Below are 56,043 nucleotides of genomic sequence, written 5' to 3' on the forward strand. Positions count from 1 at the left end.
AGATCGCCGCGCGTGGACAGCGCCTCGTTTGCCGCCAGGCTGCGGATCAGTGTGGGCGAGGCGCCGAAGTGCGTGACGCGGTAGCGCTCGATCATCGCGGCGAATCGCGACCAGTCCGGAAAATCGGGCGCGCCGTCGTAGCACAGCAGCGTGGCGCCGGCCGTGAGTGTGCCGACGGTGGTGATGGGGCCCACGATCCACCCCATGTCCGAGGGCCAGTACCAGACATCGCCCGGTCCGACCTCGAAATGGAAGGCCGTGTCGTGCGCGATCTTGAGCGCAAAGCCGCCGTGCACATGCACCGTGCCCTTGGGCGCGCCCGTGGTGCCGGAGGTGAACACGATCATGAACGGGTCGTTGGGATCCATCGCCTCGACGTCCGCAATCGGCGCGCCACCGGCCAGGTCGTCCCACGGCCGGGTCGCGAACGCGCCTTCGATCGCCAGCCCGCCGCCGGGCACCACGACGACATGCGCGAGCAGCGGCAGGCCGCGCGCGGCCTCGTTGATCGCCGAGGCGGCCTGAACGACGCGGCCGCGCCGGCCGAACGCGTCCGCCGCGATCAGCACGCTGGCACCCGCGAGCGCGAGCCGCGATGCGATGGCGTCGGCTCCGAAGCCGGTGAACAGTGGCACGCACACCGCCCCCAGCGCGCAGACGGCGAGGAACGCCGTGACCGCCTGCGCGCCCATGGGCAGCATCAGGCCCACGCGGTCGCCGCGCCCCACGCCCAACGCGCGCAGCCCGCCAGCCACACGGCGCACCTGCAGGTCGAGCGCCGCGTAGCTCAGCGTGTCGGTGCGTCCGTCCTCGCTCTCGCAGGCGAGGGCGAGGCGGTCGGCATGCAGCGGGTCCCGGGCCCAGCGCAGCGCGTTGTGCACCCAGTTGATGCGCCCGCCCACGAACCAGCGCGGATGCGCGGGGTCGGGCGCATGCACGCAAAAGGTGTCGTACGGCGCGAACCATTCGATGGCCAGATGGTCCAGCACATGGCGCCAGTAGTCGGCCGGACGTTCGATCGACAGGCGATGGAGCGCGTCGTAGCCCTGCACGCCCGCGCGGCGCGCCAGTGCGGTCAGCGCTGCGCCGGCGATGCGCCCTTCGTCGGGCCTCCAGAGGGTCAGGTCAGGAAACTGCATGGAATGCCTTCCTTTGCGGCTTCAACGCGTGCCCCGCCGCGCACCCCGGAAATCCGGCGCGCGTTTGGCGAGAAAGGCTTGCACGCCTTCGCGCGACTCGGCCGTGCCGTAGTAGAGCGCCAGCGCCTCGAAGCCCAGCGCGCCGATGGCCCGGATGCTCTCCGAATCGGCGTTGAAAGAGCGCTTGGCGATGGCCAGGGCGGTCGGACTCTTGGCAAGGATCTCGCGGCACCAGAGTTCGACCTCGGCGTCCAGCTGCGCCGGCGCGACTACGCGATTGACCAGCCCCATCGCGAGCGCTTCCTCTGCGCCGTAGCGGCGGCACAGGTACCACATCTCCCTGGCGCGCTTTTCGCCCGCCACACGCGCGAGCAGCGCGGTGCCGAAGCCCGGATCCACCGAGCCGACCTTCGGGCCGACCTGGCCGAACACCGCGTCGGTGCTCGCGATCGCAAGGTCGCAGACCGTGACGAGCACATTGCCGCCGCCGATGGCGAAGCCCTGCACGCGCGCGATCACGGGCTTGGGAATGTCGCGGATCAGGCTCTGCAGCTCCTCCATCGGCAAGCCGATGGTGCCGCGCGCGCCGTAGCCGCCCTGGCCGTGGCTGGACTGGTCACCGCCGGTGCAGAAGGCGCGCTCGCCGGCGCCGGCGAGCACGACCACGCCGATCTCGCGGTTCCAGCCGGCGCGGCCGATCGCATGAAGCAGCTCTTCCGCGGTGCGCCCGCGCACCGCGTTGTAGACCTGCGGCCGGTTGATGGTGATGCGCGCGACGCCTTCGCGCTCCTCGTAGAGGATGTCCTCGTACGGCATGTCGCTGGAGGCGTTTGATGCGGGCGTCACAGCGAAGCCTCCAGCACCGTCAGCGCGGCGTCGAACGCCTCCAGCCCTTGCGCGAGCTCAGCGCGCGTGATCACGAAGGGCGGCGAGACCATCACCACGTTGTAGCGGCCATAGGCATGGACGCCGCGGCGCATGAGCTCGCCGTAGAACGCCTTCATGGGCGCGGATCCGCCAGGGTGGTGCCATTGCACCAGCGGCTCGCGCGTGTGCCGGTCCCGCACCAGTTCGATGCCGAAGTGCGCGCCCATGCCGCGCACGTCGCCCACCACCGGATGGGCGCGCTGCAGCGCCTGCAGGCCCTCGCGCAGCCAGCTCTCGATCTCGAGCGTGCGCTCGAACAGGCCTTCCTCGAGGTAGACCTTCAGGGCCGCGACGCCGCCGGCCACGGCGAGCACATGGCCGGCGTGGGTGTGGCCCACGTCGAACAGTTCGGTGTCGAAGTGGCTGGCCACGCCTTCGCGCACAAGCACGCCGCCCAGCGGCGTGTACGACGAGCTCGCGCCCTTGGCGAACGACATCAGGTCCGGCAGCACGCCCAGCCGCGTCGCGGCGAACGCGGCGCCGGTGCGGCCGAACCCCGTCATGACCTCGTCGAAGACCAGCAGGATGCCGTGCCGGTCGCACAGCGCGCGCACGCCCTGCAGGTAGCCGTCGGGGTAGATCACCATGCCGCTGGAGCCGGTCATGGGCTCGAGCACGATCGCCGCGACGTTGTGGGCGCCTTCGTGCGACAGCACCTGCTCCAGGTGCTGCAGCGCGCGGCGCGTTTCCTCGGCGGCATCGGTGGTGAAGAACGGGCTGCGGTACGGGTAGGGCGTAAAGAACTTCACCATGCCCGGCAGGTTGGGCAGCGGGTCGCGCCAGCGGTCCACGCCGGTCATCGCACTGCCGCCGATGGTGCTGCCGTGGTACGAGCGGTAGGCGCTGAGCACCTTGGACCTGCGCGTGACGAGCCGCGCGATCTTCAGCGCATCATCGTTCGCCTCGCCGCCGCCGGACGCGAAATGCACGCGCAGCCCTTCGGGCCATGGCGAGATGCGGTTGAGCAGCTGCGCGTATTCGGCGCGCACATCGTTGAAGTAGCTGGAGGCGACCCAGCACAGCTTCTCGGCCTGCTGCTGGATCGCCTTCACGACCTTCGGATGGCCGTGGCCCAGCGGCACCGCGACATAGCCGCTGGTCATGTCCAGGTAGGCCTTGCCGTCCTGGTCGAAGAAGTGGCAACCCTCGGCGCGCGTGATGACCGGCGGGTTGAGTCCGCCTTGCACCGACCACGAGACGAGCACCTGCCGGTAGGCCGCGGGCAATCGGGCGTTGGCCTGCCCATGTATCTGAAGGTCCATCGAAATTCCTGTGGATGAAATAATCTGATTGCCCCAATGGGCCATCCGCCGGAAGCTTAGGAAGGTGCGCCCCAGCGGACAAACCAAACCTTTGACACCTGACCCTCCAAAATATTGGTCCTCATGGCACGCGAACTTCCTCCCATGCTCTCGGTGCGCGCCTTCGAAGCGGCGGCGCGCCACGGCGGCTTCGCCAAGGCCGCGGCGGAGCTTTTCGTGTCGCCAGGCGCGATTGCACATCAAGTGCGTCAGCTCGAGGAGTGGCTCGGCGTCGAACTCTTTGCGCGGCTGCCTCGCTCGGTGGAACTGACCGATGCCGGGCGCGTCTACCGCGCTAGCGTGGAGCAGGTGCTCGAGGATCTGGAACGCGCTTCGATCGAACTGCGCCGCCACGCCGACGACAACGAAGTCACCGTCACGGCCATGCCTTCGTTCGTCACGCGTTGGCTGATGCCGAGGCTGGGACAGTTCCGGGCGATCCACCCGCAAATCGAGGTTCGCGTGCTCGCGTCGGTGCCGCCGGTGGAGTTTGTGCGAGACCGGGTGGACGTGGCCATCCGGCTCGGCGCGGGACCGTACCCCGGACTGGCGTCCGAGCCGCTGCTGGACGAGCACTTCTTCCCCGTCGCGGCCCCTGCGCTGCTGGCCGAGCACGGCGCGTTGGCGTCACCTCGCGACCTCCTGGACATGGTTCTTCTTCACGACGAGTTCGAGCCGCGCATTCCGGAACAGGTCGACTGGGCACGATGGTTTAAGGTGCATGGCATCCTCGTGCCCAAGCGGCTGCAGGTTCCGAGGCTGCGCTTTTCGCACAGCTATCTCACCCTCGACGCAGCCACGTCGAAGCAGGGCGTGGCGATGGCTTCGGATGTGCTGGCCTCTGACGCTGTCGACCAAAGGGGGCTGGCGATGGCTTGGTGCGGTGCGGTCACTGGTCCGTACCGCTATCACCTCGTGCAGAACAAGCAGTCATCGGCGCCAAGGCGGCCGGTGCAGTGCTTCGTCGAGTGGGTGCGTGGCGCGGCACATGACTTCCGACCTGCGAGGTGAGGCGGATCGAATTGTCGGCGTGGGGCGTGGGGGCGTGGGGTGCAACGGTGCGCTGAGCCTTTGCTCAACCGCATCAACACTTCCTTTTGGCGCAAATTTGAACAAGGGCACTACGACGTTTGGTCTTGGCCTGAAAGCAGTCATCCGTGTGGGAACCGTTGAATGTCTGCAACCCTGCAAAGCGGACATCCGCAACAGCCTGCTGTATGACGGCACTGGGCCCTAACCGGCTGTTCGCCCTTGCTCCATTGCGGACCTACGGGTCGCGCACAAAATAAGCGATCCCCGGGCAGCAAGTGACTCGGAGATCGTTGGCGTTTAGGGCTTCAGCGTCAACACTTTAAGCCAACCCCTAGCCCACCGAGGCGGGTTTGTCATATCTGAGCTTGCTTGTGCAGCGGATCGTCAAATTTTCGGCCGAACTGCGCAGTAGTTCCGATCCGGAGGGCTGCCGCGTAGCTTCCAGTGCGCGGGGTCGTTGAACGGCGCCGCCAAAGCGCCCATGATGAAATCTCTCAGTGGGAACCCTTCTCCAAGGTCGACCAACGACCTCTTGCCCTGACCGGAAACGGCCGGGGCTTTTTCGTTGCCACCGTCAAAATCGAGGTCATGAGTGGATCGAGAGCGGACGAGGTGCGGACGTGCGATTGCAGTTGGAGCGAGACGACTCTATCTGCGCCAAGGAGACAGGACTCATCTCAATGAGGGGGAGCCTCTTCCTGTTCGACCGGGGGGGTTCGTTCCGCAGCTCCGCCATGTCGCAGCGTCGTTGCCGGCCGAGGAGTGAGGTCTGCGCTTCTTGCCGGAAGCGAGGCAGCGTTTGCTTGATTCATCCAGTGACGGGACGCGGCTGCGGATTCAACCGGTCGATGCAACACACTAAAAACTGCGTAGGCAGAAGGAGTGTTGCAGATGAAGCAAAGGCCTCGGATCTACTACACGGACAGCCAGAAGCAGCGTGGGCGCGTCCGGGCGACAAGCAGTCTCAAGCGTCGGTCTGCTCGGCCATTTCAACAGCCCAGCATTTCTGCCATGCGGCGTTGAAGGTCAGCAAAGTTCGCGCGCACTGCATCTGCCAACGTAGGCAACAGAGGATTCGGATCCGCCTTTCGCCTCAGCAAAACAAGCACCTCGCTGGCGGCCGGTCCCCGCAGGCTGCAAAACCTCGTGCCCGCCACTCCAAGCAACGCGCACGAAGACGGCACCAATGCCACGCCGAGCCCGGCACCGACCAGGTCGAGCACGCCGTGCACCGTGCTCGCTTCGTAGCGGATGCGCGGGCTGAAGCCGGCCTTTGCGCAGAGGTAGATCGACTGGTCGAAGTACGCTGGTCCTCGGTGCCGGGTGAAGGCGACGAAATCGTGGTCCGCGAAGCTGCGCAGTTCGACCGGGTTGCCGGCACGGCGTGCTTGCTGCGGCGTCAGCGCAAGGCAAAAGGGATCGGCCATCTGCGCCGCGACCGTCAGCCGCGGATGGTGCGGCTTGCTGCGTGCGATCCCGGCATCGAGATGACCCGCGGCCACCGCCTCCGCCTGCTCGCTGCTGATCATCTCGCGCAGTTCGATATGCAGCGCCGGATGCTCCTTCTTGAGATGCCGGACGAGCTTCGGCAGCACCGTGCTGCTGGCCGAGGGCACGAAGCCGAGAGCCAAGTGGCCGCTGCTGGCGCTTCCCGTCACAGACTCCTTCATGCGCGCCGCACGGTCGAGCAGATACCGCGCTTCCGGCAGCAAGGACTCGCCTGCTGTCGTCAGGCGTACGCCTTTGGGGTGGCGCACAAAGAGCGCAGTGCCCATTTCTTCTTCGAGCTGCCGGATCTGCACCGACAGCGGTGGCTGTGCGATGAACAACTTTTCCGCGGCCCGGCTCAGGTTGCCTGTTTCGGCCACGGCCACGAAGTAGCGCAGGTGCCTCAGTTCCATGGTCATGAAAACTCCATATCCAGGAGATATCAAATCCATAGCGTATCGGTGTTTGGCGTATCGAACGCCAGCGACCAGAATTCGTCCATTCCAGGCGCAAGAGCGCCGCCCACTGAACGGAGACACACATGAAGAAAGCTCTCGCCCTGCTGACGGGTTGCGCATTTGGCCTGGCCGCGTCGGCCCAGAGCTGGCCCACCAAGCCGGTCAAGCTGGTCGTGCCGGCGCCAGCCGGCAGCTCGCTCGACTTCATCGCCCGCACGCTGGGCGACAAGCTGCGCGAGCGCTGGAAGCAGCCGGTCGTGGTCGACAACAAGGCTGGTGCAGGCGGCATGCTGGGCATGACCGCCGTTGCCAAGGCTCCGGCCGACGGCTACATCCTGGGCGTTGGCTTCAACGGTCCGATCGCATTCGGGCCGCACATGTACAAGAAGATGGCTTACGACCCTGCCAAGGAGCTGCTGCCGATCGTGCTCACCTCGTCGCAACCCAACGTGCTGGCGGTTGCGGCCAGCAACCCCGCCAGGACCTTGCCCGAATTCGTCGCCTGGGCAAAGAAGCAGGGCGGGAAGATCAACTACGCCTCGGTCGGCGCCGGCAGTTCTTCGCACCTGACCATGGAGCTGTTCAAGAGTGCGGCTGGTTTCGAAGCCACGCATGTGCCGTTCGCCGGCTCGCCACCGGCCGGTATTTCGGTAGCGTCCGAAGAGACACAAGCTCTGTTCACCGTGGCTCCTGCGCTGCTGCCGCTGATCCAGGGCGGCCGCATTCGCCTGCTGGCAGGCACCAGCCTCCAGCGCACCGAGACCATGAAGGACCTGCCGACGGTCGCCGAGGCGGGCTATCCCGGCTTCGAAGCCTTGGCGTGGAACGGCCTGTTCAGCGCCGCTGGCACGCCGCCGGAACTGGTGCGCCGCATCAATGCCGACGTCAACGAGGTGATGAAGGACAAGGACGTGCGCGACGCCTTCGCAAAGCAGGGTTTGATCCTCGGCGGAGGCTCGCCCGACGAGTTCAAGACCTTCATCGCGGCCGAAAGCCTCAAATGGGGCGCCATCATCAAGAAGGTCGGCATCAGCATCGACTGACACCGGAATCAAGCACCATGCAAGCTTTGCGCAAGACACGCCCGGAAGCGGGCCTCGAACTGGTGGACATACCGGCTCCCGTGCTGGAAGCCGATTCCAGCGATGTGCTCGTGAAGGTCAGGGCCACCGGCATCTGCGGCAGCGACCTGCACGTAGACGACTGGACGCCCAGCTATGCCTTCATCACCCAGAGCATTCCTGTCACGATCGGGCACGAGTTCGTCGGGGTTGCGCAGACCGGCCCCTTGGCCGGCCAGCGCGTGGTCGTTCGTCCCTCCGTGACTTGTGGCGTCTGCACCGCTTGCGCCACGGGCGACCACGATGGCTGCGAGAAGCGCCGCGGCATCGGAATGACGCGCGATGGCGCCTTCGCGCCCCGGGTCCGGGTCCCGTTGCGCAACTGCGTGCCCGTGCCCGAGAGCCTCAGCGACGAGCTCGCAGCGCTCACGGAGCCGCTCACCATATCGATGCAGGCGCTTCGCATCGCAGGAGACGTAGCCGGCAAGCGCGTGCTGGTGATGGGCCCGGGCACCATCGGCCAGGGGATCGCTGCGCTGGCACGCCGTGCCGGTGCCACGCAGGTAGTGGTCAGCGGCTTCGACGACGCAGCCCGATTCGACGCACTGCGCCGAATGGGCTTCGATGCCTTGGTCGATGTGGCAACTCAGCCGCTGGCCGAAGGCGCCCGGCCGTACACGGGCGGCGAGCCCTTTGATGTCATATTCGAAGCGACGGGGGTGCCCGAAACCATCACGGAAGGCCTGGCGCTGTTGCGGCGCAATGGAATCGTGGTCGTCACCGGCATCCATGCCCGCCCGCTTTTGCTCGACCTGACACCGATGGTGCGCAACCAGCAACAAATGCGTGGCTCGTTTCGTCCGCCCGAATCCGATTGGCCTCTGGCCCTCGAACTGATGGGCGAGATGGATGCTGTCATGCGCCCGATGATCAGTCATGTCTTGCCGTTGTCGCAAGCCCGCGAGGGGTTTGCGCTGGCGCACGCGAAGGCGGCGAGCAAAGTGCTCCTGAAGCCGCAAGCACGCGATGAATGACGATATAGCCGGCACGGGCGCCGTGTTGGCACTATGGAACGACGTCACGCCCGACGTGGATGCCGAGTACAACGCGTGGCATGCAAGCGAGCACGTGCCCGAGCGGTTGACGGTCCCAGGCATGCTGTGGGGCCGGCGTTATCGACGCTTGTGCAACAGCGATGCGCCACGCTACCTCACGATCTATGGCATGCGCGACGCGCAGGTCTTGGAAAGCGACGCCTATCGCCTTCTGCTGAGCCGGCCTACACCGATGAGCGCGCGCATGCGCCCGCATCTGTGCAACCTGTCGCGCTGGGTGTGCGATGTTCGCGAGGCCCTTGGATTCTTCGCATCAACCAACCTGGCTGTGTGGACGTTCGATGCGGAAGATGCGGCTCGCCTGCGCGCAGATGAACACGCATCCCGCACCCATGACTTGCTGCTCGCCCAGCGATCGCTCGACGCAGCGCCGCTGCCCTGGCTGACGGGCGGACAGGCGCAAGCGATCGAGGGAAGCTGGCTGTTGGCCATGGGAATGCCCGAGCGGGCGAGGGCTTCACCGCAGGCAATCCCGGGCGCAATCTTGTACAACACCCTTCCGGTCAAGCCAGCTTTGCCCCGTCTCTGAGCAGTCGTTCGCGCAGTGCCGGCATCGACACGGCACGGACCTTCCCTTGCTGCTTCGACTGCGCCGCCATCGCAGCCGCCACGCCGGCTGCCTGGCCTACGGCCATCGAGATGGTCATCACACGGATCGCCGCGTGCGCGCTGTGCGTCGCCGAGACGCCGCGCCCGACCACCAGCGCGTTGTCGAAGCCGACCGGAATCAGGCTGCGGTACGGGATTTGGTACGCGTGGTCGTCACCGAGGCCTTCGTAGCGCAGTTCGCCGCCGGCGGCCGGATGGATGTCGATCGGATACGCGCCGGCGGCAATCGCATCGGGAACTCTTCATTTCATCACCAGGCCGCCATCGACGAACAGCACCTGGCCCGTCATGAAGCGGCTCCATTCGGAAGCGAGAAACAACACCGGGCCGGCAACGTCCTCGGGCCGCGCGATTCGTCGCAGCGGGGTTGCGGCGATCAGCGACTCACGAAATTCTTCCCGGGTCGCGCTGCTGGCCTGCGTCGGGTAGACCAGGCCCGGGGCGACGCAGTTGACACGGATGCCGAGCGGCCCCAGTTCGGCGGCCAGGTTGCGGCTGAAGCCGACCAGCGCCGACTTGGCGGTCGTGTAGTCGTGGTACGGAATCACCGGCCGCTCGACCAGGTCGCTGACGATGTTGACGATGCTGCCCTGAGTGCGGTGCCTGAAGTGCGGCAGCACGGCCCTGCAGACGTTGTATGCGCCGCCGACGGCGCCATCGAACTGCGCCTGGTAATCCTGCCACGCCATGTCGCCGAACAAGGTGCGGCGCTGCGGGTCGAATGAATACGGCCGGAAGGCGTTGTTGACCACCACGTCGATGCGGCCCGCTGCATCCAGGGCCTGTTCCACCATGGCCTGCACGGCCGCGCCCGAATTGACGTCGGCCTTCACAGCCCAGGCGTCGCCACCGGCCGCCTTGCAATTTGCGACCACATCGGCGGCTGCGGCGTCGTTGCTCAGGTGGTTGACCACCACCGTCGCGCCTTCGCTTGCGAAGGCCTGCGCAATGGCGGCGCCGATGCCACGGCTCGCACCTGTGACCAGCACCACCTTGCCATCGAACTTCATGGTGTCAACCTTCATCGCGCCGGCAGCAGTTCCGTGCTGACCACGTCAGAGACCTTGATGTCGTGCCCGATCAGGCCCAGCTTGCGGTAGGCGTCCGCGGCCTTTTGCAGCGACTCCAGGTCGAAGGCACCAAGACCGTTTTTCCCGGTGGTGGCCGACACGGAGGCGGCATTGCGCAGGCGGATCACTTCCAGGTTGGTGGGGCGGTCGGTACCGTCGATGGCGTGTTTCACCGCCAGGCCAGCCGCCTCGTCGGGGTTGGCGATCATCCACGCCGCGCTCTCGCGATAGGCTTTCAGGAACCGCTTCAGCAATGGCTTCTTCTGCTGGTAGACCTGTTCCCGCACCACGAACAGGTCGCTCGACACGTTCAAGTAGTTGCGCACCTCCATCACGTTGACGTCGCCCAGCCCCTTACGCTTGCCCACCAGCAAGCCGGTGTCGGTGGCAGCAGTCGCATCGACCTGGCCTTGCAGCAGCGGCGCGAAGTTCAACAGCCCGGTGACGACGATGGTGACGTCGGATTCGGACAGACCGGCCTGGTGCAGCAGCACCAACAGGTTCTGGCGGGTGCCGCTGGACAGGCTGTAGACACCGATCTTCTTGCCCTTTAGGTCGGCCGGGCTGGTGATGTTGGCGGACTTGAGCGAGACCACGTTGAAGACGTTCTGTGGGTAGATGTCGTAGATCGCCCGCAGCTTCTCGCCCTTGTCGAGGGCCGAAAAGAACGCACCCGGATCGGTGAAGGCCACGTCCGCCTGTCCCGTGAGGATGTTGCGGATCGCGTCGCCCCCGCCGGCGCCCGACACGTAGGCCAGATCGATCCCGTTGGCCTTGAAGATGCCCTTGTCGGGCTCGACCAGCAGGTGCGTGATCTCGGTGATCGGCTTGCTCCAGCCGGCCACAGTGATCTTCTCCAGCGTGTCGGCAGCGTTCGCCCCGCCTGCGGCTACCAAGGTGAAAAGCGCAGCGGTTGCCAGCAGCGCGCAACGGCGTGCGATGGGTTTGTGCATGGACGTTTCCTTCATGAGATTCGGGTGTAGGGCAGCAGCAGTCGTTTCTCGACCGCGAGCGTGACTTGGTACAGCAGCAGGCCGAGCGCGGCGATGACAACCAGCACCGCGAACATCAGCGGCGTGTCCATCATTCCCTGCGAGGCGATGATCAGCGCGCCGAGCCCCTGGCTGGCGCCGATGAACTCCCCGACGACCGCCCCGACCAGCGCGAGCACCACCGCCACCCGCAGGCCCGCCAGGATGCCGGGCAGGCCGGAAGGCAGCTTCAGGCGCAGCAGTGTCTGACGCCGCGTGGCGCCTAGCATCCGAAACAGCTCGAGCCGTTGCGGGTCGACCTGCTGCAGGCTGGTCACGGTGTTTTCCATCAGGGGGAAAAAGCAGATCAGCGCCGTGATCACCACCGTCGACGTCATGCCGAAGCCGAACCACACGATGAAGAGCGGCGCCAGCGCCAGTTTGGGGATGACCTGGCTGATCACGATGTAAGGCTTCAGCACGCGTTGCAGCAGCGCCGACTCGGCCATCGCCACGCCGCTGATGAAACCAATCGAGCAGCCGGTGAACAGCCCGAGCACCAGCTCGAGGCCGGTCGTGCGGATGTGGGGCCACAAGTAGCCGGTGGACAGGCCCATCCAGAGCGACTTCATCACCGCCGAAGGCGCCGGCAGGACCAGGGCCGAAACGCCGGAGCCGCGCGACGCCAGCTCCCATCCCGCGAGCAATGCGAGCAGAAGCGCCCAGGAGCAGAACTGCGTGCGCGCGGAGGTCAGCTTCATACCGTCGCCATGTCCATCGCGTCGCGCACTTGCGCGCAGTGCAGGTTGAAGGCTGCGCCGTACCGCATTGCCGGCGCGCGCGGTTTGCTCACCTCGACGCGGACGTCCTGCACGATCCGGCCGCTGTCCATCACCGCGACCCGGTCGCCCAGATACACCGCTTCGGAGATGTCGTGCGTCACGAACAGGACGGTGGTGCGGCGCAGGCGACACATGTGCAGCAGGTCGTCCTGCAGCTCGCCGCGAGTGATCGCGTCCAGCGCGGCGAAGGGTTCGTCCAGCAACAGCAACGCCGGCTCCAGGATCAGTGCGCGCGCCAGGGCCGCGCGGCTTTGCTGGCCGCCCGACAACTGCCGGGGGTAATGCTGCGCATGGGCCGACAGACCGAGCAGCGCCAGCAACTGCTGCGCCTTGTCGATCTCCCGGGCGGTTGGCTTGTGTTGCAGCGACACCGGCAGCAGGACGTTGTCGATCACGCGATGCCACTCGAGCAGGGTGGGCGACTGGAACACGAAGCCGAGCTGCGGTCCGGGCGCAACCACCTCCCTGCCCTGCAACCGGATGCTGCCCGTTTGGGGATGCAGCAGGCCCGCGGCGAGCTTGAGCAAGGTCGTCTTGCCGCAGCCGCTGCGCCCGACCAGGCAATGGAACTCGCCTTCCGCGATGCGCCAGTCGACGCTGCGCACCACCGGCGGCCAGCCGGGGTAGGTGAAGCCCACCTTGTCGATGTCGAGGAAGCTCACGAGCGCTCCTAGTCCGCGTACGGCGCCAGCTTGTCGGCCGCAAGTTCTGCCGACTGCTCGATCTCGACCATCCGCACCAGGTCCAGCAGGTTGAACCGGCCGTCGTGATGCCAGCCCGCCTCCGGCGAGGTCATCGAGCCGATGGCGGTGATGCGGGTCACGCCGGCTGCTCCCAGCAACTCCGACAGCCGGAACAGTTCAGCCGGTGCTGCCGCCACGCCCGCCGTTTGCAGGAAGGGGGGGTGCGCTTCCACTTGCGCGATCACCTGTTCCAGCGAGTCGACCGCGACGACTTGGAGACTCCGGTTCAGCGCCGTGGGGGCCAAGGCCCGTGTTTCATCGGCGTAAGCGACGCCAAAGGCCGCGCCGTCCTCGCCGATCAGCTCGCTGACAAACTCGCCGCCCGCCGACATCGACTGCAGCTCGATGGCTTGCCTCCATCCGGCCACGGCGGCTGAATCCTCCAGCGCCAGGGCCCGGCGCGGGAAACGGTTCTGCAGGTTGGCGAGCTCGCTGGCGAGGTACTGCGCGAATTCGCGCGGCGACACCTTGCCGCCGCGTTCCACGTAGAAGACATGGGGCGAATAGCAGCCCTGCTGGTCGTAGCGCATCACGTCCCAGGCGGCCAGTCGTGCCGTCGCCGGCGCGCGCAGAGTGTCGAGGGCCGCGGCGCTCACCAGGCCGAAGCCCAGCTTGTGGCCGTACGGCAGAAAGCGCGTCGTGACCGGCAGCCGACGGCGGATCTCTGCCAGCGAATCGTTGGCGCCGTAGGCGAGCACCGTGTCCGCCTCGGCGTAGAGGGCCGACGCCTGTTCCTCCTCGCCGCCTTTCCACCACACCACGGCCAGGCAATCGGCCAGCGGCGGGTGGACCTCGGCCAGCAGCCGAGCGAACAGGCCCGCGAACAGCGGCTCCGCGCTTGGCAGCTTGCCGATGTTGCCGGCCTTCACCAGCAATCCGCAGACCAGGCTCCACAGCGGCAGGGCCGGAACGTTGCCGGCCCAGCTGTGAACCAGCAGATCCGGCCCGAACGCCCTGGCCGCGCCGCCCTTGGGTCGCGGCTGGAACTCGTCCAGCAATTTGGGATTGGCGAAGTCTTCGGCGACGAAGCGGTGCAGTTGCGGCTCGCGAAAGGTCTTGAAGAAAGCCGTGAGTCCCAGGCGAACCATATCGGCGTCGTAGCCGCTGACGATCGGCAGCAGCCGGTCGGCCTGTATGCGGTAGGCGTCGGCCGGGTCGAGCAGGCGGGCGATCGCGCGATCCACCACGGCCACGATTTCCGACACGGTCATCGTCTTCAGATGGAGGCGGCTGGCCTGCTTGACCCGCAAGGCGAGCGCGGTCATCTGTTGCGGGCTCAACACGGGCACGGCGACTTCGAGCCGCGTGGCGCCCGATTCGAAGACCAGAGGCTGCCACTGCACCTCCGCCGGCGCCAGGCCAGGCAAGTAACCGGCAGCCGCGTGCAGCGTCGTCATGCCGCTGCCGCCCGGATGAATTCCTCCACCGCCAGCGAGCAGCCCTTGGCCTGCGCGCCCTCGGCGCGACCGAGCAGCAGGAACCCTCCGTCGGCTGCCAGGCCCACGTCCTCGGTCAGGATGGTGGTCACGGAATTGAAGTTGGCAAGGTCGCAATGGACCAAGATACCGCGTTCGCCACGCGCGACTTCGCGGCTCGTGAGCGGGTCGACCAGGCGGGAGCGGATCCAGTGCGGCCCCGACTTCACCGACGGCACGGTAGCATTGCCCGCGTCGTAGAATTGCGTGCTCAGCTCGGTCATGCCATACATGTTGATGCACTGCGATCGTTCGATGCCGAGCCGGGCGGACAGCTCCGCATAGAAGGCGTCGAGTGGCAATTCGCGCGACTGTCCCTTGTAGCCACCCGTGTCCAGGACCCGGCTGCCCGCCGGCAGGCGGAAAGATTTTCCACGCTGCTTGAGCTCGTCGATCAGGTGTACGAAGCTGTAGCTGGCGCCGAGCAGGGCGTAGGGCAAGCCGTGGCGTTCAGCGTCCGCCAGCGCATCGCACAGGCCGGGACTGTCCAGTCCCTGCGGGCTCACGAAGTAACGACTCTCCTCGGTGCCGAATTCACTCAGAGCGAGCGCAAGGTAGTGGGCCAGCGAGGAATTGGGCAGCACGGTTTCGGTGGGGAACAGGATCCCCAAGCGCATCCGGCCGCTGCCGTGCATGAACCGACTCGAGAAGTTGCGGATCATCGACCGGTCGTAGACCGCCAGCGTCGGATGATGATGACGGCCCTTCACCTCGCTGCGGGTCGTGCCGCTGGTCATGAAGACGCGGTCCGTTGCGGCCGGCGGCTCGCACCGTAGGTCCAGCTCCTTGAAGGCGTCGATCGGCACTGCCGGGATGTCGCTCCAGCGCTTTACATTGCGCAGGGTCGCGCCGCGCCGCTGGCAGAAGCGTCGGTACGCCTGATTGTTGCCGTACTGATGGGCGAACAGGCGTAACGCCAGCCGATCGAAGTCGTCGTCGGTGCACCCGTCCTGCTCGATGAAGGCGAGGACGTCAGCGACAATTTCGCCGGTTGCACTCGTGGCCCCGGCGGTGTTGTGTCCTGGATGGTTTGACATTCAATTCAGCGGCTGGAGCCGCATCGCTTCGGGCGCGTGCCCATGGTTCAACGGTCCGCCGGAGCTGGCGATAGACAGCACGCGCGGGTACCGGAAAGCATGGGACACAACACCCGCCGTGTGCGTGGGCCGCTCTGCAGAGGTGTTGTTCATGAGGACTCCTTCGTGACCGTCGAACGGATGCTCCGAAGGCCACCTTGACCTAGGCGGGATTCGCCGATGGGTCAAGGGGAAAGCTCTTCTTCCGCCGGCATTAACCGGTTCAAGTTCGCGGGTTTGAATCTCAGCACTGTCGCGTGCACCCCGGAGCGCGATTGATTTTACATGTGCCCCACGCGTGCCGCTGCAATTCGTGTCCATTGGGCGGCGCGCCCAGCTCCCCCACGAAGGCCGGCCCCACGCGCTGGAAAGACACGCGGCTGCGATCGTCCAAGTATCTCAACATCAAGATCATCGTGCCCGCCCCGCCGGGCGGCGCTATCGACACCATTGCGCGCGTCATCGGAGACAAGCTCGCGGTGTCGATGGGTCAGCCGGTGGTCGTCGACAACAGGCCTGGCGCATCCAACAACCTCGGCACGGATGTCCTCGCCAAAGCCGCGCCCGATGGCTACACGATCGGCATCGTGGGCGGCAGCCACAACATCAACAAGTTCCTGTTCAAGAACCTGGGCTGGGATCCGGAGAAAAGCTTCGAGCCCATCGTCTACACCCACGAGGTTCCGCAGGCCTGTTGCTGGTGGCTGACCTTCATCCAGGAATCGGTGCTGAGAATCCTCTGGATCAGCGTGGCTGCCGAGAGCAGGACGCAGCGCTGGGGCGGCGGCCACGAGTAGATCATCCAGGCCTTCGAGAGCGGCGACAGCGACAAGGTCGCCGAGCTGAGCCTGACCCATCTCAAGGGCGGGCAGCAGCTCGTCTGCGAACTGATCATGGACGGCATGGTGCCGGTCTCGCACACCACCTGGCGACCCTGACGCTTCCCCAAGGCGCACCGATGAACACGAAAAGCACGTCTACCCCGTCACGGCGCGGGGGGTGATCGGGGCAGGTACTCGGCCGCGTGGTCTTGCAGACCCACCAGCCAGAAGCGCGCGTCCGTTGCATCGCCGTGATAGGCGGCAGGCAGCCATGCGCCCCATCTGCCGTACTCGGCTTGCAGTTCATCAAGCGGCGGACATGTCGCGTCACCGGCTCGCTTCTCGAGCGCTCGTGCCAGCACCGGCCGCCAAGTGGTGGGCAACTCGATGGTGGGCAGATAGGTCGCCGCCATCCTTGCGGCGGTGCGCGGCAGGTTCTCAGCCTCGGCGCGAAGCACACGCAGTACGGCGAACTCGTGCGGGGTTGGGGGTCTGGGCGAACTCATGGGCGTTATCCGGCAGGGTTGAGACACGAGCCCGGCCAACGATCAATGGAACTTCCGGACTGTACTCAAGGTAGAAGGTCCGCGCGCACGAACGCAGGCGAAATGGCGGGACTACAGCCGGGTTGACATCGAGCACGAGAAAGAGTCTGACGCAGCGTCGCAGGCGCTGAGCGGCGAGATGTGGCCACCGCCCTTCTGGCCCCCGGTCTTACGCCTATAGTTCACGATCACGTGGTCGCCGCCGCGCGTGAGGTTGTCTGCCCAGGTCAGCGCGGATGGGCTGCTCGGAACGCGCATCGTCAACGACGTCAACTCTTGTGACGAGCGGCATGCGTGCGCAGCATTGCGTCAAACTGGCGCAACTGGTAGCCGAAGTCCCGAACCTGCTGCCCAAAGGGGCTGCGGCCAGCGGACCTTTCGGCCTTCCAACAAGACGGTGCGCCACGTCGATTGTCACCCCCCGAAACTCGAGGACTCTGGCCCGAGGCTCTTGGTCCAGGCGCGCTACCAGGCGATCGGCGCCGCTCCGAAGGCCACGAGCTTCGCGTTGACCGCTGCGAACGGATTCGGCCCGTTGATGAAGCCCGGGGCCACCGGGTGCGGCAGCGCGACCTCGCCGGCACGCGTTTCCCAGGTGCCCGCCTGGGTGGCAGCGAGCTTTACGCCTTCGTTGGCGAGCAGCTTTTGCGCAAGTTGGCCGAGGCAGAGGAAAACCACCTGTCCGCTCGTTCGCGTCGCCATCGATCGCAGCACCTGGCCGACCACCGGCCGCCAGAAGGGGATGTGGCCGCGCGTCTGCTCCGGCGCGCCGCCGGACTGGTAGCGCGTGATGGTGAGCCCGGCATTGAGGAAGAGCACGCCCTGCGTCTGCTGCAGCTTGTCGAAGAGGGCGCGCGGCGATTCGAGCGCGACGGCGGGCGTCGCGATGTGGCGAACGAAGGTGGTCCAGCTCATCTTCAGCACGGCCGGATCGTTGGTGCGCGCCGCGACCATCATGCGCAGCAGCACGCGCAGGCTGTTCGCGACCGACGCGGCGGGCAGACCCCAGGCGTCGATGTCACCCTGCTCGAAGGAGCGGCCGGTCGCGCGGCTCAGCGCGGGGTAGGGGTCCTGGCCGATCAGGACGCAGCGCACCTTCGCGGGCGTGAGGCCGTCGAAAGCGCGGAACACGTGGGCATCGGCGCGTGCGCCGGGCAGAGGCTTGTCGCGCCGCGACGGGTAGATGGGCTGCAGGTCGTCGTAGGTGAGCGCGCTGCCGACGGCAGTCGGGTTGGGGCTGGCGCCGGCGAGCACCGAGCGCCAGGCGGGCGTGAGGTCGTTGCGCCAGTTGATGGTGAAATCGTTCAATGCGTCGCGCAGGAGTGCCATGGTGCGGCGGCGTTCACGACCAGAGGTCGCGCAGCCCCTCCTTGATCGTGTCTGGGACGTTCCTCTGCGTGTCCAGCGCGTCGAGGTAGCCGGGATCGTCGACGACGGTCAGCGCATCGATGGCGAGCGGCATGACGGCGGCCGAGAGCTTCTTCGTTTCCGCGAACACCGGCCGCATCGCCGCGGCCCGCAGCGTGCGGCCGCCGGGCACGCGCACCGGCAGGTTGGCGCGCAGTTCGACGCCCGTGTCGAGGATCTCGTCGAGCGCCAGCCGCCAGGTGTTGGCGCCGGCGCGCGCCATCGCCATCGGCGAGATCGGCCGCGGGCGCTCGGCCATGCGCGCGAGCGCGGGCAGACCACGCAGCGCGCGGGTCAGGCGATCGCCTGCGGCGGAGAGCGTGAGGTTCTGCGTCAGCGGATCTTCGGCCGGGTGCGCGAGGAACAGCATGTGGTTGGCGCCGCCGATCTTGAGCGTCTCGCCGGCAAAGCCCAGCTTGCGCATCAGCGCCGCGTCGCCGATGCGACCGACGCCGTTGATCATCACGAGCGCGAGGTCCGACTCCTTGGCGCGGATGAGTTGTTGGTAGGGGTCGCCCGCCGTGCCCTCGACCACGAGGAGATCGGCGCGCTTGCCCACCTCGATGGTGCCGACCACGCGGTCCCAGCCGAGCAGCCCGGCCGGCTCGCGCGTGACCATCGCGACCAGTTCGCGCGCCGTGAAGATCCCGCCATTGGCCTCGCTGAAAATGTGCGCGACCTTGAGCTCGTTGAGCAGGTTGCGGCTGCCCGAGGGCGCCCAGTCGCAGCCGAGCGAGATCGGCACGCCGGCCGCCTTGGCCGCGGCGATGTCGGCGGTGCGGCCGTACAGCAGCATGTTGCTGAAGGGCGACCACACCATGCTGCCGCCGTTGGCTGCGAGGACCTCGAAGTCCGGCGCCTGCAGCGCCGCCGCGTGGATGCCGCAGAGCGAGGGCGTGATCGCCCAGCTGGCGCCGCCGATCTGCAGCGACTGGAAGGCGCGGCGCGCGGTCGCGTCGGTGCCTTCGGAGAGGTGCAGCAGGTAGCAGCTCTTCTCCTTCTTCAGCCGCGTGAGAAAAGTCTGCGCGTCCTTGGCCGCCACGTCGGGCACGCGCGTCGAGGCCGCGGGCAGCGAGGCTTCGTCGTCGGTGGCCTCGACGTTGCGCACCACGCCGCGGAAGTAGCGCCGGATGCCCGACTGGTTCGCCAGCGTGATGCCCTGGCCGGTGGTGGTGCCGCCGACCAGCGCCTTGGCCTCGACGTAGCGGCAGATGGACGCCAGCAGCTCGGGCGTGGCCGCGAGCGTCTGCATCGGCGCGGAGATCTTGCTGTGATACTCGGCGTGGCGGCCCCACTGGCCGCGGTTGCTGAACTTCTTCGGCACCTGCCACAGCGGCAGCACGTTGTAGGGCATGTGGTTGTGCAGGTCGATGAAGCCGGGGTAGATCGTGCCGCCCGTGGCGCTCACCGCCGTGTTGCCGAAGCCCGCGGGCGCCGTCGCCGTCGCCTCCTGCACCGCGACGATGTCGCCGTTGTGCGTGTAGACGCGGCCGTTGGCGATCACCTCGGCGTTGCCGTTCATCGTGACGACGCGACCTTCGAGCACGACCCTCGGGCTGTCCGCCGGATCGATGGGCTTCTTGGTGGCCATCGTTCAGTCGTCCCTGCCCGCGGGCCGGATGTTGAAGTCGACCTGCTTGTTGCCCTCCAGCGCGTAGTCGAGCACCGCCTTGATGTACTCGTTGGGCTGGGTGCGGAAGTCGAAGCTCATCCACGGGCGCGAGCCGACGGCGGGCAGCGTCTGCGGGTAGTCCTGCTTCAGCTTGAAGACCGGCCCGGCCCAGCCCGCCGGCGGCGTGTCGCGGGCGTCGGGAAACTGGGCCGACGCTGTCGCGCAGCAGAACGACGAGACCGCGACGAGTGCGGCCCAGGAGATGCGGAAAGTCAAGAGCGTGCTCCTTGTTGTTGTGTGAGCCGTGTCAGCGGCGTGCGTCCACGCGCCGCTTCTGCAGCAGTTCCTCGCCGCCGAAGCCGAACAGTTCGACCACCTTGGTGCCGGCCGGGTACGGCACGACCACCGGCGCTCGCGCGCGCAGGGCAAGGCTGCTGCCCGGATGGCCGTCGAAGAGCACGTCCAGCCGCGTCAGCCCGGCGTGCCGCACGGTGATCTCGCGCGCGGCCTTGCTCGCCTCGACGATCAGGCTGCTTCGGCGCTGCTGCTTGAGGAGCTCGAAGCAATGGGCCAGCAGGTCCGGGTTGCCGGCAAGCAGGTCGTCGCGCGTCATCGCGTACGGCGTGCCGCCGATGCCGACGTCCTCGATCGGCAGGCCTTCCGACGGGCCCGCGCGGGTCGCGCGACGGAACGCGAAGGACATGCCGATGCCGTCGGGCAGCGTCGGCAGCTCGAAGTCGGTGCCGGCCATCAGCGGGCGCAGATCCTCGTAGTCCCAGACGTTCGCGCCGCCGGCACCGGTGGCCTCGCCGACGCAGACGAAGGGGCCGATGCCGTTGTCTACGAAGCCCGCGCTGAACAGATCGCCGGAGGAGTAGGTTGTGGAGTCAGCCACGAGAACGACCGGCCCGCCGTACTGCTGGCCGATCGCGTTGCACTCCGCGAAGCTCGTGATGGGCAGCGGCTGCGAATACAGCTCGCCGTTGCGCACCGCCGCTTCGAGCGACTCCTTCCACGGCCCGAGCTCTCCTTCCATGCCCGGCAGTGCGGCGAGCGTGCGCGTGAAGGCAGTGCACAGGATCGAGAAGCGTGTCGGCTGGATCGGCTTGGGCGTGAAGAGCTGCAGCGCCGATTCCGCCGCCAGGATGTAGCCGCCCGGGTTGCCGCGCACGTCGATGATGAGCCCGTTGTCCGGCAGCAGAGGGATGAGCCGTTGTAGCTCGGGGATGAAGTCCTCCGGCGGGACGTCGAAGCCGTAGATGCGCAAGTAGGCGATGGCTCCGCCCGGCTGGGCCAGCGACGTGGCCTTGAGCGTGCCCGTGAGCTCGGTCGCGATGACCTCGGCGGTCGGCGCCTTGCGACCGGACGACGACTTCGGCGTCGGCTGCGCACTGGCCTGCTCGCCGGTCAGCGCGCCGGGCGCGAAGAGCAGCATCTTGGCGCGGCGCGCGATCGCTGCCGCCGGATCGACCGCGCGCGTGCGCCGCAGGCGCGTGGCCGCGCGGCCGGTAGGTCCGCTCGGCAGCATCTCGTCGATCTCGCCCGGGTCGACGACGCGCCAGGGTATCTTGATCTCGCGGGGCGAACCCGTCGGAGCGCCGTCGGCCGCGCTGCTGCGGTAGCCGACCACGACCCAGTATTCGTCGGGCGGCGGGCCGTACTGCAGCGAGCGCAGGGTCAGGCTCTGGACCGACCATGCGCGCTGGCTGTCGGTGCGTCCGCCGACCTCCTCGTCAGCGTGTCGGCGCACGGCCTTGTCGATCGGCACGCCGTTCCAGAACTCCAGCACCACGCCTGGCTTGAAGGCCGCGTCCAGTCCGGCGGCGACGCGGGTGACGACGTAGGTCGGAGAGGCGGCAGGGCCGAACATCTCGACCAGGAAAGGCAGGGCCGCGACCTTGGTCGACAGGCTCGCCGGGCCGGCGTAGCGCGTGTGCGCATCGCGCAGCCGCGTCACCACGTCGGCCAGCTCGATGTGGAATTCGTCGCTCGACAACTGGTCGACCTGCGTGCGCAGGATGCGCAGCCGCTGCACCGGGTCGACGCCGTAGCGCGCGCGCTTGAGCGGCAGGTGCGCGAACACACCTTCGATGACGCGCTCGACACCGTCGACGAGCTTCAGCCGCTCGGCCCTCGTCAAAGAGGACGGTGACAGAAACGGGCCGGTGAACGCGCCGGCGGCGCCCCTTGACGGCGCTCGCCCGGCCCGTGTTGGCGCCGGCGCGCCGACACGACCCACCGCCTTCGCGGCGCGCGCAACTCGTTTCCCGCTTGCTGGCGCAATGGGCGCTGACTCGATGACCTCGGCGAGCGCGATACCCCGCTGCGCAGCGGCCAGCCGGTCTCCGACCATGATCACTCCTTCAGTTTGCAGCTTGGCGATTTCCGCCGAGGGACGCCCACGCCACCTCCAACTCCCCGACGCGCATCGTGACGTGCCGCGGGCCGTGGCGCATCAGACAAAGGGGATATGTCCGAAGCCCGATCGCCTGCTGCTGCCACTGCATGGCTTCGCGATGAAGAAGTAAGCCTGGTGGAGAAATTCCGTGACTCGAGAGTCGCTCGGCATGCAGTCCGCAGACCAAGTGATGGTCGAGCGCTGTCTCCAAGAATCCCGAAGGCTGCGCTGAAGGCACCGGATGCGTGACTCCAGATGAGGACGAAGATGCGCGGCGCACGCATTGCGAACGCGCGCGCCGGACTTCCGACGCGAGTAATGCCAACTTCGGCAATCGGGGCGGCCAGAAGCAGCCAGTCGCGACCGACGGCAAGAGTCGACTGAGAAGTCGACTGAGAGGTAGCCAGTCACGGTTACCCCGCCAAGGCGCGCATTCGACCCGATGCGGTCAGGCCTTGATCAAGATCAAGGCCGAGTCGCCAACCAAGCCCAAAATGGGGTGGCCCCTTTTGACGATTGTGGAGGCGACTCATGGACGACGAGATCAGACGGAAGATCCTGGCGCTGTTGGATCAACATCGAATCATGACAGTTGCGACGCTGCGCCCGGATGGCTGGCCGCAGGCAACGACGGTCGGCTACGTGAACGAAGGCCTGACGCTGTACTTTCTCTGCGGGCTGGACAGTCAGAAGGCAAAAAACCTGGCGCGAGATGATCGACTCTCGCTGACGATCGACCACGACACGGCGGATTTGATGGCGATCACCGGCTTGTCGATGGCTGCACGTGCGCATGCGGTGGATGATCGGGCCGAAGCGGAGAAAGTCCTGCGCCTGCTACCTCTGAAATACCCTGAGGCGGGGCCTCTGCCGATGAAGATGCCGAGCCCGGACGAGGTTCGCCTGTTCCGCGTCACGCCCTCGGTCATTTCCGTGCTCGATTATTCCAAGGGCTTCGGGCATACGGAACTCATCATTTGCTGATTGCGTCAATCTCACTGCCCTGATGTCCGCCAAGACCCGGATGTTCTTCGAACCCGCATGGCCACATCCGGACATTCAGCACAGATGTGGCGCTGACCTGCCGAAGCCGGGCCACGGGCGCACCGGCAAACTCGCTTCGGCGCTCATCGCCGAACTCAAGCAGGGTCTACCTGGCATGTGACCGCACGGCATCGCGCCAGGTGCTGGACATGGAATCGGCGGCGCATTGCTCATCCTTCGGCGAAGCGTTGCAAAAGCACGCCTGATGGCGTTGGCGCTCGTTTGCGTGGGGCGCCGGTAGCCTCCAGCGGCCAAGGTCCAGCGGTTGCAGATGAACGCCGAACGCGCCGGCATTCTGACTAATGCATTGCGTTACGCCTCGGCGCGCAAGGCGCGTTGGAGCTCTTCCTCGCCAACGTCACGCGCCGCTGCGAACCCTGAGATCTGGCGGGCGTGATGGACATGAACTGCGACAAACCGGAAATCGTCCAGCTGCGTCATGGGCTCTGCCTCAGGAAAGCGCGCCAGGTATGCGGCTCGGCACGGCTCCCACTCCGGCCTGTTGCTCTCCAGCACGTCGGCGTCGCCCCCCAGAGTAGCGCGTGGAAGCGCATGCACCGGCTCACCAGGCAGCTCGTGCTGCATGACAAGCACGGATACCTTGGGCCGGTCTCGGAGGTAACGCGTATGGGCGGCCAAGTCGCTGACATGAATGATCAGGCATCCAAGAGATGGCTCCACCGCGAACGGGATCATGGAAACAAACGGCGCTCCGTCATCACCCACAGTGCCTAGGGCGGCCGTACGGCGCGAATGCAATAGCATGCGCAGCTCGTCGGTCAAACTGGATTCACGAGGCATAGGTTCCCCCTCAACATTCGCGGCAAGCGCAGTGATTCTGACTGAAGCTTGGCGACTCAGGCAGTGACAGGGCGCGACAAGCTTGACGACCTGGAGGCCGCGTGGCACGTTCAGTTCTTGTTCGCGAGGGTCGCGATCGGAAGGATGAAGGTCAGTGGGTTGCCGCTGAATGCAGTGAATCCGTGATGCTCGTAAAACGCGGCTGCAACCTTATCCTTGGCATCGACAACCAACGCGAAGACGCCCATGCCCGACTGCATTGCGCGCAACCCTGCATCCCACAGCAGTGCTGCTCCAAGCTGCCTCTTCTGAAACGCCACACTCACTGCAAGACGGCCAATGCGTGCCACAGGAACGAGGGGATAGCGCGGCAGTTTCTTCGCCATCGCCTCGGAAAGGCCTGTGAGTGGAACGCTGCCAGCGGCCAGGGTGTAATACCCCGCGACCGCATCCGTCCGGTTGTCGATCGCGACGTAGCAGGCACTGGTGCGGCGACGTATGTCCTGCGACGCTTGCTCTCTCAAATACTTGTCGAGCGGATCGCTCCCGCAGGCAAAGCCCGCGCGGTCATGCTCCGGCGCCAGCGCCTCTATGCGGAACGGAGCTGTCACCGCGAGGAGGCGATCAGTTTCTTGTGCGCCTTGGCCGCGCGTGCCATCGCAGGAGAAAGCGCAGGGGGATCAAGCAGCAATGAGGCAAAGCGCTGCTGTTCTTCCATCGACAGGCGGATGATCTGCGTCTGCTCGATCGTACGGCGCGCGGCTTCTTGCGCGGCCCCGACGAGAAAGTCGCTGATGCTTCGTCCTTCGATCTCTGCGGCGCGTCGGACCACGGCCAGCACGTCAGGTGCAATGCGCGCTTCGACACGCTCGGTTCGGGGGGTATCGCGGGACATGGCAGACCTCTCTTTCCCCTGCACTGTACGGTAATGTACCGTACAAAGTCAAGAGGAAATGAGCGCGCCCCGGGGAGGTCATCCACGCGGCGGGAGGTCGGTTGAACCGCTTGATCGTCCAGGCTGATTTTGTGTCGATCGTGGCCGGCGCCATGCCGATTCGTTGTCATCAAGCCCCTTCGCGCCTTCGTCCAGTTGTTGCATGTGTCGTTGAAGCGGCGCCCTGATTGGAGCTGCTTGGGAAATGCCCAAGTTGTGTGACACCAGGTCCCGCGTTCATTGCCCGGGGTGCCATGGCCGGACCATGCCGAAGGGCGAACGCCGCGACAGCAAGCGAATGGACTGAATCCCGGGCGCCCACCGGCTGCACGCCGGTGCCGGGCTGTTCCAGGTTCGCGCGGTCGCGCTCATCCCCTTGCGGGGACGGGCCTGGCCCGCCTTGCGCATCCCTGGCGCGGGATCGGGAGCGTTTGCGTACCCAGGGGTTGGTGAGGGTGGGGGAGGGCTTGCCTGTGTGCCCTCAGCGTACCCCACCGTTCTCGCGTTCAAGGCCCTGCGCGCGCTTCGCGTGCTCGGCACGTGCCGCGCGCCTGCGGCGGCCTTGAGCGCTGCGCTGCGGCGGGGTGGTCCGGGGTCACGCAGGCAATCCCGCCTGTGTCACCCACAGGAGTTCACCATGACCGCATCTGTCGATTTCACCGCCGAGCAACGCCGCATCGTCGATGTCTTGCGCCCGATTCTTGGCGCGGAGGCTGACGCGCTGTACGAGGCCAATGGCCGTTCGCTGCACAAGCTGGCCGGCTTCGCCCGCGACTCGTCGATGCCCGGTTGCCGACGCCTGGCGACCAGCCTGGCGCTGGCGCAGGAGCTGCTCGCCGAGGAGTTGACTGCGGCAGCGGTGTTCGACTCGCCGACGGCGGTGGGCGATTTCCTGAAGCTGCACTTTGCCGGGCAGCCCTACGAGAGCTTCGTGGTCATGTACCTCGACGCGCAGCATCGGCTGATCGCCATCGAAGATCTCTTTCGCGGCACGATCGCCCAGACCAGCGTGTACCCGCGCGAGATCGCGCGCAGGGCCCTTCATCACAACGCGGCCGCCCTGATCGTGGCGCACAACCATCCAAGCGGTGCGGCCGAGCCGTCGCGTGCGGATGAAGCGCTGACGAAGGCGCTTGAGGCCTCGCTCGCTCTGCTCGACGTTCGCGTGCTCGATCATTTGGTCATCGCCGGAACCCAGGCGACTTCGCTCGCACAGCGCGGGTTGATGTAGCGGCAGGGGCTTCGGCCCTTTTTTCTACTGGCTCGCCGCATGACGCGGCTTCGAGGCTTTGCACATGAGCGGCCGCTGGAGCGCGGCCACTTGCCACGCAGGCAATCTCAATCTCTCTTCCGCGTGCCTCTGCGCCTGCGCGCAGAGGAGGTGCGGCCTGCTGGCCGCTCGCGCGCGCTGATGGGCTCGTGGATGCGCCGTGCCGGCGTGGTGTGCCGCGGTGCATCTGCCTTCGAAGCCGCCTCTTGACCGACGCATAGCTCGCCCGGGCTGCTGTCCAGGGCTTCGGGCAACGCCTCCGTCCTCACCCGGTCCTCGGCCAGCGCCTCGGCTGCGGCCTCCGGGCGCTCCCTGGACATCGGCCCTTGCGCTCGCTCTTCATGCGTCGAGGCGGCTCCGAAAGCAGATGTTCAACCACCGCGGCACACCCCGCAGAAAGGCCCAGCCATGCATGCCACTCGATCCACCCGTCGGCGCCATGCGGACAACCCAACAGCCACGGGCGTTTCCCCCGTACCCCCCGAGGACTCACCCCAAGCAGGTGCTGATGAAGAGAGGAACTCGGCGGGTCGCAACGGCGCACGCATGGACGTGCGGCAAGTCATCACCGACCGCATCGTGGCCATGCTCGAGAAGGGCGGCAACGTGTTCCGCGAACGCTGGACGCGGGCGGCCTCGCGCGGCGTGCCGCGCAACGGCAAGACCGGCGAGCGCTATCACGGCGCCAATGTGCTGCTGCTCTGGGACGCGGCGATCGAGCACGGGTATGCGTCGAATGTCTGGCAGACCTACAAGCAGGCATCGAGCATGGGCGCGCAGGTTCGCAAGGGCGAGCGCGCGGTGATGTGTGCGCACTTCGAACGCAAGGCACGCAAGGGGTCGGATGCAGATGGCGCTGCGTCGATTCAGGACGGCGAGGAAGAGGGCAGGGCGGAGCAAGCGCCGCGCGGTGGCGTGCTGCTGGCCAGGCCGTTCTGGGTTTTCAACGTCGCGCAGATCGACGGATTGCCGTCGGATGTCGTTGAGCTTTGCGTCGATCCCGTCAAGTCGCAGCGGGGGCCGGTGGAGGGTGCGTTGCGCCTGCTCGGGGGTTGCAATGCGACGATCCGGCACGGCTTCGAGCGCGCGATGTACCTGCCGGAGCTCGACGAGATCCGCCTGCCGTGGCCGAGCCGCTTCACCAGCGCCGAAGCGTGCTGCGCCACCTCGCTGCATGAATTGGTTCACTGGACCGGACATCCGAGCCGGCTGAATCGACAGTTCGGCAAACGCTTCGGCGACGCGGCCTATGCGTTCGAGGAACTGGTGGCCGAGCTCGGCTGCGCGTTCGTGATGGGGCACTGCGGCCTGGTCGACGCGACCATCGAAGGGCATGCCGCCTACCTGGACAGCTGGCTGCAGGTGCTGAAGAACGATCGCACGGCGATCTTTGCCGCGGCACGGCATGCCGGCGCCGCCTTCGAATTCATCCTCGCCAGGGAGATGCCGCCCCTCGGCCCGACTGCGATGTCCTCGTGAGAAGAGTGAGCCGCAATCGCCGTGGGGCCCGGCGAACCGCTGGGGGTTTTTCATCCTGGCGTACGGCCGCCTCCCGGGCCATCGACGATGCGTTGCGTCGCTCCTGCCGTCGGCCCCAGATCCGCGGCGGGGCCTACCTCACTCGACGGCCGGCGCTTTCGATCTCTTGAGCGACCACCAGAGATTCAGTCCCGCCGCGGCCGTCAGGATCGCGGCGGCGCCGACCCCTTGCACCAGCTCCAGTCGATGGTCGAAGGCCACCATGTCCACGCCGATCGCGACGATGGGGTAGACGAAAGACAGCGCGCCCGCCACGTGCGTCGGCAGCTTCTGTATCGCGCCGTAGAGCAGCACGAACACCAGTCCGGTGTAGACCACGCCCATGACGATGTAGCTTCCCCACACCCGGCCTTCGGCGGTGAGCGCCGAGAGATTGGCAAAGGGCGCGATCATCAAGATGCCCACGCACACCTGGGCGAGCGCAATCATGTGCGGCGGCGTGCCGCTGAGCTTCTTCGTGATGATGGCGGCCACCGCATAGAAGAAGGCCGCGCCGAGTGCCATGAGGACACCGGAGACATACGCGGTGCCGGTGTAGCTGGCCTCGGGTTTCGCCTGGACGACGAGAAGCACCCCGACAAAGGCAACGCCCAGCCACGTCAGTTTGGTCGCGGTCAGGCGTTCGCCAAAGAAGAGCGCGCTCAGCGCGACCAGCATGAAGGGCTGCGTGTTGTAGACCGCGGTCGCGATCGAGATCGATGCCCGTGAGAACGAAGCGAAGATCAGCAACCAGTTGAGGACGATGGCCGCCCCTCCCAACGCTGCCCAGCAGAACAGGCGAATCGAGAGTTTGCCGCGCAGCATGCCCATGGCCGTGCAGACGACCAGCAGGGCGGCCGCGCCGAACACGCAGCGCCAGAACAGCAGATCGATGATCGGCTGTCCAGAGCGCAGAACGAACCAGCCGAGGGTTCCAGAGATCACCATGGCAGTGGTCATCTCGATCGTGCCGCGTGTGTTCTTGTTCATCTACGAGGGAGCTGCCAGCTGAAGTGCTGGCTTGAGCGCAGTGGTCGATGCCCCCGGAGGCACTGCCTGGCCATACTAGTGCCCAACCCTGACGAAGACCTGAGCTGTCCATCCAGGGTGCTGCCCATGGACCACAAAGGCTGTAAGGATGTGAAAAACTCCCATCGAGCGTTGCCTCCTCGCATCTCGTCCCTGTGGGGCTGGCTCTGTGCGCTGCTACAAAGTTCACAGCTGGTGACGACCGAGGCCGTCATCTTCATTCGATCGGCTGATGGGCGACTACGATGAATTGAAGCGGAGGGCGCGTGCTCGCGGGTGCCCTTTCTAAACCGCTGCGCCTGAATGAAGGAGGAAACATGAACTGGCAATCAGAGCCGCTGACGTGCGGGCCTGCCGCGCGCCCCAAACATACCCAGGAATGGCAACGCGCGTTCGTCGCCGAGTGGCAACGGCTTGCAGAAGGATGCGCCGACCTGGAGCAGACCGCCGACCTTGCCCTTGAGCTGTATGCCACCCGTGGCACGCGAAATCCTGTCGACATTGCACGCGAGGCGTGGGGAGCCCCAGTTGGAGGGTGATGCGTGCGAGCCTTTACGCGATCCGGCTGAAAGCGACGCATCTCGACCAAACTGGAGGATCGTTCGAGATGTCCATGTTGGAAAGCTTGCTGGGGACTCGAGAGAAGGCGCCGCAGGGATGAGTGCGCCTTGGCGCTTGGTACGGTCGGTGATCTCTCTACCAGCAGGGTCTGTCCCATCCAGGATCAAATGCGGACGCGAGCTGCTGCGTCTCTATCGGCGCGTCGATCACCCGAGCCGGCATGCGACACCCGCGCTTCGCGGACTTGTGGGACGACTCCCTGCACGAGGAATGAAGCAGATCTGATCGAGGATTTCTGCTTCGAGGGTAGCCGGGTGGCGTGACGCCGTTGTGCTTGGGCGCCCCAATCGAAGCGCGGAGGACGACGAGACAGATTGAATTCACAGCGTGACCATCTGGAAGCCGGCAGCGATCCTGTCGGCTTTTTCTCGCCTGCGTTCTCGTCCCGTGTTCGGCATGCCGAACGCTGAGCCCTTGTGTCGCTTTGAGGGCGGGGCCAGTGTCCAAGGTGCACGGCTGGATCGTCGACACCGCCATCGAGTGCGACCACCAGCGCTTCGCCGGCTTCCTGAAGGTGTCGCTCGAGGAGATGCTGATCGCGCTGCGCGACGATGCGGCGCTGCTGCACGACCCGGACCAGCTGTTGCCTGCCGACGCGGGGCGCGCGCTTGACGAAGCGGGCGAGCTGGACCTTGACGCCGCGGTGCGGACGCTCTATCCGCAGGGGTTCTCGGCGCGGCGATTCGTCACCGTGATCGAAGAAGAGACCGTCTGGCGATCGGTCTGAAACTGGCGCACCGCTTCGATCGATTCCCAGTTGCTTGCCGTCGCCGGGGCATTCATCGATAGCGCCCGATGTGTTCGCCGTGCTGCTTCAGTTGGGCCGCCCGCTCGAGAGGAGGTGTGCTGGCAACGCGAGAGATCCTGAGTCTGCGCGGATGCGTCCCGCTGCGCGGCCGGGCTGAACGATAGGTTCTTGCTCCGGAGGCGCGACGATTGAAGGGCGCCTAGCGATTCGACTGGCCGGCGCAGCCCGTGACCTTGTGTGCCGCGACATCATTCATCGTGGACCCGAATCCCCAGTCGATCCAAATGGGTTCACGCGTGCTTGCGTTGCGTTTGCGGCTCAACCCAATCGGGGGTAGACGGCCCGCACTACTTCCTGAAGCTGGCGCGCGGAGGGCAGCTTTCCCTTCATCTCGGCCGGCAGCTTGCCCTGGATGTGGTACTCGGCCACGCCGATCGGGTTCGACTTGCTCTTCAGTGCGAACTCCACTTCGAGGTTGTCCTTCTCGGCGCAAAGGATGATCCCGATGGATGGCGCATCGTCCGGCGCGCGCTCCTTCTCGTTGAGGAGGTTGAGATAGAAATCCATCTTGCCGGCGAACTCCGGCTCGAAGGGCCCGATCTTCAGTTCGATCGCCACCAGCGCCTTGAGGAAGCGGTGATAGAAGAGCAGGTCGATGAAGTACTCCTTGCGCCCGAGCGAGAGTCGATACTGGCGCCCGACGAAGCAGAAGCCGTAGCCCAGCTCGAGGATAAAGTCGCGCAGCTTGTCGATCAGGTGGTCCTCCAACTCGCGCTCCTTGATCTCGCGCCGGATGCCAAGGAATTCCAGGTTGTAGCTGCTCTTGAGCGCCTCCTCGGCCTGCTCGGCAAAATGCTCGGGTAGCGCCAGCGCGAAGTTGTGCACCTTGCCTTGGGCCAACGACCGCTCGTAGGCCTGCGCCTTGATCTGGTTGAGCAGCACGTTGCGGCTCCAGCCGAAGCGCGCGGTGGCCTTCAGGTAGAAGAGCCGCTGCGCAGCATCGTCGAGCTTGGAGAGCAGGTTGACATGGTGGCCCCAGGGCACCGCCTCCACCATTTCTCGCACCGCCTGTGCGAGTTGACGATGGTCGATGGCCGTCAGCGCCTTGGGACCTTGGATGCGTTTGGTAGCGCGCTCTCTTTCTCGCACAAGCTGTGCGAGAAACTCCGGCGCGGTGTAGGTCTCGTGAAACTGGCGCATGCGCCAGAGGCTCGCCGCTGAAAAGCCAGTCGTCCCGGGGAAGGACGCCTTGAGATCGCGCGCCAGCCGATCGACCACCGCGTCGCCCCATCCCCGGCGTGCCTGCTGTTCGCGGATGGCTTGCCCGATGTCCCAGTACAGAGCCACCAGCTCGCGGTTGACGGCGCGCGCGGCCGAAAGCCGCGCACCGTCGATGCGGCGTTTCAGATCCTCGGCGAAGCGAGCGTAGTCGAACAAGGTGGGAGCGGCGGTAGACACCCGGGAAATGTAGTGCCTCGTGGTCGTCCGGTGCGCCGATGCGAGGTGCCGGGAGCTTCGGCGCCCTTGCGGGCTGCCGGCACGCGACGCACTCGCGCTGCTGGGCGAGGACGCGATGGTGGTCGCGGTGGCTGCCGGCAACCTCGGGCACGGCGTGGTGCTGAGTCATAAGGAACGGCAGCGCCTGCTGGCCTGCGCCACCAGGGTGCGGCGCATCGCCGACCAGGTGGACGCGGACGCCCGGCGCCGAGCGCGTCGAATCCTTCCTCCGGCACGCGGCCGGTCGCGGGCGTAGCCTCAAGACTGCTGGCCCGCCTCGCTTCGCCTCGTGCTGGCCCGAAGAGAGGAGAGAGAAGAGAGGGGGTGGGTGGGGCTGGCTTGCTGCGACCTTGAGGGTGGCACACCGTTCTCGCCGTCATATGGCCCGGCGTTCGGCGGACTTGCTCTCCGCCCTCACATAGTTCTCGCTCTTGTACTGATCTGCATTCATTTCCCTTTACGCGTCGCGTCGCGTTTCTTCTTGAGGTAGTTCGCATACGCCCAGCGGTTCCGGATCTCGGGCTTGCGAGCTCGCGTCGAGGCTTTCCTGGGCTTGTCGCCATTGGTCGAGCGCACACCGGGATCAGGCTGAGCATGTGCCCGATCCGTGCGCCACGATCTCGAACCGCTCTTGGGCGTCGCCGTGCATATCGGTTCGATTGGGTGAAGATTGCGCAGATGCCGCGCCCTTGCGTGTCCTGCAGCTTGCCATTGACATGCGCACCGTCGCTGCAGTCGGCCGCCAGGACCACCAACGCCGGCACACCTGCGTTTGTGAGGGGTGCCTGGTACTACTGCCGCAGCTCATCCACTTCGGCGGGCGTCCGTCGGGTCGTGGTCGAAATCAAGCCCCTGCGGGAACGAAAGATCGATGCCCCAGGCACGGTAGTACGCGGCCAGATCGTCGAGGCGGACGTGCTCCACGTCATCGGCACGGATTCTGGCGAGCGTACGGCACCAATAACGGCACATGCAGGGTCACATCTCTTTCTCCTCGGCCATTGCTTCTCGTTGAGCGGCTTGCGCGACCACCCCCGGACTGGTCGCGAGCGTGGTTCAACTCGCGTTGACCGGGAACCCTCCTTCTAGAGGATGCGCTCCAGCGTGGCCACGTCCATCGCTTCCCTGGTCTTCCAGGATTCAAGTCGATGAATGGACTCGGCCCTGCCGAGTCCATTGATCGCTTCGGCCAAACACGTTGTCGTTGCGCACCGAGAGCTCAATGAATGCCTCGGCCAGCCTTGGGCGGTTCACCTTGAATTGATCGCATTCTTTCAAGACTCTAGTTCTTTCAACTTAATCTGAATTAAGTATTCGTTGATCGCGTGGAAGAACCGCAACGTCTTCGAACTAAGTTGTTAATTCGAATGGCTTCATAGAGCCGTTATTCGATATCGCGCGGCCAAGACGTGAAGTTGTGCCTGTCTTTGGGCCTTTGATTTGGCGCAAAAGAGAACTGCGAGTCGACAATAACATCAGTTCAAAATTTTATTGAAACAATAAAAGGCAACACATGAAAGCTTCTGTCGCGGCGGCCTGCAGCGACGACGCGCAGCGAATGCAGCTTGCCTAAGTACTCAAAAGAACCGACGACAAATCGGTTGCAGCTCTGACGATCGAATCGCAGTGGCACCGCGAAAAGGAAGGCGACACGTGGGCGTTCTCTTGAAGAACGACATGGCTGTCGCCGCGGTCCAGTTGGATTCGATGTCCGGCGGCCTCAGGCCCCACGCCACCTACAGGGTTGAGCACGGACAACGTGCCGCATCCCTCTAGCCCACGCGGCGATCAGCCCTTCCCGTTCCAGCAGTTTTATCAATTTCTTTGCGCCCTTTTTGAGGCGCAGGGGACTTCTTTTTTTCTCAATCACAGGTTGACCAGGAGATTCAGTGTGAAAAAGATCGACAAAAGTGCGCTTCTGCTTTTTATTGCAGCAGGCGCACTCGCGGGCTGCGGAGGGGGCGGAAGCGGCTCAGGCGGCACCTTTGCTTACCCTCAAAGCACGGATGCGCCGACGGAATCGACGGCTGCATCGGCGGCTCCATCGGCAGGCGAGTCCGCCGCAGACAAGGAGGCAGTGCACAGCAAGCTCGACTCAAGTTGGGTCGAGGTCGCCAACGAAGGCCAGGCGTTCAACCTGGCCTCGTTGACGGAGGTGCAATACGGCGCGAATTCGGCCTGGACGAGCAAGATGCTCGCCGGCACCGTGGTCTGCAACAACGCAAGCTTCGGCCGCGACCCGCTGGAGTACGTGGCCAAGGCATGCTATGTGCAAATCCCGACGGCTCCTCCCGCGGGAACCTTGCTCGCCAAGGAAGGTTCCTCGTTCACGGTGCCCGCCCCCACATTGGTGAAGTACGGCGCCGACTCGCGCTGGATCACCAAGTCGGTCACTGGAACAGCAGCGTGCACGAACACGTTCTTTGGTGGCGATCCCGCGTTCATGACGGCGAAAACATGTGTGTCGGCCGGTCCTGCGCCTGCGCCTGCGCCTGCACCTGCTCCTGCTCCCGCTCCGGCTCCGGCTCCGGCTCCGGCTCCGGCTCCGGCCCCGGCCCCGGCCCCGGCGCCTTCACCCATCGCCGGCGACGTGGTGGACAGTTCCGGCGCCATCGTTGCGAATGCCTACGACAACATCGCCTACAAGTTCGGCCAGTCCGAGGGCGTGGCGTACCGATTCGGGCCGGCGGCGGCCGGGACCGGCGTCAACACGCTTCCTCTGCGGGCCGACGTGGGCGCGATCAACCACGGCCCAGGCAATGATCTTTACTACCAGCTCGGTGCGGAAAACACCTTCGCGAGCAACCTGTACGTGAGCATCCATGGCGCAGCGATCGGCACGCCCGCCAGTGGGAGTTCGTTGTCGAACTCGGTCGCGTGGTTCCAGTCGCAGGCGACCGACCGGGTGACCTTCATGCAGCGCCCGCAGTTGCTGTGGCAAGACCGGCGAATACTGCCCACGTCGATCGATGCCTACTACGCCGCAGGCGTGCTGTCGCCGAACGACCCGGCAGACCTGCCCATCGTCGAAGATCGCGGCGAGAACGCCGCGGACAGCCCCTCGACGCGCCTCTCGCTGATTGCGACACAGGGCAGCCCGACGAAGCCGGCAACGATCTTCACCGTCGGCACGTTCACTGCGCAGAACCGTGCCAGCGTCAAGCTGGCCATCGGCAAGGTGCCGACCGCCATTTCCGTGACCGGGGGCGGCGAGTTCGCCTTCGTCACCGTGTGGGACACCATCAGCCACAAGGGCCAGGTCGCTGTGATCTCGCTCGGTGGCAGCTGCCAGGGCTGTACGCTCAATGGTCCCAAGTACGACTGGTGGCACGACTGGATGGACATGGTCCACCCCGGCTTCTTCAACCAGGGCAACTACATCTTCATGAAGGTGCTCGGCTACGTCGATCTGCCCGCCAACATGAAGGCCCCGACATCCATCAAGGTGACGACCGGCATGCACCCGTATGCGGCTGTCGTGTACACCGGCAACGGTGGCTTGTCGGGCATGGCAAAGGAAGCCTCGCCGATGGCCGACAACCAGGCGAAGCTCCTGCCGGGCGGCGAGTACTACGAGAAGTACGCCAAGGGCGGCGTGGCGGTGGTGGCCTCGAAGTCGGAGAAGACCCTGGCCTTTCTCGACCTCGGCCCGCTCTTCAAGTACACGAATGACATGTACCTGGGCAGCGCTGCGAGCAACCTGGAAACGCAGAACGTCGGGCTCGCCGCCAACCAGTGGCCCTACCTGCTGGCAGATCGCCCACAGGCCACGCCGACGATCATCAAGACGATCACGCTGGCCGACAAGCCTACGAGCATCCTGACGACCTCGACCTACAGCTACTGGAGCAAGGACGACCGCGAGCGCATCTCGCCGGACAGCCCGTACTGGAAGACCGTGCCGCGCTATGCACGCGCCTGGGTCGCCACCGAGAACGGCAAGGTGCATCTGTACTCGCTGGGGCAGTACGTGCAGGGCCCCAAGCCGGCGGTCGGCACGCCCGCCGAGGTTGCGGAAGTCGGCGTGGTGATGGGCCTGGGCAGCAACATCACGCACCTCGCCGCGGCCAAGGACTACCCGAGCCAGGACGATGCCATCAACACGATGCTGATCTTCACCGATCGGGCCAATCGCAAGTGGGGTTGGCTCAAGTTTGCCGACGACGGCAATAGCGGCACCATCCTGCGTACCATGGAGGACTCGCGCGTCGACCCGATCATGGTGACGATGTCCGACAACTACTCCACGCGGGGCAATATCGTCAGCGTGGCGAACTACAGCGGCCAGAGCATCGACAACTACCGGTTCGGTGACCTGATCTACCCCGACACCAACTTCTGTTCCGCGCCCGGTGTCTGCCCCACGCTGGCATCCACTGGCGAGTACGCTGGCAAGCTGGCCCTGCCGTTCAAGCCGTTCGCGGTGCACGCTTCGAACGTGCCGTGACGCGCTGAGTTCATCGCCGATCCCGAGGCGCCGGCAGCGATGCTGCCGGCTTTCTTGTTTTTGAGCTGTGCGCGTGTCGTGTTCGGCGTGCCGAACGTTTGATCCATCGATGCAGATTCCTGGGTGTTCGGCACGCCGAACAAGACTGCGGAACGTTGACCTGGGGAGCCGCGGCTGCGATGCGTTGCACGACTCGATGATCGGGCTGTTCGGCATGCCGAACGCGGAGCGCTTGTTCGAACCCAGCAGCCATGCGCTCTGCAGCCCGATGTGCTGCGCAATGGCGACGCCACGCATAGAACAGGCCCGATGGTTTCTTCCTTAGCCGCTGTCGTAGCCGCAGCGCACTGAGGCCGCCGCCATGCGCACCGGCGCGCGCCCGTACACCCACACGCCCGACCCCTGCGGCTGCCGGCATCGGTGACGCGCATCCAGCCGCTGCGCGAGGGGCCGCCCGCGCGCAGCAGGCCTGCCTCCCTGCTCGGGAGCCAGGTGCGCGCCCTGCGCATGGCGGCTGGGGCCTCAGGTGGTGAGCTGGCTGCGCGCTGCGGCATCTCGCGCTTCTTCGGCGACCAGCCCAGCCGCACGGACTTCAGCCACGTGCGGGCGGGGCACGGGATCCAGGTGGACCGGGTCGGTGCCGTGGCCGACTACCGATACGAGTTGCTGGGGCATCTGCTGTCGGGCAACCTGTTCGTGGAGCCCTACCTGGTGACGCTGCTGCCGGGGGCCGAGCCTTACGTGACCTTCCAGCACCCCGGACTGAAGTTCCTGTACCTGCTCTCGGGCGAGGTGCGATACCGCTATGGGGCGAAGGTGGTGGAGCTCGGCGCGGGGGACTCGCTGCTCTTCGAAGCCTCCGCGTTGCATGGTATCGAGGCGATCGGCACGCAGCCCGTCACGTACCTGTCGGTGGTGTTCACTCTGCGCGATTAGATTGATGACGTGCAGGAGCGCGACGACTGGGGGCGCTCATGATCGTGCGAAGCACGGCCGCAGAGGTACAGAAAGGGTACACAAAGGATGCAGTTGGGCTACACCCCTGGACGCATGCGCGTCGTGATGTGACGCTCTCGAAGCGATCGTGCCGATCGCTCGAACGGGGTGCTCGAAGGCGCGGCGCCGAATGCGTTTGCTTAATTGTTAAGCAGCCCAACCCCCATACGCCATACGCACCTACCAGGTGCCCGGCAACCCGCACGGTTGCCCGATTGTTCGGTGTTACTTGCTCGGCAAGAGGTCACACCGATCGGGCGCAAGGCCGCATGCAGCCTTGATCCGGAGGTGTTACCGGCTTCCTGGGGGCGTTCGTCGGGACTCACGGCTGCAGCTGCCAGCGCGGGGACTGCAGTGCATCGTGTGCGCGCTATGGCTGCTGCGCCAGTTGCTCCATGGCCTGGCGCACGGTCAGGATGGCGATGCCCTGAACCTGCCCGAGCGTGAGCAAATGCCGATCGCCCGAGACGATGAGCCTGGCGCGTGCGGCCACGGCGGCGGCCAGCACGCCATCGTCGTCGGGGTCATCCTTGATGGTGGGCGCGATCGTGGCCGGGCGCACCAGGCTGGCCAGCGTGGCGTAGCCATGCACGAGTTGTTCCAGCGTGAGGCCGGAGGCGGCGATCTTCTTGGCGAACTTGCGGCGCGCGAGGATGCCACTGAGCTCCTGCAGCCGTCCGGTCGGCAATCGCCTGCTTCAGCAGCGCCAGCGCGGCCTCCGCGTCCAGAGACGCCTTCAGCGGATCCCAGTATCGGGGTTCGTAGGCCTGGAAAGGCAGGTCGTTGGCCGGTTCCGAGGCAGCGTCTCGATCCTGGTCGATAGCGAAATCGCCGATACGCACGGCCTTGGTTAGCATCATGCGCATGACATCCGGCAGTTCCATGCCGCGCTCAGCCGCCATCCGATGCGCTTTCTCCTCGATGTCGCGATTGATGCGGAAACGGATGAGGCGGCTGTCCATAGCGATGCAGGTTATAGCAGCCAGCGCCGATCCGCTCCCCGGGGCTTCGGCAGGAGAGCGCAGTGGCGGCTATTCACGGAGGCCTTGCAACGCAGCAGCGGTCACGCGTCATTGACTTCAGATGCGGGGCTTTGACAGGTCGCCAACGCCGGACCTTCGCGGTCGAGGGAGAAAACGCGGCCCAAGTGCTTCTCGACGAGCGGTCCTGCGACGAAGTACTTGTTCAAAAAAAAGCGACAAAAAGTGCGTGCGTGTTCTCGGCGCGCGCTAGACGTCGCTCGGCGCCGTCATACTCGCCTCCCTACGTCAACGAGGAAATCTATGTCAGCAGGCGGTTTTCACGTGCATGGCCCGCACGACCACGAACTCGAGCACGCTAGTGCGCATGGCCCCTCTGAATCAACTTCTACAGAAAAGCCTGGCCGCAGGAACATGACCAGCCAAATCGCCGTATGCACTGCTGTCATCGCTACAGTGGGAGCGATCTTTGCGTATATGGGAGGTCTAACTCAAGCCAACGCGGGCCTCTACAAGAACAACGCTGGCATGAAGAAGACCGAGGCTTCAAACCAATGGAACTACTTTCAGTCGAAGAGCACGAAGCAGTCGCTCGCTGAGTTCGCCAGGGACATGTCGCCCGATGACCGCAAGCAAGGCTGGCAGACGAAGGTTTCGCGGTATGAACAAGAAAAAGCTGAGATATTGCTCGTCGCGCAGAAGCTTGAGGCAGACGCAACCGATTGGGACCAAAAATCGGAGGCGCAAATGCACCAGCACCATCGTTGGGCGCAAGCGACCACTGCGCTACAGGTCTCCATCGCTTTGGCTGCCATGGCGTTGCTCACAAGGAGAAAGTGGTTGGAGTGGGGGATGCTCGCAGTTGCAGGCGTTGGCCTGGTCGTTGGCGCTCTAGCAGCAATGCACATTTGAACGTTGCGCGAGCCTCGCGATAGCCCTCTACGTGGGGCTTTGGGCCGGAAGCTCAAAGAGAACGAACTGCTGCAGTCGGGCCGACTGTGGCCGCATAGGACCCAAAGAGCTGGCTGTTCACGATTGTCGAATGATGCTGTTCGGCGGCGCACGAAGCGAGCAGCAACGCGGGATCGCAGCTCTGGCGGGGCGACGACGGCTGGATGCTGCCGCGCAAGTCCCATTTCGCGATGATGCAGATGAAGCGCGGGTCAGTTCGCGCCCAATAAAGGATTGGTCGACCGCAGATCCGATTTCGCCTGGGCGTCAACAGGCAGGCCGGCTGAGACTTCGTCGGCCCAGACCTTGAAGCCCTCGAGCGTGTTCGGGCCGAACGTTGTGGATAGCGCGACATCGCAGGCGTCGCGCCCGCGTGCAATCAGCACGCGGCCGATACGCGGTGTGTTGTTGCGCGCGTCGAAGGTGTACCAGCGGTCGCCGAGATAAGCCTCGAACCAGCCCGCGAAGTCCATTGTCCCGTATGGTGGCTCAGTGCCAACATCGCCAAGATAGCCGGTGCAATAGCGCGCCGGTATGTTCATGCAGCGGCAGAATGCGATCGCCAGGTGAGCGTAGTCACGGCACACGCCGTGGCCTTCCTTATAGGCGTCCAAGGCGGTGCGCGTTCGGCGCGCGTGCTGGTAGCCGAACTCGATGTGTCGGTGCACGAAATCGCAGATCGCCTGCACGCGCGCCCAGCCGGTCGGGCTCGAGCCGAACCGCTGCCACGCAATCTCGGAGAGCTGGTCGGTCTCGCAATAGCGGCTGCCGACGAGGTAGACCAGCGTCGATTCCGGGAGCTGTTCGATCGGCGTCTGCGTGGCCCAAGGAGCAACAACATCAGGCGCGCCGGTGTCGTTGACCAGCGCATCAGTGCTGAGGACGAAGCGGCCCTGCGGCGCGACGATGCGACTGCACCAGTTGCCGAACAGATCGCGGTATGCGGTGATAGGCACCGAGGGACTCGTCACGAGGTAATCAGGCCGCACCAGATCGGACGCACGCGAATAGTGGACGCTCAATGCCAGGATCATCGGCGTCGGCTGTGAGAACTGATACGCCATCTCGAAACCAACGCGGATCTGCATGCTCGCTCCTGTTGCTTCTCTGTTCGCACGCAACCGACGTGCCACCATCGCTGACTATCGCCGGTTCGCCTGCCGATACCGATGACCTGATTCTCCTCCCATGGCGGATCCGATGGCCTAGCCAATACGACAGTCTTTCCAGCGGGTGCTACGTCGGTTCACGGAAGTGATAGCGCCGATGTGTTGAGCCGGGTGCTGCACCAGTTGCGCCGGATGGAGGAGTGCGAGGCGTGGTAAAGCGCGACACGAGGCGCTACTACCTCGCGGCCGACGCGTACCTGGACGAAGCTGGCGACCAGCAGCTGGACGAACGTCTTGCCATGCTGGCCAGCGACGCGTGAAGGAGGTCCATATGACGCTTTGCCCGATTGCCATAGCCGTCGGCTGCAAGAAATGTCCGGCATTCTCGATCTGCCCCTTGAAAGGCGTGATCGCTCCGCCGAAAGTGCCGGTGAGCTCTTCCGAGATTGTCACACTTGAAAAGCTAGGAAGATCAACAGCTTGCGTGCAGAGGTTTCACAGTTGCGCGACCCCGTTCTTCGAAATTAAGGCTGCGGTGACCCCCGTCTTGAACGGCTGCCAACTGAAGATCCGAACAGCCGTTGTGGGCTGCGGATTCAACCGGTCGATGCAACACACGGCGGCCTCAACTCTGAAGTGCAACACCTCATCGCCTAAGGTGTGCACATGAATGAACGAACAAGGTACCAGCAGCTTCAACCCGAGGACCGGATGACGATGGCAAGCATGCGTCAGCAGGGTTCGAGCATGCGGGCCATGGCCCGCATGCTCGGGCGCTCGGCGTCCACCATCAGCCGGGAGTTGGGGCGCAACACGCTGGCCGAGTTGCCCTACGCCTCGCACTCGGCGCAGGTGAGCAGCCAGGGGCGGCGCCAGGCCGCACGGCCGACGCGCAAGCTCGACATGCAGGGCGTGGGCTGGGGCGTGGTGCTCACCCTGCTGGACTGGAAGTGGTCGCCGCAGCAGATCGCGGGTACCCTCAAGCGCGTGTTCCCCAAAGAGCCCGAGCGCCACGTGTCCCACGAGACCATCTACAACGCCATCTACGCCCAGCCGCGCGGCGAGCTTCGACGCCAGCTCATCGCCTGCCTGCGCCGCGGGCGCAGCACCCGCATGCCGCGTACCCGAGGCGACGATCGCCGTGGCCAGATCCCCGAGATGGTGAGCATCCACGTGCGCCCGCCCGAGGTGGACGACCGCGTCATGCCGGGTCACTGGGAAGGCGACTTCATCAAGGGCGCAGGCAACCAGTCCTCGGTGGGCGTGCTGGTCGAGCGCACGAGTCGTCTGGTGCTGCTGGCCAAGATGGACGACGCCACGGCCGCCTCGGCGCTGGCGGGCTTCTCTGCCAAGCTCAATTCGATTGCCGAGCCGCTGCGCCAGAGCCTGACCTACGACCAGGGCAAGGAGCTGACTCGGCACAAGGAGCTGACGGCACAGACCGGTGTGAAGGTCTACTTTTGCGACCCGCACAGTCCGTGGCAGCGTGGCACTTGCGAGAACACCAACGGGCTGCTGCGCCAGTACCTGCCCAAGGGCACCGACCTGAGCGTGTTCAGCCAGGACGAACTCGACGCGATCGCCGACAGCATGAACAACCGGCCACGCGCCACGCATGCGTGGCACTCGCCCCTGGAAGTGTTCGCACGAACACTCGCATCGTCCCATCAACCGCCAGCGTCAATCCACTGACTCAACCCTGTTGCGCTTCAGACTTGAAACCGCCCACTTAAAAACTGCGTGAGCAGAAGGAGTGTTGCAGATGAAGTATCGAACGCGGACCTACTACACAGACAGTCAGAAGGCTTTGATGTGGGAGCGCTGGAAGCAAGGTGAGACGCTTCACCAGATTGCCCAGCTGTTCGATCGATCGCATTCGTCGATTCAACGGATCCTGGCTGAGACGGGCGGGATACGACCGCCCCAGGAGCGTCACCGTTCCCGCTTGGCGCTGACCTTGGCCGAGCGAGCGCAGAATCGTCGGCGTTGCCGCAGCCGGCTCCTACGCCGAGAACGCGATGGACGCGTTCAGCGACGTGGATCTGATCCTTGTGTGTAAGCCTGAGGATCATCCTGGCTTGATGCGTGATCGGGTCGCACTGGCCGAAAAGTTGGGCCCGCTGGTGGCTGCTTTCACGGGTGAGCACGTGGGAGAACCGAGGCTGATGATCTGTTTGTACGGCCCACCGGCGCTTCCCTGGGCCCCTTCGGCTTGATGCGTGGTGGCCGAAAACCAACCGGCGTGCGTCGCGTCGAGGCTGACCCTGCCTTGGCGAGGCAACTCGCTGGCACCGTCGGGGCTTTGAATCGCCATGCGCTGCCAGGTCGACCAAATGCGCCGAGCCCACAGGGCGGCCATCCCGGGCTGATTGAACCCGGCGACCTTTGCGAGCTGACGCGGGCGGCGGTGCGTTGGGTAGCTGAGAAACCCAACCCCCCTTGTCGCGGCCGGCGCTCCGCGCTCCCGCCAGGCCGCCCGTGTATGACGTGCCCCGCCATCAACCGTCCTTGCTCGGCCGTCGTCTCCGGCACCCAGGCGGCGGGGTTCGCGCTTCAGCGCGTCGGCCTCGGTCATCGCATAGCGCGTGGTGATCAGCTTGCCGCGTTGAGCGCGCAGCCGCCAGCGCCAGAGCTCGATCTCCCTCATTGATCTCGGCGCCTGACACCCTGATGCAAGGGCACCTGAGCTCTGCATCGTTGATGGCGAAGATTGCGTCACTGCCGGCCGGTACGGGCCTCCGATGAGCGTCGCGCTGCTGTCGCATCACTCCGACAGCATCCATAGGCCGCCGGAGGCAGGTACCCAGCGCCGCGAGTGCCTTGGCAAAACGGCCACCGAAGCCGTTGAGCAGGCGGTGCAGGCCTTCGAGGAGCAGGTCGGCCGGATGCAAGGGCGATCGAGGTGCTTGGCATGGACGCCCCAGGCGAGTATCACGGGCTCGCACTCCCGCACCGCCGCCGCGATGTGTGCGTCGTGTCGCGGCCGACGGGTTGGCACGCGCGCGGCGCAGGGCCGCGGGATTAGTCGCGACGCAGCGTAGAGATTCACGATTTTCAATCGGCTTTGCCACGGCATCATGGGGTGCGGCAATTGACGACATGCCAGCATGCCTTCTTGACACGACCGCGTGACATGATTATTCTGCTGTCATGAGCACGACCACGTACGAAAGCCCGCTCCGCGCAGAACAGATGGAGCAGACGCGCCTTCGGATACTGGAGGCGACGGCAGATGTGCTGGCGGACGAGGAGGTCAACGAGGTCACGGTTCCGCTTGTCGCCATGCGCGCCCGCGTGTCGGTCCGTACCGTCTACCGGCACTTCCCGACCAAGGAGGCTCTCTTCGACGAGTTCGGTGAGTGGGCGGAGGAGCACCTCCGGGTCGTCCTCCTTTCCTACCCGGACACGCTCGAGGGCGTCCGCGAGATGGCGCCTGCGCTCTATCGCATGTACGACGAGCGAGCGCCGCTGATCCGCGCCCTCCTATCGAAGCGCGGACAGGAGATCCGGGCCCGCACGCGGCGCCGGCGACTGGCGACGTTCGAGAAGGCGATGCGGGAGGTCACCGGCGGGCTCGGGCCGGCCGAGCGCCGACGCGCCCTTGCGGTGATCTACCTGCTCGTGAGCGCGCCCGCTTGGCAGGCGATGCGCGACCAGTGGGACCTCGAGGGCCAGGAGGCCGGCAAGGCCGCCGCCTGGGCCGTACGCGTGCTGACGGACGAACTTCGCCGCAATCCGGCAAGCATGAAGGAGGTTGGTAATGATGACACTCGTCGCTGAGCAGACCTTCGCCCCACCCGGTCCGGGATCGTGGTTCCTTGACCCGACTCACTGGACGCGGCCGGTGACCCGCTTCCAAGTGGAGATCTTTCCCGACGCGTTCCAGCGCGGCTTCGGCGAGAGCCTCCGCCGCTACGGATCGTTGCTCGAGTACCTGGAGGCGGGCTTCGTCAACGGGTTCCCGTACTACTGCGCACGTCCCGTCGGCGCGCCGAGGGAGGCGGTCGGTCACCCTCCGAAAGAGGTGTGGGACGAGCTCGCGCGCAGTCACCCAATGATTCGGCGCCGGCTCGAGACGAGCGCGACCGTGTTCGAGCGCAAGCTCTGGCGTGAGGACCTCGAGCGCTGGGACCGGGAGGTGAAGCCCGCGGCGATCCGAGCTCACCTCGCGCTGCTCGCGGTTGACCCGGCGGCGCTCGACACGCCTGCGCTCCTCGCATACATCGATCGCTGCCGCGAGAACCAGATCCATGGCGCGTACATCCATCACCGCTTCAACGTGCCGGCGCTCCTGTCTGTGGGCGACTTCCTCGTGCACGCGCAAGAGTGGACAGGCCGCTCGCCGGCCCAGTTACTCGGTCTCCTCCAGGGCGCGAACCCCGACCCGCTCGGTGCAGACGAGGAGCTCGAGCGACTGGTCGGCGCGCTCCGACTGGATACGACGGCGACGGCCTTGCTCACGTCGGCCGGAGAGCCGGGCGAGGTGGTCGCCGCGCTTCGCTCGCTGTCCGGCGACACGGGCCGGCTCGCTTCGGCATACGTCGATCGTGTCGCCTACCGGCCGGTAAACGGCGAGGACGTGGGCGACCCGTCGGTGCACGAGCTTCCCGAGCTGATCGTCGGAGCGATCCGCACAGCATTCGATCGCCTCGAGACTCCACCGGCGAACGACCTGGACCGGAAGACCTCTGAGTTGCGCGACGCAGTGCCCGCTCGGCATCGCGATGCCTTCGACGCGCTGCTCGAGGAGGCTCGGGCGACCTACCGGCTACGCGACGAGCGGGGCATCTACGCCGACCTCTGGGCGATCGGGATTATGCGGCGCGCGATCCTGGCGGCCGGCCGCCGGCTTACGGCGGCGGGGCGGCTCGCCGATCCGGGCCATCTCGTCGAGGCTGGCTACGCGGAGCTTCGAAGCCTCGTCGAGTCCGGCGACGGCCCATCGGGCGAGGAACTGGCCGAGCGTGCGCGCTACCGGCTCAAGGCGCGCTACGCGGATGCGCCGGCGTTTCTCGGCGGCGAGCCGGGCGATCCGCTGCCGCCCGAGTGGCTGCCGCCCTCGGCGGCAAGGCTGGAGCGCGCGATCGGTGCAGCCGTGCAGGCGATCTTCGCCGCGCCGAAGCCACGCACCGAGGAGCGAAAGGTTCACGGTCTCGGCGTCAGCCCGGGCGTGTACGAGGGCACCGCACGGGTGATTCGCGGCACCGAGGAGTTTGGTCGCATCGAGCGGGGCGACATCCTCGTCACGAACTCCACGACGACGGCATTCAACATCGTGCTGCCGCTCCTCGGCGCGATCGTGACCGACCGGGGCGGGCTGCTCTCGCATGCCGCGATCGTCGCGCGCGAGTACGGGCTGCCGGCAGTCGTCGGGTGCACCGATGCGACCTCCGTGCTCCTGGACGGTGCGAGGATCATCGTCGATGGCACCGCGGGCGAGGTCGAGCTCGTCGCATGACGGAAGCAGACGACGATGAAACCGGCAGCACTTACCGAGGAGCTCGAGGAAAGCCTGTTTGGCGGCAAGGCCGCGCAGCTAGCCGCGGCCACGCGTGCGGGCCTGCCCGTTCCCGCGGGTGTCGCGCTTCCGTACGGGTTCGTGGATGCACTCGCTGCCGACGAACGCGACGCGAGGCAGCGGCTGGCTGCAGTCTTTCGCACGCTCGGCGCCCCGCTCGTGGCGCGCTCGTCCGCAGTGGGCGAGGACTCCGAGCAGGCGAGCTTCGCAGGACAGCACCTGACGCAGCTGAACCTGCGCTCCGAGCCCGAACTCGTTGACGCCGTGTCCGCCATCTGGCGCTCGGCGCGCTCGCCTTCAGCGTTCGCGTACCGCGAGCGCCTCCGGCTGCCCCGCGAGCCGAGAATGGCCGTCGTCGTACAGGAACTCGTCGATGCGGACTCCGCCGGCGTGCTCTTCAGCCGTAACCCCGTCAACGGGTCGGACGAGATCGTGATCGAGGCGGCCTGGGGGCTCGGGGAGTCGGTCGTTGCCGGTCTCGTCATCCCAGATCGGTTCCGCTTGAGGCGTGACGGTGCCGTCGCCGAGCGAATCGCGGGACTGAAGGACGTCGCCATACGCACCGACCCGGAAGGCGGCACAAGCCGCACACTCGTTCCCGAGGGGCTCGCCCGCGTGCTCTGCCTCGACGATGCACAGCTCGCCGCGCTTCATGCGCTCGCGCTCCGCTGCGACGAGGTGTTTGGCGGGAGCCACGACATCGAGTGGGCGTTCGCCGGCGGCCGGCTCTACCTCCTGCAGCGGCGAGCACTCACCGCGATCCCAAGTCCAGCTGCAGGCGACCACACGGACGAGCACGTGCGCCTGCCGAACTAGCAGACCCGCAGCAACCGGCACGCCCCGCAGGCGCCTCGTGATCCGGCCGAGCTCAGCTACGCGAAGGACGACCCTTACCGCCTGTCCCAGGGTGCTGGGGCTGGAGCTACGTCATCGGCGGTCTCGTCGGTGAGTCGGATCTCGCTGTGCCTGACATCGAAGCGGCCTTGCGGCAGGGCCTGGCGGCTATGGCATGGCACCATAGCGCTCGGTTCTACCGGAAGAGACTCGAAGACTATGGCGCCCATCGAATCCGCTCGAAGGTTTTACGCCGACTTCATCGTCCGTAGCGCCCGTGTGGATTGGCACCGTATCGTCCCTCCAAGGAACTTGCCCTTCAAGGGCTTACGCCGAGATCTACCAAGTTACTTTGAACCCGCTGGGCATCGCAGTTTGAATTCTCGAGCAGCCTTTTCACCCTAGTTTGAATTTCCCGGTCTACTGCGACGGGCGTCTTCCGAGTGACGACCGCGCGAGCAGAATGGTGACAAAATCTGTCCCTATGCCGTCCTACATTGGGCTTTCCCCAACTCAACTGAAGGAAAGCACCATGAACACCAACAAGGCACTCGAGATCGCTCAGATCTACGCCAAAGCGCTCGCCAACAAGGACGTCGAGACCATCGTCTCCATCTCGGCCGAGGACGTCGTCTGTACCTCGCCCATCGGTCAGACCACCGGCCTCGAGCGCTTCCGCGCCTTCCAGGAAGGCTTTACCAAGATGCTCACGAAGCTGACCGTCCTCGCCGTCTACGGCGACGACAAACAGGCCGTCGTGGTTTACCTCGCCGAGACGCAACCGGTTCCGCGCTCGCTTGTGGCGGAGCTCGTCAAGGTCAAGGACGGCCAACTTGCCTCGACTGATGTGATCTACGACGCCACGCCGTTCGCTGCCTTCATGAAAACGGTTCAGCCTCACTGAGCGAACGGTCCTGCCATGAAGCGAGTTCAATACGACAGGTATGGCGGCCCCGAGGTGATGCGCCTAGCGGAGTTCGACCTGGGAATTCCCGGCGAGGGTGAGGCGGCCGTCAGGGTCAAGTTTGCGGCCCTCAATCCGATCGACTGGAAAGTGCGCAACGGCGATCTCAAGATGGTCACGGGAAAGTCCTTCCCGCGCGCGATGGGGTCTGACTTCTCCGGAACCGTGATGGACGTCGGACCGGGCGTCACTCGCTTCAAGCCTGGAGATGCCGTGTTCGGCCTTGCACGGCTCAAGGAAAGCGGCGCGTGCGGCCATGCGGTGCTCACCGATGCGAATTTCCTGGCGAAGAAGCCTGACAGCGTTTCCTTCGAGGAAGCCGCCTGCCTCGGCACGCCTGGCGTCACCGCCTGGAATGGTCTGTTTGACAAGGCTGGACCGAAGCCCGGTGCACACGTCTTTGTCAACGGCTGCACCGGGGCAGTTGGAGAAACAGCCGTTCAGCTTGCACGAATGACGGGGGCCAGGGTCTCAGGCAGCTGCAGTGCTGAAGCAATGCCACGCGCCCATGCGCTAGGTGTCGCGAGCGTCTACGACTATCGGACAACCGACTTGGCAAGTATCAGCGAGCGCTTCGATGTTGTTTACGATACCGCGGCCACGATGACGACGGCTGTCGGCCTCGGGATGCTTCGCGACGGAGGTGTGTTCCTCGACATCAATCCGACGCTGGGCAAGTTCATGCGTTCCATGTTCGATCACAGGCTGAAAGCAATCATCTGCAAGGCGAGAGCGGACATTCTCGATGGCCTGGCGCGTGCTGCCGCGGAAGGGAAACTCCGGCTCCCAGTTGCCAAGGCCGTGCCGCTGAGCGACGCCATGCGACTTATCACTGAGCTTGAACAGGGACACAAGCTGGCCGGGAAAGGCCTCGTTGTGATGGATTGACGTGTCCCGCAGCCAGCGATTGTTCGACCTCATGCAGGTGCTACGCCGACACCGTGGAACGGTGTCCGGCGAAGTGCTCGCCGGCGAGGCGGGCGTATCGCTGCGCACGATACGGCGCGACATAGCCACGCTGCAGACGCTCGGAGCGGATATCGACGGTGCCCCAGGCGTCGGCTACATCCTGAGACCGGGATTCCTTCTACCCCCGCTGTCATTCACTGAGGAAGAGCTTCAGGCTCTGGTCGCGGGCGCACAGTGGGTCAGCCGCCAGACGGATGATGCGCTCGCCCTAGCCGCTCAGAATGCGCTCGCCAAGATTGGCGGCGTGCTTCCCTCCGATATGCGAAGGATGCTGGACGACGACGCGCTCTACATCGCCCGAAAGAGAGAAGACACCTCAGGGCTCGACCTGGCACGGGTCCGACAGGCGATGCGCGAACAGTGCAAGATGCGCATCGGCTACACCGATCAGGCCGGGGCAGCTTCGGAGCGGATCATCTGGCCAATCATGCTGGGCTTCGTCGAGTCGCGGCGGTTCATCGCGGGATGGTGCGAACTGCGCAAGGATTTTCGTCTGTTCCGTGGCGACCGAATCGCAAAAATCGAGTTCCTGCAGGAGCGCTATTCCGGAAATCGCCGCCAGATGGTCAAGGATTGGCGCGCTCAGGTCGACCGCGAACGCAATCGGCGTGATGGCGGATAGACCACTCTCGCGACGCCGTCCAGAAGAAGAACTCCGGGCCACGCTGGCCACCCTCGTGACCTGCTCGCTGCTGCTGGTGGCTCGCTATGTCGCTGCTGCCGGCGCACTGCGGCTTTCTCGCCGTCGGAGGCTGTGGGTCGGAGTCGCTGGCCGCCGCGATGGGGAATGATGCGTTCAGGCAGATTCGATCCCTGCACAGGGACTCTGTTCCAGATGGCTCTGCCTGGTACGTCGGGCAAGGATGGTGGCTATCCACCCAATAGGTCGCTCGGGTGTGCCTGGGGCCTAGCAAGCTGAAGGATGGGATGGCTGGACGCTTAGTGCGACAGGAGACTGTCGGAGAGTAGTTGATGAAAGTTCGACACAGGAAAGGATTAGCGAACCACCCTGGCCCCGAGTCATGCGGTGGCGCCCGCGAGGGCGCCGTCGAAGCGTTGACAGGGGAGAGCGCAGGCCAGCCATTGAGCCGCGAAATCAGGCAGTCTGGGGCGCCGACGCTGTTAAGCGAAGCGGAAGGCCACATCGGCGAGGGCGTTACACGCGAGCCCTCGACGAGCCCCACGCGGTCGAAGACCCTGAGCATGCGCAGAAGCTCTCCGAACAGGAACTGTGAGATCTCGCCAGTGCCCGCCGTGAAGTTGGCGGCGGGCGGGTCGGGGAAGGCCCTTGGCCGTACGCCCGACATCCACGCTGGCGAGAAGTCGGATGCTTGCGTAGTACCGATGAACGACCCGAACAAGGGCGCCGCCTCAAAACCGGCGCGGGCGGAGGGTCCGGAGGGAAGGCGAGCAGCCAAGAGGAACACCGAAGCGCTCCCTGCGCCCCGGACACAGAGCCGGACCCGCGCATCGATGGGGCTCGACGGTGTACGTGAAGCAGCCCGGGCCGCCAAGGCCGCGGGCAAGGAGGTACGGTTCACGGCGCTGCTGCACCACATCACGCCCCAGCTGCTGCACGACAGCTTCATGCAATTGAAGCGCAATGCGGCAGCCGGCGTCGATGGGGTGAGGTGGCGCGAGTACGAGGAAGGACTCGACGAGCGGATCGGCAAATTGTGGGATGCGGTGCATTCTGGCCGCTACCGGGCGTTGCCCTCCCGCAGGGTGTACATCCCCAAGGCGGACGGCAAGCAGCGCCCGCTGGGCATCGCGGCGCTGGGGGACAAGATCGTCCAGCAGGCTGTGGTGACGGTGCTCACGCCGATCTATGAAGCGAACTTCCTCGGCTTCTCGTATGGCTTCCGGCCAGGGCGCAACCAGCATCAAGCGCTGGACGCCGTGGTGGTGGGCATGCAGACGAAGCGCGTGAACTGGGTGCTCGACGCTGACATCAAGGCATTCTTCGACACCGTCGATCACGCCTGGATGATGCGATTCCTCGAGCACCGGATCGGCGACACGAGAGTCTTGCGATTGATCCGCAAGTGGCTGACGGCCGGCGTTGTCGAAAACGGGAACAGGACCGACGTGCGGGTGGGTACCCCGCAAGGGGCAGTGATCTCGCCGCTATTGGCGAACATTTACCTGCACTACGTCTTCGACCTGTGGGCACATCGCTGGCGAGGCCGCCATGCAAGAGGGGACGTGATGATCGTTCGGTACGCCGACGACAGCGTACTCGGGTTTGAGAGCAAGAGCGACGTTGACCGATTCATTGAGGACATGAAGGTGCGGTTCGCCCAGTTCGGGCTGACGCTGAACGAGGACAAGACGCGTGTGCTGCAGTTCGGCCGCTTCGCGGCTCAGGCGCGCGCCAAGCAAGGGCTTGCAAAGCCGCCGACGTTCGACTTCCTCGGGTTCACCCACATCTGTGGGAAGTCCCGGTCGAACGGCTGGTTCCAACTGAAGCGGCTGACCTCGGCGAAGCGAATGCGTGCCCGCCTCAAGGCAATTCGAGAGGCGCTGATGCGCCGTATGCACGAACCGATCCCCGTGGTCGGTCGCTGGCTGCGGCGCGTGGTCCAGGGCTACTTCAACTACCACGCCGTACCGGGCAACGTTGACCGCTTGGATGCGTTCCGCAAGGACGTGTCTCGGGCGTGGCTACATGCGCTACGACGGCGAGGGCAGCGTGGACGAATGCCCTGGGCCCGGTTCGGGCGTCTGGTCGAGCGCTACCTACCGCGGGCTCGGGTGCTCCACCCATATCCGCATCAACGCTTTGCGTCATGACTCAAGGCAGGAGCCGTATGCGGTAGTGCCGCACGTACGGATCTGTGCGGGGGGCGGGGAGTAATCCCCGTCCCTACCGCGACCTCTTCTTCTCCGGCGGGCTGGTGATGCACAAGAGTGCCCAGATGCACATGGGCCGTTTCGGCGCGGGACTCGCCGCAGCGGCGCAGCGCAGCGGCGCGCGCATCTTCCAGAACACCGCGGTCATCGGACTGGCACGCCTGTCGGGCAATGCATTCCGGGTGCAGACCGCTCACGACACCGTTGAGGCTGACCAAGTGCTCGTGGCGACGGGTCCGTCGCGACATGGGCCATTCGGTTATTTCCGCCGCCGCATCGTCCCGGTCGGCAGCTTCGTCGTGACAACCGAGCCGCTGTCCGAAACGCTGGTGGCGTCAATCATGCCGGGCGGCCGGAATGCGACGACAACGAAGAATGTCGGCCACTATTTCCGGCTGACGCCCGACAACCGGCTGGTCTTCGGCGGTCGGGCCCGCTTCGCGCTGTCAAGCCCGGCATCCGACGCCAAGAGCGGTGCCGTGCTCGAACGCAACATGAAAGTCCTGTTTCCCCAGTTGCGCGACACGCGCATCGACTATTGCTGGGGCGGCGTCGTCGACATGACCGCCGACCGCCTGCCGCGGGCAGGTGAGGTGAAGGGGCTGCACTACGCAATGGGCTACAGCGGCAGCGGAACCCAGATGTCGGTGTACATGGGGCAGAACATGGCTCGGGCCATCAACGGCGAGCCGGAGGCCAATCCACTGCGCAGACTGCAGTGGCCTCCCATTCCCGGCCATCTCGGGCCACCCTGGTTCCTGCCATTCGTGGGCGCGTACTACCGAAGGTTGGACCTGGTCAGCTGACGCCACAAGACTGCCGCTCCATCGCCATGCCTTGCGGCAGGCATCAAGCCGACATTGGATTGGGCTGCAGCCCCAGAGAGGGCCGGCCGCGCAAATCTGAACACGCTGCAAGTGGATGGGATGCTCAGCCCGGCATGACAAGTGCAGTGCGAATGAGCAGAAGAGCGCGCCGGAACCACGTCGTTGCGCCGTCAAAACCCGAAGATCTCCCTAGGCACACCCTTCGCCCATTCACACTCTTGCCGAAAATCGTAGGGCACCTCGTCCGCGCAATCGGGCCACTGACCGCTGGCGAGCCAAAACTCCACCAGTCCCAGTCGCGCGCACAGCCGCGGGAAGCGTGGGTCGTTGCGCAGCTCGGGCATGCTGGCCTGGAACAGCAGCGCGGTGCGGTAGCCGTCGGGGCCCATGATGTCGGTGCTGGCCCCTACAGGGCCCAGGCGGGCGCCCTCGGCAGCACGGAAGGCCTCGTCGACCAGGCCCAGGTGCGCGGCATAGACCAGGCGGGCCACGTCCACACCGCCGGTGATCATCACGTGCGCCTCGAACTCGCTGCGCCAGGCGCCGATGTGCTCAGGCGTCGGGTCGCGCTTGGCGCGGACGAAAGGGATGGTGTCCTGGAATTCGCGCAGCGGGCGCGTGGCCGCGAGCGCGAGCAGGCGATCGACCGCCGCCCAATCCTGCAGGAAGGCATGGGCCCGCAGCAAGCTCGAGATCGGAAAGCTCATGTCGGGGATGCGCGCCACGAGGTCTTCGTACACGGGCACCGCCTCGGCGACCTGCCCCGTGGCCATGCGGGCCAGCGCCACCAGGTTGGCCGACATCGGATCGAGCATGTCCAGGCGGTAGATGCGTTCGGCCTCGTCGAGGCTCGCACGCAGGCGGCCGGTCAGGCGCAGCAGCCAGCTGATGTAGCGCCGGCCGGCGCCCGAGCCGGGCGCCTGGCGCAGACGCTCGAGGAACTCCTCGGCTTCGACGAACCGGCCGAAGGGCGGCATCACGAAGCATCGCGCGACGAGGGCGTCGTTGTTCTGCGCGTCGAGCGCCAGCGCGTGCGAGGCCTCGCGAACCACGTGCCCGGCGCTGGCTGCACGCTCGGCAAATGGCAGGTACATGTGCAGGAAGCTGCGCACGTAGGCGAGCCTCCCCCAGGCCTCGGCGAAATGCGGTGCGCGCTGCGTCACCACCTCGAGCACGCCGACGCTGGTGCGCAGCTCGTCCGGGGCATAGGACTTGGGGCTGGATCGCAAGTAGAGGTCATAGACCGCAGGATCGACTGCGCGCGTCGCAACACCGAAGAAACCGTGGTCGAGCGCGCGCGCGATGCTTTCGGCGATGTCGTCCTGGACCTCGAAGATGCCTTCCAGCGCACGGTCATAGTGGTCGGACCACAGCGTCGTGCCGGACGCGGCCTCTATCAGGTGGGCGCTGATGCGTACCTGGCCGGCCGCGCGGCGGATCGAGCCGTCGAGCACGTAGGCGCAGTTCAGGCGTTGCGCCGCCTCGGCCTTTCGTTCGCCACGGAACTGGAAGCTCGTGGTGCGGCTGATCACCCGCAGCTGGGTGCCACGCGCGAGGCGCTGGATGATCTCCTCGCTGACGCCGTCGGAGAAGAACTGCATCTCGGGCTCGTTCGACAGGTTGTCGAAGGCGAGCACGGCGATCACGGGGCGCTCGCGCGGGGATGACGGCTCGGCCGGTGAGGCGGGAGCGTCGTCGTCCAGCAAGGGCAGCGTGAACCGGTAGCCGCGCCCCGCCACGGTGGCGATGGCGTCCGGCCCGAGAACCTTGCGCAGCGACGAGATCTGCACGGTGAGGTTGTTCTCCTCGACCACCGTGCCAGGCCAGACCCGCGAAAGCAGCTCGTCCTTGGCGACCACGCGGTCGCGCAGCTCGATCAGCGCCAGCAGCAAGTCGAACGCGCGTCCACCGAGCGAGACCGGCTGGCCATGGGCCAGCAGGCGGCGCTCGGCCGGCCGCACTTCGAACTCCTTCGCCTTGAAGACCAAGACCTGAGCGCCTCTCTTGCTTGTCGGCCCCGATTGTCGGGCCACGCGGCGGGCTTTAGCAACGTTTCACATCGCTTAAAGACGCGGCCGCCCCCCGGCGCGCACAGTGCCTACACCCCGCGACAGGGCCGTACCCATCCACCATCCGCAAGGAGATCCCATCGTGAGCCAAGCATCCATCAAGATCGGCCTCGTCACCGACCAGACCGGCCCACTGTCCTTCCTCGGCATTGCCAACGCCAACCTCGCCCGCCTGGTGGTCGACGAGATCAACGCCGGCGGCGGTCTGCTCGGGCGGCGCATCGAGCTGATCATCGAAGACAGCGCCACCGACGACAAGGTGGCCGCCGCCAAGGCCGCCAAGCTGGTTCAGGGCGATCGCGTGGACGTGATCTTCGGCGGCATCTACAGCTCCACCCGGCAGGCGATCAAGGGCCCGGCCGTCGTGCAGGGCAAGAAGCTCTACATCTACCCGGAGCAGTACGAAGGCGAGGAGAGCGACCCGCTCATCTTCTGCACCGGCCCCGTGCCGGCACAACAGGTCGATTCGCTGATCCCCTGGTTGATGAAGCACACCGATGCTCGCCGGTTCTACCTCCCGTCGGCTGACTACATCTGGCCGCACGTGATCAACAAGCGGGTGCGTGCCGCGGTCACCGCGCACGGCGGCTCGATCGTCGGCGAGGAGTATTTCCCCGTCGATCACGCGGACTACCGCAGCACGGTCGACAAGATCATGTCCAGCGACGCGCAGGTGGTCTTCAACACCACGGTGCCGCCCGGCGTGGCGCCGTTCCTGCAGCAGCTGTACGAGGCCGGCTTTACGAAGCGCGGCGGCCGGATCGTCTGCCCCTACTTCGAGGAGAATCTTGCAAGCCTGCTGCCGGCCGAGCATGTCGAGGGGCTCTACAGCTGCCTCGACTACTACCAGGCCGTCAGCGACCCATTCAGCACGGCGCTGCTGCGCCGCTACGACGAGCGATTTCCGGGCAGCGCCAAGTTCACCGCCGGCAGCGCCAGCACGGGGCTGTATCGCGGGCTGAAGCTCTGGGAGGCGGCCGTGCGGGAGGCCGGCACGCTTGATCAGGCGGCGGTGATCCGCGCACTCGACCACGCGCGCATCGCCGAAGGACCGGGCGGGGCCGCCGAAATGGTGCCCGGCCAGCATCACCTGCGGCTTACCATGTACGTCGGCCAGGTGCAGGCCGGGCGGATGAAGGTCATCGAGAACCTCGGCGTGATCGATCCCAACGAGCGCGTGCAGAGCGCGCAATGAGCTAGGAGACCTGAGATGAAGCTCTACTACCACCCCGCTTCCACCGCGAGCAGGCCCGTACTGCTCTTCGCTGCGGAGAGCGGTATCGATCTCGACCTGAATGTGGTCGACATCTTCAAGGGCGAGCACCTGCAGCCGGCCTATCGTGCGCTCAACCCGAATGCGCTGGTGCCGATGCTGGAGGACGGTGATTTCCGCCTCACCGAGAGCTCGGCGATCCTGAAATACCTGGCCGACAAGATCGACTCGCCGCTGTACCCCAAGGGCCTGCAGCAGCGGGCCCGCGTCAACGAGCGCATGGACTGGTTCAACACCCAACTGAGCCGCGACTACTGCTTCGGCCTGGTGTTCGCCCAGCTGCTGCCGCACCACAAGCGGCGCAGCGACGAGGCGCAGGCCGGCACGGTGCAGTGGGGCCAGGAGCGCTCGAAGGTGTGGCTGCAAGTCCTCAACGACCACATCCTCGGCCCCGGGCACAACTACGTGTGCGGCGATGCGATCAGCATCGCGGACCATTTCGGCGCCGGACTGCTCACCTTGGGCGAGGTGATCGGTTGCGATTTCACGGCCTATCCGTACGTGCAGGGCTGGCTGGCGCGCATCAAGGCGCTGAAGAGCTGGAAGTCGGTGAACGCCACGCTCGACGGGGTCACCGCCGCGCACAAGGGCGAGTCGTTCGTGACCGTGTGAAGCGCCGGGGCGCGGGCGCTCAGAAGCCGAAGTCTTCTTTCGGCACGGCCCGTGCCTGCTCGCATGTGCGCTGGAAGTCGTAGGGCACT

At 65.7% G+C, this 56,043-nt stretch carries 54 protein-coding genes, 2 pseudogenes and 1 riboswitch (2 of these 57 running past the window's edge); of the genes and pseudogenes, 28 read left to right on the top strand and 28 right to left on the bottom strand.

Annotated elements, in window-relative coordinates:
• The 3 genes in view from ACSQ89_RS31255 to ACSQ89_RS31265 are tightly spaced (at most 26 nt apart) and all read right to left on the bottom strand, a layout consistent with a single transcriptional unit that may run on beyond the window.
• Positions 1-1,139, bottom strand: partial view of an AMP-binding protein gene (locus ACSQ89_RS31255; protein ID WP_436294268.1) — the 5' portion only. It extends 811 nt beyond the left edge of the window; the window shows 1,139 of its 1,950 coding nt (coding positions 1-1,139); it begins with the start codon at positions 1,137-1,139; its stop codon lies off the left edge, out of view.
• Positions 1,140-1,160: 21 nt separating this feature from the next.
• The gene (locus ACSQ89_RS31260) at positions 1,161-1,955 is read right to left on the bottom strand and encodes an enoyl-CoA hydratase-related protein (RefSeq protein WP_436294401.1); all 795 of its coding nucleotides are present in this window, start codon (positions 1,953-1,955) and stop codon (positions 1,161-1,163) included.
• Positions 1,956-1,981: 26 nt separating this feature from the next.
• A complete protein-coding gene (locus tag ACSQ89_RS31265) occupies positions 1,982-3,328 on the bottom strand; it encodes an aminotransferase class III-fold pyridoxal phosphate-dependent enzyme (RefSeq protein ID WP_436294269.1) in 1,347 nt (448 codons plus the stop codon).
• A gap of 123 nt (positions 3,329-3,451) precedes the next feature.
• On the opposite strand from ACSQ89_RS31265, the gene gcvA reads away from it, so the two are divergent.
• A complete protein-coding gene (gene gcvA / locus ACSQ89_RS31270; protein ID WP_436296799.1) occupies positions 3,452-4,378 on the top strand; it encodes a transcriptional regulator GcvA in 927 nt (308 codons plus the stop codon).
• A 1,010-nt stretch (positions 4,379-5,388) separates the two neighbouring features.
• Here gcvA and ACSQ89_RS31275 read toward each other — a convergent pair.
• Positions 5,389-6,465, bottom strand: coding sequence for a LysR family transcriptional regulator (locus ACSQ89_RS31275; protein WP_436294271.1), 1,077 nt, complete (start codon positions 6,463-6,465; stop codon positions 5,389-5,391).
• On the opposite strand from ACSQ89_RS31275, the gene ACSQ89_RS31280 reads away from it, so the two are divergent.
• The 3 genes from ACSQ89_RS31280 to ACSQ89_RS31290 are packed head-to-tail and all read left to right on the top strand — an operon-like array spanning position 6,429 to position 9,050.
• On the top strand, positions 6,429-7,388 hold the full coding sequence (locus ACSQ89_RS31280; RefSeq protein WP_436294272.1) for a Bug family tripartite tricarboxylate transporter substrate binding protein: 960 nt from the start codon (positions 6,429-6,431) through the stop codon (positions 7,386-7,388). The genes ACSQ89_RS31275 and ACSQ89_RS31280 overlap by 37 nt on opposite strands.
• 17 nt (positions 7,389-7,405) lie before the next feature.
• Positions 7,406-8,440: a zinc-dependent alcohol dehydrogenase gene (locus tag ACSQ89_RS31285; RefSeq protein WP_436294273.1), complete on the top strand. Its 1,035-nt coding sequence runs from the start codon at positions 7,406-7,408 to the stop codon at positions 8,438-8,440.
• On the top strand, positions 8,433-9,050 hold the full coding sequence (locus ACSQ89_RS31290; RefSeq protein ID WP_436294274.1) for a hypothetical protein: 618 nt from the start codon (positions 8,433-8,435) through the stop codon (positions 9,048-9,050). The genes ACSQ89_RS31285 and ACSQ89_RS31290 overlap by 8 nt, the downstream gene beginning before the upstream one ends.
• On the opposite strand, the gene ACSQ89_RS31295 is transcribed toward ACSQ89_RS31290, so the two are convergent.
• Genes ACSQ89_RS31295 through ACSQ89_RS31330 form a run of 8 tightly spaced genes read right to left on the bottom strand, consistent with a single transcriptional unit; the run spans position 9,025 to position 15,421 of the window.
• A complete protein-coding gene (locus tag ACSQ89_RS31295) occupies positions 9,025-9,357 on the bottom strand; it encodes an FAD-dependent oxidoreductase (RefSeq protein WP_093110605.1) in 333 nt (110 codons plus the stop codon). The genes ACSQ89_RS31290 and ACSQ89_RS31295 overlap by 26 nt on opposite strands.
• A gap of 15 nt (positions 9,358-9,372) precedes the next feature.
• Positions 9,373-10,140: an SDR family oxidoreductase gene (locus ACSQ89_RS31300; RefSeq protein WP_436294275.1), complete on the bottom strand. Its 768-nt coding sequence runs from the start codon at positions 10,138-10,140 to the stop codon at positions 9,373-9,375.
• A gap of 11 nt (positions 10,141-10,151) precedes the next feature.
• Positions 10,152-11,153 carry an ABC transporter substrate-binding protein gene (locus ACSQ89_RS31305; protein WP_436294276.1) on the bottom strand — a complete coding sequence of 334 codons (1,002 nt, stop codon included), beginning with the start codon at positions 11,151-11,153 and terminating at the stop codon, positions 10,152-10,154.
• Between the two features lie 11 nt (positions 11,154-11,164).
• The gene (locus ACSQ89_RS31310; RefSeq protein WP_436294277.1) at positions 11,165-11,932 is read right to left on the bottom strand and encodes an ABC transporter permease; all 768 of its coding nucleotides are present in this window, start codon (positions 11,930-11,932) and stop codon (positions 11,165-11,167) included.
• Positions 11,929-12,675 (bottom strand): ABC transporter ATP-binding protein, encoded by a 747-nt coding sequence (locus tag ACSQ89_RS31315; protein WP_093110599.1) that lies wholly within the window; start codon positions 12,673-12,675, stop codon positions 11,929-11,931. Before ACSQ89_RS31315 ends, ACSQ89_RS31310 begins: the two co-directional genes overlap by 4 nt.
• An 8-nt stretch (positions 12,676-12,683) precedes the next feature.
• Positions 12,684-14,153: an acyl-CoA reductase gene (locus ACSQ89_RS31320; RefSeq protein ID WP_436294278.1), complete on the bottom strand. Its 1,470-nt coding sequence runs from the start codon at positions 14,151-14,153 to the stop codon at positions 12,684-12,686.
• Positions 14,150-15,268: a long-chain fatty acid--CoA ligase gene (locus tag ACSQ89_RS31325; protein WP_436294279.1), complete on the bottom strand. Its 1,119-nt coding sequence runs from the start codon at positions 15,266-15,268 to the stop codon at positions 14,150-14,152. The genes ACSQ89_RS31320 and ACSQ89_RS31325 overlap by 4 nt, the downstream gene beginning before the upstream one ends.
• On the bottom strand, positions 15,269-15,421 hold the full coding sequence (locus ACSQ89_RS31330; RefSeq protein WP_436294280.1) for a hypothetical protein: 153 nt from the start codon (positions 15,419-15,421) through the stop codon (positions 15,269-15,271). It lies immediately after the preceding gene.
• A gap of 69 nt (positions 15,422-15,490) precedes the next feature.
• Positions 15,491-15,584, bottom strand: a riboswitch (TPP riboswitch).
• 127 nt (positions 15,585-15,711) lie between these two features.
• Here ACSQ89_RS31330 and ACSQ89_RS31335 point away from each other — a divergent pair.
• Positions 15,712-15,993 (top strand): annotated as a pseudogene (locus ACSQ89_RS31335) (tripartite tricarboxylate transporter substrate-binding protein); the annotation flags it as partial.
• A gap of 299 nt (positions 15,994-16,292) precedes the next feature.
• On the opposite strand, the gene ACSQ89_RS31340 reads toward ACSQ89_RS31335, so the two are convergent.
• The 6 genes from ACSQ89_RS31340 to ACSQ89_RS31365 all read right to left on the bottom strand — a co-directional run bounded on the left by ACSQ89_RS31340 (position 16,293) and on the right by ACSQ89_RS31365 (position 22,045).
• On the bottom strand, positions 16,293-16,634 hold the full coding sequence (locus tag ACSQ89_RS31340) for a hypothetical protein (protein ID WP_436294281.1): 342 nt from the start codon (positions 16,632-16,634) through the stop codon (positions 16,293-16,295).
• A gap of 111 nt (positions 16,635-16,745) precedes the next feature.
• Positions 16,746-16,931: a phytochelatin synthase family protein gene (locus tag ACSQ89_RS31345; protein WP_436294402.1), complete on the bottom strand. Its 186-nt coding sequence runs from the start codon at positions 16,929-16,931 to the stop codon at positions 16,746-16,748.
• 207 nt (positions 16,932-17,138) lie between these two features.
• Positions 17,139-18,002, bottom strand: a complete 864-nt coding sequence (locus ACSQ89_RS31350; protein WP_436294282.1) for a hypothetical protein — start codon at positions 18,000-18,002, stop codon at positions 17,139-17,141.
• A gap of 13 nt (positions 18,003-18,015) precedes the next feature.
• Positions 18,016-19,671 carry an amidohydrolase family protein gene (locus ACSQ89_RS31355; RefSeq protein WP_436294283.1) on the bottom strand — a complete coding sequence of 552 codons (1,656 nt, stop codon included), beginning with the start codon at positions 19,669-19,671 and terminating at the stop codon, positions 18,016-18,018.
• Between the two features lie 3 nt (positions 19,672-19,674).
• The gene (locus ACSQ89_RS31360; RefSeq protein WP_436294284.1) at positions 19,675-19,968 is read right to left on the bottom strand and encodes a hypothetical protein; all 294 of its coding nucleotides are present in this window, start codon (positions 19,966-19,968) and stop codon (positions 19,675-19,677) included.
• A gap of 31 nt (positions 19,969-19,999) precedes the next feature.
• Complete coding sequence (locus ACSQ89_RS31365; protein ID WP_436294285.1) at positions 20,000-22,045, bottom strand: S41 family peptidase; 2,046 nt, start codon at positions 22,043-22,045, stop codon at positions 20,000-20,002.
• Positions 22,046-22,621: 576 nt separating this feature from the next.
• On the opposite strand from ACSQ89_RS31365, the gene ACSQ89_RS31370 reads away from it, so the two are divergent.
• The gene (locus ACSQ89_RS31370; protein ID WP_093110581.1) at positions 22,622-23,074 is read left to right on the top strand and encodes a pyridoxamine 5'-phosphate oxidase family protein; all 453 of its coding nucleotides are present in this window, start codon (positions 22,622-22,624) and stop codon (positions 23,072-23,074) included.
• Positions 23,075-23,096: 22 nt separating this feature from the next.
• Positions 23,097-23,255, top strand: a complete 159-nt coding sequence (locus ACSQ89_RS31375) for a hypothetical protein (protein ID WP_436294286.1) — start codon at positions 23,097-23,099, stop codon at positions 23,253-23,255.
• 191 nt (positions 23,256-23,446) lie between these two features.
• On the opposite strand, the gene ACSQ89_RS31380 is transcribed toward ACSQ89_RS31375, so the two are convergent.
• The 3 genes from ACSQ89_RS31380 to ACSQ89_RS31390 all read right to left on the bottom strand — a co-directional run bounded on the left by ACSQ89_RS31380 (position 23,447) and on the right by ACSQ89_RS31390 (position 24,830).
• The gene (locus ACSQ89_RS31380; RefSeq protein WP_093110579.1) at positions 23,447-23,935 is read right to left on the bottom strand and encodes a HugZ family protein; all 489 of its coding nucleotides are present in this window, start codon (positions 23,933-23,935) and stop codon (positions 23,447-23,449) included.
• Positions 23,936-24,045: 110 nt separating this feature from the next.
• Positions 24,046-24,546: a GNAT family N-acetyltransferase gene (locus ACSQ89_RS31385; RefSeq protein WP_436294287.1), complete on the bottom strand. Its 501-nt coding sequence runs from the start codon at positions 24,544-24,546 to the stop codon at positions 24,046-24,048.
• Positions 24,543-24,830, bottom strand: coding sequence for a DUF1778 domain-containing protein (locus ACSQ89_RS31390; protein ID WP_093110575.1), 288 nt, complete (start codon positions 24,828-24,830; stop codon positions 24,543-24,545). Before ACSQ89_RS31390 ends, ACSQ89_RS31385 begins: the two co-directional genes overlap by 4 nt.
• Positions 24,831-25,431: 601 nt before the next feature.
• Here ACSQ89_RS31390 and radC point away from each other — a divergent pair.
• From radC to ACSQ89_RS31405, 3 genes are all read left to right on the top strand, one after another.
• Positions 25,432-26,100, top strand: a complete 669-nt coding sequence (gene radC, locus ACSQ89_RS31395; RefSeq protein WP_436296800.1) for a RadC family protein — start codon at positions 25,432-25,434, stop codon at positions 26,098-26,100.
• A 39-nt stretch (positions 26,101-26,139) separates the two neighbouring features.
• Positions 26,140-26,349, top strand: coding sequence for a hypothetical protein (locus ACSQ89_RS31400; RefSeq protein ID WP_436296801.1), 210 nt, complete (start codon positions 26,140-26,142; stop codon positions 26,347-26,349).
• Positions 26,350-26,685: 336 nt separating this feature from the next.
• Positions 26,686-27,618, top strand: a complete 933-nt coding sequence (locus ACSQ89_RS31405) for an ArdC family protein (RefSeq protein WP_436294292.1) — start codon at positions 26,686-26,688, stop codon at positions 27,616-27,618.
• A 138-nt stretch (positions 27,619-27,756) separates the two neighbouring features.
• Here ACSQ89_RS31405 and ACSQ89_RS31410 read toward each other — a convergent pair whose 3' ends face one another.
• A complete protein-coding gene (locus tag ACSQ89_RS31410) occupies positions 27,757-28,647 on the bottom strand; it encodes a DMT family transporter (protein WP_436296802.1) in 891 nt (296 codons plus the stop codon).
• Between the two features lie 356 nt (positions 28,648-29,003).
• On the opposite strand from ACSQ89_RS31410, the gene ACSQ89_RS31415 reads away from it, so the two are divergent.
• Positions 29,004-29,225, top strand: coding sequence for a hypothetical protein (locus tag ACSQ89_RS31415; protein ID WP_436294294.1), 222 nt, complete (start codon positions 29,004-29,006; stop codon positions 29,223-29,225).
• Between the two features lie 521 nt (positions 29,226-29,746).
• Positions 29,747-30,034, top strand: a complete 288-nt coding sequence (locus ACSQ89_RS31420) for a hypothetical protein (protein ID WP_436296803.1) — start codon at positions 29,747-29,749, stop codon at positions 30,032-30,034.
• A gap of 339 nt (positions 30,035-30,373) precedes the next feature.
• On the opposite strand, the gene ACSQ89_RS31425 is transcribed toward ACSQ89_RS31420, so the two are convergent.
• Positions 30,374-31,492 (bottom strand): PDDEXK nuclease domain-containing protein, encoded by a 1,119-nt coding sequence (locus ACSQ89_RS31425; RefSeq protein WP_436296804.1) that lies wholly within the window; start codon positions 31,490-31,492, stop codon positions 30,374-30,376.
• Positions 31,493-31,532: 40 nt separating this feature from the next.
• Here ACSQ89_RS31425 and ACSQ89_RS31430 point away from each other — a divergent pair, with 40 nt between their 5' ends.
• The 3 genes from ACSQ89_RS31430 to ACSQ89_RS31440 all read left to right on the top strand — a co-directional run bounded on the left by ACSQ89_RS31430 (position 31,533) and on the right by ACSQ89_RS31440 (position 36,935).
• Positions 31,533-31,808 (top strand): hypothetical protein, encoded by a 276-nt coding sequence (locus ACSQ89_RS31430; protein WP_436294297.1) that lies wholly within the window; start codon positions 31,533-31,535, stop codon positions 31,806-31,808.
• Between the two features lie 1,821 nt (positions 31,809-33,629).
• Positions 33,630-35,999: a hypothetical protein gene (locus tag ACSQ89_RS31435; protein ID WP_436296805.1), complete on the top strand. Its 2,370-nt coding sequence runs from the start codon at positions 33,630-33,632 to the stop codon at positions 35,997-35,999.
• A 507-nt stretch (positions 36,000-36,506) separates the two neighbouring features.
• Positions 36,507-36,935, top strand: coding sequence for a cupin domain-containing protein (locus ACSQ89_RS31440; RefSeq protein WP_436297265.1), 429 nt, complete (start codon positions 36,507-36,509; stop codon positions 36,933-36,935).
• A 430-nt stretch (positions 36,936-37,365) separates the two neighbouring features.
• On the opposite strand, the gene ACSQ89_RS31445 is transcribed toward ACSQ89_RS31440, so the two are convergent.
• The gene (locus ACSQ89_RS31445; protein WP_436294299.1) at positions 37,366-37,683 is read right to left on the bottom strand and encodes a PIN domain-containing protein; all 318 of its coding nucleotides are present in this window, start codon (positions 37,681-37,683) and stop codon (positions 37,366-37,368) included.
• A gap of 595 nt (positions 37,684-38,278) precedes the next feature.
• Here ACSQ89_RS31445 and ACSQ89_RS31450 point away from each other — a divergent pair.
• Positions 38,279-38,887: a DUF4337 domain-containing protein gene (locus tag ACSQ89_RS31450; protein WP_436294300.1), complete on the top strand. Its 609-nt coding sequence runs from the start codon at positions 38,279-38,281 to the stop codon at positions 38,885-38,887.
• 251 nt (positions 38,888-39,138) lie between these two features.
• Here ACSQ89_RS31450 and ACSQ89_RS31455 read toward each other — a convergent pair whose 3' ends face one another.
• Entirely contained in the window at positions 39,139-40,014 is an 876-nt protein-coding gene (locus tag ACSQ89_RS31455) for a transglutaminase-like domain-containing protein (RefSeq protein ID WP_436294301.1), read from the bottom strand.
• 687 nt (positions 40,015-40,701) lie between these two features.
• Here ACSQ89_RS31455 and ACSQ89_RS31460 point away from each other — a divergent pair.
• Positions 40,702-41,727, top strand: coding sequence for an IS30 family transposase (locus tag ACSQ89_RS31460; RefSeq protein WP_436294302.1), 1,026 nt, complete (start codon positions 40,702-40,704; stop codon positions 41,725-41,727).
• Positions 41,728-41,797: 70 nt separating this feature from the next.
• Positions 41,798-42,019, top strand: a pseudogene (locus tag ACSQ89_RS31465) (IS30 family transposase); the annotation flags it as partial.
• An 84-nt stretch (positions 42,020-42,103) separates the two neighbouring features.
• Here the strand turns inward: ACSQ89_RS31465 and ACSQ89_RS31470 are convergent.
• A complete protein-coding gene (locus ACSQ89_RS31470) occupies positions 42,104-42,682 on the bottom strand; it encodes a hypothetical protein (RefSeq protein WP_436294303.1) in 579 nt (192 codons plus the stop codon).
• Positions 42,683-43,185: 503 nt separating this feature from the next.
• Between ACSQ89_RS31470 and ACSQ89_RS31475 the strand changes: the two genes are divergently transcribed.
• The 8 genes from ACSQ89_RS31475 to ACSQ89_RS31510 all read left to right on the top strand — a co-directional run bounded on the left by ACSQ89_RS31475 (position 43,186) and on the right by ACSQ89_RS31510 (position 51,979).
• Positions 43,186-43,815, top strand: coding sequence for a TetR/AcrR family transcriptional regulator (locus ACSQ89_RS31475; protein ID WP_436296806.1), 630 nt, complete (start codon positions 43,186-43,188; stop codon positions 43,813-43,815).
• Positions 43,796-45,493: a PEP-utilizing enzyme gene (locus ACSQ89_RS31480; protein WP_436296807.1), complete on the top strand. Its 1,698-nt coding sequence runs from the start codon at positions 43,796-43,798 to the stop codon at positions 45,491-45,493. Before ACSQ89_RS31475 ends, ACSQ89_RS31480 begins: the two co-directional genes overlap by 20 nt.
• 15 nt (positions 45,494-45,508) lie before the next feature.
• Positions 45,509-46,369 carry a PEP/pyruvate-binding domain-containing protein gene (locus tag ACSQ89_RS31485; RefSeq protein WP_093110273.1) on the top strand — a complete coding sequence of 287 codons (861 nt, stop codon included), beginning with the start codon at positions 45,509-45,511 and terminating at the stop codon, positions 46,367-46,369.
• Between the two features lie 550 nt (positions 46,370-46,919).
• A complete protein-coding gene (locus ACSQ89_RS31490; RefSeq protein WP_436294305.1) occupies positions 46,920-47,291 on the top strand; it encodes a nuclear transport factor 2 family protein in 372 nt (123 codons plus the stop codon).
• 15 nt (positions 47,292-47,306) lie between these two features.
• Entirely contained in the window at positions 47,307-48,239 is a 933-nt protein-coding gene (locus tag ACSQ89_RS31495) for an NAD(P)-dependent alcohol dehydrogenase (RefSeq protein ID WP_436294306.1), read from the top strand.
• Positions 48,235-48,942, top strand: coding sequence for a helix-turn-helix transcriptional regulator (locus ACSQ89_RS31500; RefSeq protein WP_436294404.1), 708 nt, complete (start codon positions 48,235-48,237; stop codon positions 48,940-48,942). The genes ACSQ89_RS31495 and ACSQ89_RS31500 overlap by 5 nt, the downstream gene beginning before the upstream one ends.
• Before the next feature lie 851 nt (positions 48,943-49,793).
• Entirely contained in the window at positions 49,794-51,113 is a 1,320-nt protein-coding gene (gene ltrA, locus ACSQ89_RS31505; protein ID WP_436294307.1) for a group II intron reverse transcriptase/maturase, read from the top strand.
• Positions 51,114-51,157: 44 nt separating this feature from the next.
• Positions 51,158-51,979 (top strand): NAD(P)/FAD-dependent oxidoreductase, encoded by an 822-nt coding sequence (locus ACSQ89_RS31510; RefSeq protein WP_436294308.1) that lies wholly within the window; start codon positions 51,158-51,160, stop codon positions 51,977-51,979.
• Positions 51,980-52,170: 191 nt separating this feature from the next.
• On the opposite strand, the gene ACSQ89_RS31515 is transcribed toward ACSQ89_RS31510, so the two are convergent.
• Positions 52,171-53,988, bottom strand: coding sequence for a winged helix-turn-helix domain-containing tetratricopeptide repeat protein (locus tag ACSQ89_RS31515; RefSeq protein ID WP_170855727.1), 1,818 nt, complete (start codon positions 53,986-53,988; stop codon positions 52,171-52,173).
• 163 nt (positions 53,989-54,151) lie between these two features.
• Here ACSQ89_RS31515 and ACSQ89_RS31520 point away from each other — a divergent pair, with 163 nt between their 5' ends.
• Positions 54,152-55,264, top strand: coding sequence for a substrate-binding protein (locus ACSQ89_RS31520; RefSeq protein WP_436294309.1), 1,113 nt, complete (start codon positions 54,152-54,154; stop codon positions 55,262-55,264).
• Between the two features lie 15 nt (positions 55,265-55,279).
• Complete coding sequence (locus ACSQ89_RS31525) at positions 55,280-55,954, top strand: glutathione S-transferase family protein (protein ID WP_436294310.1); 675 nt, start codon at positions 55,280-55,282, stop codon at positions 55,952-55,954.
• Positions 55,955-55,973: 19 nt separating this feature from the next.
• Here the strand turns inward: ACSQ89_RS31525 and ACSQ89_RS31530 are convergent, their stop codons facing one another.
• Positions 55,974-56,043: the final stretch of a hypothetical protein gene (locus tag ACSQ89_RS31530; protein ID WP_436296808.1), read on the bottom strand. The gene runs 2,090 nt beyond the window's last position; only the last 70 of its 2,160 coding nucleotides appear in the window; its start codon lies beyond the right edge, outside the window; its stop codon occupies positions 55,974-55,976.

It is taken from the genome of Variovorax sp. LjRoot175, from assembly GCF_964253805.1.
Taxonomy (GTDB): domain Bacteria; phylum Pseudomonadota; class Gammaproteobacteria; order Burkholderiales; family Burkholderiaceae_C; genus Variovorax.

Coding starts and splice junctions, on each gene's coding strand:
- ACSQ89_RS31260 (WP_436294401.1), bottom strand. CDS start 1,955: ATGCCGTACGAGGACATCCTCTACGAGGAGCGCGAAGGCGTCGCGCGC.
- ACSQ89_RS31265 (WP_436294269.1), bottom strand. CDS start 3,328: ATGGACCTTCAGATACATGGGCAGGCCAACGCCCGATTGCCCGCGGCC.
- gcvA (WP_436296799.1), top strand. CDS start 3,452: ATGGCACGCGAACTTCCTCCCATGCTCTCGGTGCGCGCCTTCGAAGCG.
- ACSQ89_RS31280 (WP_436294272.1), top strand. CDS start 6,429: ATGAAGAAAGCTCTCGCCCTGCTGACGGGTTGCGCATTTGGCCTGGCC.
- ACSQ89_RS31275 (WP_436294271.1), bottom strand. CDS start 6,465: ATGCGCAACCCGTCAGCAGGGCGAGAGCTTTCTTCATGTGTGTCTCCG.
- ACSQ89_RS31285 (WP_436294273.1), top strand. CDS start 7,406: ATGCAAGCTTTGCGCAAGACACGCCCGGAAGCGGGCCTCGAACTGGTG.
- ACSQ89_RS31290 (WP_436294274.1), top strand. CDS start 8,433: ATGAATGACGATATAGCCGGCACGGGCGCCGTGTTGGCACTATGGAAC.
- ACSQ89_RS31300 (WP_436294275.1), bottom strand. CDS start 10,140: ATGAAGTTCGATGGCAAGGTGGTGCTGGTCACAGGTGCGAGCCGTGGC.
- ACSQ89_RS31305 (WP_436294276.1), bottom strand. CDS start 11,153: ATGCACAAACCCATCGCACGCCGTTGCGCGCTGCTGGCAACCGCTGCG.
- ACSQ89_RS31310 (WP_436294277.1), bottom strand. CDS start 11,932: ATGAAGCTGACCTCCGCGCGCACGCAGTTCTGCTCCTGGGCGCTTCTG.
- ACSQ89_RS31320 (WP_436294278.1), bottom strand. CDS start 14,153: ATGACGACGCTGCACGCGGCTGCCGGTTACTTGCCTGGCCTGGCGCCG.
- ACSQ89_RS31325 (WP_436294279.1), bottom strand. CDS start 15,268: ATGTCAAACCATCCAGGACACAACACCGCCGGGGCCACGAGTGCAACC.
- ACSQ89_RS31330 (WP_436294280.1), bottom strand. CDS start 15,421: ATGAACAACACCTCTGCAGAGCGGCCCACGCACACGGCGGGTGTTGTG.
- ACSQ89_RS31340 (WP_436294281.1), bottom strand. CDS start 16,634: ATGAGTTCGCCCAGACCCCCAACCCCGCACGAGTTCGCCGTACTGCGT.
- ACSQ89_RS31345 (WP_436294402.1), bottom strand. CDS start 16,931: ATGCGCGTTCCGAGCAGCCCATCCGCGCTGACCTGGGCAGACAACCTC.
- ACSQ89_RS31350 (WP_436294282.1), bottom strand. CDS start 18,002: ATGGCACTCCTGCGCGACGCATTGAACGATTTCACCATCAACTGGCGC.
- ACSQ89_RS31355 (WP_436294283.1), bottom strand. CDS start 19,671: ATGGCCACCAAGAAGCCCATCGATCCGGCGGACAGCCCGAGGGTCGTG.
- ACSQ89_RS31365 (WP_436294285.1), bottom strand. CDS start 22,045: ATGGTCGGAGACCGGCTGGCCGCTGCGCAGCGGGGTATCGCGCTCGCC.
- ACSQ89_RS31370 (WP_093110581.1), top strand. CDS start 22,622: ATGGACGACGAGATCAGACGGAAGATCCTGGCGCTGTTGGATCAACAT.
- ACSQ89_RS31375 (WP_436294286.1), top strand. CDS start 23,097: ATGTCCGCCAAGACCCGGATGTTCTTCGAACCCGCATGGCCACATCCG.
- ACSQ89_RS31380 (WP_093110579.1), bottom strand. CDS start 23,935: ATGCCTCGTGAATCCAGTTTGACCGACGAGCTGCGCATGCTATTGCAT.
- ACSQ89_RS31390 (WP_093110575.1), bottom strand. CDS start 24,830: ATGTCCCGCGATACCCCCCGAACCGAGCGTGTCGAAGCGCGCATTGCA.
- ACSQ89_RS31400 (WP_436296801.1), top strand. CDS start 26,140: ATGACGCGGCTTCGAGGCTTTGCACATGAGCGGCCGCTGGAGCGCGGC.
- ACSQ89_RS31405 (WP_436294292.1), top strand. CDS start 26,686: ATGGACGTGCGGCAAGTCATCACCGACCGCATCGTGGCCATGCTCGAG.
- ACSQ89_RS31410 (WP_436296802.1), bottom strand. CDS start 28,647: ATGAACAAGAACACACGCGGCACGATCGAGATGACCACTGCCATGGTG.
- ACSQ89_RS31415 (WP_436294294.1), top strand. CDS start 29,004: ATGAACTGGCAATCAGAGCCGCTGACGTGCGGGCCTGCCGCGCGCCCC.
- ACSQ89_RS31440 (WP_436297265.1), top strand. CDS start 36,507: ATGGCGGCTGGGGCCTCAGGTGGTGAGCTGGCTGCGCGCTGCGGCATC.
- ACSQ89_RS31450 (WP_436294300.1), top strand. CDS start 38,279: ATGTCAGCAGGCGGTTTTCACGTGCATGGCCCGCACGACCACGAACTC.
- ACSQ89_RS31455 (WP_436294301.1), bottom strand. CDS start 40,014: ATGCAGATCCGCGTTGGTTTCGAGATGGCGTATCAGTTCTCACAGCCG.
- ACSQ89_RS31460 (WP_436294302.1), top strand. CDS start 40,702: ATGAATGAACGAACAAGGTACCAGCAGCTTCAACCCGAGGACCGGATG.
- ACSQ89_RS31470 (WP_436294303.1), bottom strand. CDS start 42,682: ATGAGGGAGATCGAGCTCTGGCGCTGGCGGCTGCGCGCTCAACGCGGC.
- ACSQ89_RS31475 (WP_436296806.1), top strand. CDS start 43,186: ATGAGCACGACCACGTACGAAAGCCCGCTCCGCGCAGAACAGATGGAG.
- ACSQ89_RS31480 (WP_436296807.1), top strand. CDS start 43,796: ATGATGACACTCGTCGCTGAGCAGACCTTCGCCCCACCCGGTCCGGGA.
- ACSQ89_RS31485 (WP_093110273.1), top strand. CDS start 45,509: ATGAAACCGGCAGCACTTACCGAGGAGCTCGAGGAAAGCCTGTTTGGC.
- ACSQ89_RS31490 (WP_436294305.1), top strand. CDS start 46,920: ATGAACACCAACAAGGCACTCGAGATCGCTCAGATCTACGCCAAAGCG.
- ACSQ89_RS31495 (WP_436294306.1), top strand. CDS start 47,307: ATGAAGCGAGTTCAATACGACAGGTATGGCGGCCCCGAGGTGATGCGC.
- ltrA (WP_436294307.1), top strand. CDS start 49,794: ATGGGGCTCGACGGTGTACGTGAAGCAGCCCGGGCCGCCAAGGCCGCG.
- ACSQ89_RS31525 (WP_436294310.1), top strand. CDS start 55,280: ATGAAGCTCTACTACCACCCCGCTTCCACCGCGAGCAGGCCCGTACTG.